At 44.3% G+C, this 57,671-nt stretch carries 45 protein-coding genes (2 of these 45 cut by a window edge); 29 read left to right on the forward strand and 16 right to left on the reverse strand.

All coding sequences use genetic code 11. From position 1 onward, the window contains the following. Positions 1-50: the final stretch of a ComEC/Rec2 family competence protein gene (locus tag AB4Z08_RS31030; protein ID WP_441577676.1), read on the forward strand. 2,050 nt of this gene lie to the left of the window's left edge; 50 of the gene's 2,100 nt are visible here — the last part of the coding sequence; the start codon falls outside the window, past its left edge; it ends in the stop codon at positions 48-50. Positions 51-142: 92 nt separating this feature from the next. Here AB4Z08_RS31030 and AB4Z08_RS31035 read toward each other — a convergent pair whose 3' ends face one another. Then, positions 143-1,288 (reverse strand): hypothetical protein, encoded by a 1,146-nt coding sequence (locus tag AB4Z08_RS31035; RefSeq protein ID WP_441577677.1) that lies wholly within the window; start codon positions 1,286-1,288, stop codon positions 143-145. Positions 1,289-1,539: 251 nt separating this feature from the next. On the opposite strand from AB4Z08_RS31035, the gene purH reads away from it, so the two are divergent. The 3 genes from purH to AB4Z08_RS31050 all read left to right on the forward strand — a co-directional run bounded on the left by purH (position 1,540) and on the right by AB4Z08_RS31050 (position 5,040). Then, a complete protein-coding gene (gene purH, locus AB4Z08_RS31040) occupies positions 1,540-3,054 on the forward strand; it encodes a bifunctional phosphoribosylaminoimidazolecarboxamide formyltransferase/IMP cyclohydrolase (protein WP_441577678.1) in 1,515 nt (504 codons plus the stop codon). A gap of 158 nt (positions 3,055-3,212) precedes the next feature. Then, on the forward strand, positions 3,213-3,791 hold the full coding sequence (locus AB4Z08_RS31045; protein ID WP_441577679.1) for an RNA polymerase sigma factor: 579 nt from the start codon (positions 3,213-3,215) through the stop codon (positions 3,789-3,791). Next, positions 3,784-5,040 carry an energy transducer TonB gene (locus AB4Z08_RS31050; RefSeq protein WP_441577680.1) on the forward strand — a complete coding sequence of 419 codons (1,257 nt, stop codon included), beginning with the start codon at positions 3,784-3,786 and terminating at the stop codon, positions 5,038-5,040. The genes AB4Z08_RS31045 and AB4Z08_RS31050 overlap by 8 nt, the downstream gene beginning before the upstream one ends. Here AB4Z08_RS31050 and AB4Z08_RS31055 read toward each other — a convergent pair. The 6 genes from AB4Z08_RS31055 to mutY form a co-directional block, all read right to left on the reverse strand. Then, a complete protein-coding gene (locus tag AB4Z08_RS31055; RefSeq protein WP_441577681.1) occupies positions 5,037-6,416 on the reverse strand; it encodes a LutB/LldF family L-lactate oxidation iron-sulfur protein in 1,380 nt (459 codons plus the stop codon). The genes AB4Z08_RS31050 and AB4Z08_RS31055 overlap by 4 nt on opposite strands. Before the next feature lie 46 nt (positions 6,417-6,462). After that, positions 6,463-7,029: a DUF3109 family protein gene (locus tag AB4Z08_RS31060; protein WP_441577682.1), complete on the reverse strand. Its 567-nt coding sequence runs from the start codon at positions 7,027-7,029 to the stop codon at positions 6,463-6,465. A 72-nt stretch (positions 7,030-7,101) separates the two neighbouring features. After that, positions 7,102-7,704 carry a gliding motility lipoprotein GldD gene (gene gldD / locus AB4Z08_RS31065; protein ID WP_441577683.1) on the reverse strand — a complete coding sequence of 201 codons (603 nt, stop codon included), beginning with the start codon at positions 7,702-7,704 and terminating at the stop codon, positions 7,102-7,104. A 22-nt stretch (positions 7,705-7,726) separates the two neighbouring features. Continuing rightward, on the reverse strand, positions 7,727-9,070 hold the full coding sequence (gldE, locus tag AB4Z08_RS31070; RefSeq protein WP_441577684.1) for a gliding motility-associated protein GldE: 1,344 nt from the start codon (positions 9,068-9,070) through the stop codon (positions 7,727-7,729). A gap of 132 nt (positions 9,071-9,202) precedes the next feature. Next, positions 9,203-9,661, reverse strand: a complete 459-nt coding sequence (locus AB4Z08_RS31075) for a single-stranded DNA-binding protein (protein ID WP_441577685.1) — start codon at positions 9,659-9,661, stop codon at positions 9,203-9,205. A gap of 197 nt (positions 9,662-9,858) precedes the next feature. Further along, positions 9,859-10,932 carry an A/G-specific adenine glycosylase gene (gene mutY / locus AB4Z08_RS31080; protein ID WP_441577686.1) on the reverse strand — a complete coding sequence of 358 codons (1,074 nt, stop codon included), beginning with the start codon at positions 10,930-10,932 and terminating at the stop codon, positions 9,859-9,861. Between the two features lie 219 nt (positions 10,933-11,151). On the opposite strand from mutY, the gene AB4Z08_RS31085 reads away from it, so the two are divergent. The 3 genes from AB4Z08_RS31085 (at position 11,152) to AB4Z08_RS31095 (ending at position 14,315) form a co-directional block, all read left to right on the forward strand. Continuing rightward, the gene (locus AB4Z08_RS31085) at positions 11,152-11,439 is read left to right on the forward strand and encodes an HU family DNA-binding protein (RefSeq protein WP_073084475.1); all 288 of its coding nucleotides are present in this window, start codon (positions 11,152-11,154) and stop codon (positions 11,437-11,439) included. 24 nt (positions 11,440-11,463) lie between these two features. Beyond that, on the forward strand, positions 11,464-12,306 hold the full coding sequence (locus tag AB4Z08_RS31090; RefSeq protein WP_441577687.1) for a tetratricopeptide repeat protein: 843 nt from the start codon (positions 11,464-11,466) through the stop codon (positions 12,304-12,306). A gap of 458 nt (positions 12,307-12,764) precedes the next feature. Further along, positions 12,765-14,315, forward strand: coding sequence for an Rne/Rng family ribonuclease (locus AB4Z08_RS31095; RefSeq protein ID WP_133807633.1), 1,551 nt, complete (start codon positions 12,765-12,767; stop codon positions 14,313-14,315). A 184-nt stretch (positions 14,316-14,499) separates the two neighbouring features. Here the strand turns inward: AB4Z08_RS31095 and AB4Z08_RS31100 are convergent, their stop codons facing one another. Continuing rightward, the gene (locus AB4Z08_RS31100; protein ID WP_441577688.1) at positions 14,500-14,826 is read right to left on the reverse strand and encodes a cupin domain-containing protein; all 327 of its coding nucleotides are present in this window, start codon (positions 14,824-14,826) and stop codon (positions 14,500-14,502) included. 163 nt (positions 14,827-14,989) lie between these two features. Between AB4Z08_RS31100 and AB4Z08_RS31105 the strand changes: the two genes are divergently transcribed. Beyond that, complete coding sequence (locus tag AB4Z08_RS31105) at positions 14,990-16,663, forward strand: L,D-transpeptidase family protein (protein ID WP_441577689.1); 1,674 nt, start codon at positions 14,990-14,992, stop codon at positions 16,661-16,663. Between the two features lie 73 nt (positions 16,664-16,736). Here AB4Z08_RS31105 and AB4Z08_RS31110 read toward each other — a convergent pair whose 3' ends face one another. Continuing rightward, positions 16,737-17,120, reverse strand: a complete 384-nt coding sequence (locus AB4Z08_RS31110) for a RidA family protein (protein ID WP_441577690.1) — start codon at positions 17,118-17,120, stop codon at positions 16,737-16,739. 99 nt (positions 17,121-17,219) lie between these two features. Between AB4Z08_RS31110 and AB4Z08_RS31115 the strand changes: the two genes are divergently transcribed. The 5 genes from AB4Z08_RS31115 to AB4Z08_RS31135 all read left to right on the forward strand — a co-directional run bounded on the left by AB4Z08_RS31115 (position 17,220) and on the right by AB4Z08_RS31135 (position 21,326). Continuing rightward, positions 17,220-17,885: a 3-hydroxyacyl-CoA dehydrogenase family protein gene (locus tag AB4Z08_RS31115; RefSeq protein WP_441577691.1), complete on the forward strand. Its 666-nt coding sequence runs from the start codon at positions 17,220-17,222 to the stop codon at positions 17,883-17,885. A gap of 8 nt (positions 17,886-17,893) precedes the next feature. Then, entirely contained in the window at positions 17,894-18,571 is a 678-nt protein-coding gene (gene tsaB, locus AB4Z08_RS31120; RefSeq protein ID WP_441577692.1) for a tRNA (adenosine(37)-N6)-threonylcarbamoyltransferase complex dimerization subunit type 1 TsaB, read from the forward strand. 214 nt (positions 18,572-18,785) lie between these two features. Then, positions 18,786-19,145 carry an ArsR/SmtB family transcription factor gene (locus AB4Z08_RS31125; protein ID WP_012788619.1) on the forward strand — a complete coding sequence of 120 codons (360 nt, stop codon included), beginning with the start codon at positions 18,786-18,788 and terminating at the stop codon, positions 19,143-19,145. A gap of 135 nt (positions 19,146-19,280) precedes the next feature. Continuing rightward, positions 19,281-20,684: an MBL fold metallo-hydrolase gene (locus tag AB4Z08_RS31130; RefSeq protein ID WP_441577693.1), complete on the forward strand. Its 1,404-nt coding sequence runs from the start codon at positions 19,281-19,283 to the stop codon at positions 20,682-20,684. A gap of 153 nt (positions 20,685-20,837) precedes the next feature. Continuing rightward, positions 20,838-21,326, forward strand: a complete 489-nt coding sequence (locus AB4Z08_RS31135) for a BON domain-containing protein (protein WP_441577694.1) — start codon at positions 20,838-20,840, stop codon at positions 21,324-21,326. 67 nt (positions 21,327-21,393) lie between these two features. Here AB4Z08_RS31135 and AB4Z08_RS31140 read toward each other — a convergent pair whose 3' ends face one another. The 5 genes from AB4Z08_RS31140 to AB4Z08_RS31160 all read right to left on the reverse strand — a co-directional run bounded on the left by AB4Z08_RS31140 (position 21,394) and on the right by AB4Z08_RS31160 (position 27,518). Beyond that, on the reverse strand, positions 21,394-22,272 hold the full coding sequence (locus AB4Z08_RS31140) for a lysophospholipid acyltransferase family protein (RefSeq protein WP_441577695.1): 879 nt from the start codon (positions 22,270-22,272) through the stop codon (positions 21,394-21,396). Positions 22,273-22,325: 53 nt separating this feature from the next. Beyond that, positions 22,326-23,924: an L-aspartate oxidase gene (gene nadB, locus AB4Z08_RS31145; RefSeq protein WP_441577696.1), complete on the reverse strand. Its 1,599-nt coding sequence runs from the start codon at positions 23,922-23,924 to the stop codon at positions 22,326-22,328. 91 nt (positions 23,925-24,015) lie between these two features. After that, complete coding sequence (locus AB4Z08_RS31150) at positions 24,016-24,690, reverse strand: lysoplasmalogenase (RefSeq protein ID WP_441577697.1); 675 nt, start codon at positions 24,688-24,690, stop codon at positions 24,016-24,018. A gap of 39 nt (positions 24,691-24,729) precedes the next feature. Next, positions 24,730-26,070, reverse strand: coding sequence for a sensor histidine kinase (locus AB4Z08_RS31155; protein ID WP_441577698.1), 1,341 nt, complete (start codon positions 26,068-26,070; stop codon positions 24,730-24,732). Positions 26,071-26,177: 107 nt separating this feature from the next. Then, entirely contained in the window at positions 26,178-27,518 is a 1,341-nt protein-coding gene (locus AB4Z08_RS31160) for a sigma-54-dependent transcriptional regulator (protein ID WP_441577699.1), read from the reverse strand. A 225-nt stretch (positions 27,519-27,743) separates the two neighbouring features. On the opposite strand from AB4Z08_RS31160, the gene AB4Z08_RS31165 reads away from it, so the two are divergent. From AB4Z08_RS31165 to AB4Z08_RS31225, 13 genes are all read left to right on the forward strand, one after another. After that, positions 27,744-28,991 (forward strand): efflux RND transporter periplasmic adaptor subunit, encoded by a 1,248-nt coding sequence (locus tag AB4Z08_RS31165; RefSeq protein WP_441577700.1) that lies wholly within the window; start codon positions 27,744-27,746, stop codon positions 28,989-28,991. Between the two features lie 49 nt (positions 28,992-29,040). Then, entirely contained in the window at positions 29,041-29,730 is a 690-nt protein-coding gene (locus AB4Z08_RS31170; RefSeq protein ID WP_370908667.1) for an ABC transporter ATP-binding protein, read from the forward strand. A 31-nt stretch (positions 29,731-29,761) separates the two neighbouring features. Further along, positions 29,762-32,173, forward strand: a complete 2,412-nt coding sequence (locus AB4Z08_RS31175) for an ABC transporter permease (RefSeq protein WP_441577701.1) — start codon at positions 29,762-29,764, stop codon at positions 32,171-32,173. Position 32,174: 1 nt separating this feature from the next. Then, positions 32,175-34,532 (forward strand): ABC transporter permease, encoded by a 2,358-nt coding sequence (locus tag AB4Z08_RS31180; RefSeq protein WP_441577702.1) that lies wholly within the window; start codon positions 32,175-32,177, stop codon positions 34,530-34,532. Positions 34,533-34,544: 12 nt separating this feature from the next. Then, a complete protein-coding gene (locus AB4Z08_RS31185) occupies positions 34,545-36,932 on the forward strand; it encodes an ABC transporter permease (protein ID WP_441577703.1) in 2,388 nt (795 codons plus the stop codon). A 2-nt stretch (positions 36,933-36,934) separates the two neighbouring features. Next, complete coding sequence (locus AB4Z08_RS31190) at positions 36,935-39,313, forward strand: ABC transporter permease (RefSeq protein ID WP_441577704.1); 2,379 nt, start codon at positions 36,935-36,937, stop codon at positions 39,311-39,313. 147 nt (positions 39,314-39,460) lie between these two features. Next, a complete protein-coding gene (locus AB4Z08_RS31195; protein WP_441577705.1) occupies positions 39,461-41,791 on the forward strand; it encodes an ABC transporter permease in 2,331 nt (776 codons plus the stop codon). A 19-nt stretch (positions 41,792-41,810) separates the two neighbouring features. Continuing rightward, on the forward strand, positions 41,811-44,195 hold the full coding sequence (locus AB4Z08_RS31200; RefSeq protein ID WP_441577706.1) for an ABC transporter permease: 2,385 nt from the start codon (positions 41,811-41,813) through the stop codon (positions 44,193-44,195). A gap of 11 nt (positions 44,196-44,206) precedes the next feature. After that, the gene (locus AB4Z08_RS31205; protein ID WP_441577707.1) at positions 44,207-46,612 is read left to right on the forward strand and encodes an ABC transporter permease; all 2,406 of its coding nucleotides are present in this window, start codon (positions 44,207-44,209) and stop codon (positions 46,610-46,612) included. 80 nt (positions 46,613-46,692) lie between these two features. Further along, positions 46,693-47,358, forward strand: coding sequence for an ABC transporter ATP-binding protein (locus tag AB4Z08_RS31210; RefSeq protein ID WP_211973543.1), 666 nt, complete (start codon positions 46,693-46,695; stop codon positions 47,356-47,358). Between the two features lie 145 nt (positions 47,359-47,503). After that, positions 47,504-48,853, forward strand: coding sequence for a TolC family protein (locus AB4Z08_RS31215; protein ID WP_441577708.1), 1,350 nt, complete (start codon positions 47,504-47,506; stop codon positions 48,851-48,853). Between the two features lie 24 nt (positions 48,854-48,877). Beyond that, positions 48,878-50,260, forward strand: coding sequence for an efflux RND transporter periplasmic adaptor subunit (locus tag AB4Z08_RS31220; RefSeq protein ID WP_441577709.1), 1,383 nt, complete (start codon positions 48,878-48,880; stop codon positions 50,258-50,260). Between the two features lie 165 nt (positions 50,261-50,425). Next, positions 50,426-51,448: an NAD(P)H-dependent glycerol-3-phosphate dehydrogenase gene (locus AB4Z08_RS31225; RefSeq protein WP_441577710.1), complete on the forward strand. Its 1,023-nt coding sequence runs from the start codon at positions 50,426-50,428 to the stop codon at positions 51,446-51,448. A 116-nt stretch (positions 51,449-51,564) separates the two neighbouring features. On the opposite strand, the gene AB4Z08_RS31230 is transcribed toward AB4Z08_RS31225, so the two are convergent. After that, positions 51,565-51,843, reverse strand: coding sequence for a hypothetical protein (locus AB4Z08_RS31230; RefSeq protein WP_441577711.1), 279 nt, complete (start codon positions 51,841-51,843; stop codon positions 51,565-51,567). A 425-nt stretch (positions 51,844-52,268) separates the two neighbouring features. On the opposite strand from AB4Z08_RS31230, the gene AB4Z08_RS31235 reads away from it, so the two are divergent. From AB4Z08_RS31235 to AB4Z08_RS31245, 3 genes are all read left to right on the forward strand, one after another. After that, positions 52,269-54,542, forward strand: coding sequence for a glycosyltransferase (locus tag AB4Z08_RS31235; RefSeq protein ID WP_441577712.1), 2,274 nt, complete (start codon positions 52,269-52,271; stop codon positions 54,540-54,542). A 7-nt stretch (positions 54,543-54,549) separates the two neighbouring features. Continuing rightward, positions 54,550-54,912, forward strand: a complete 363-nt coding sequence (locus AB4Z08_RS31240) for a response regulator (RefSeq protein ID WP_441577713.1) — start codon at positions 54,550-54,552, stop codon at positions 54,910-54,912. Between the two features lie 72 nt (positions 54,913-54,984). Then, the gene (locus AB4Z08_RS31245) at positions 54,985-56,418 is read left to right on the forward strand and encodes a sigma-54-dependent transcriptional regulator (protein ID WP_441577714.1); all 1,434 of its coding nucleotides are present in this window, start codon (positions 54,985-54,987) and stop codon (positions 56,416-56,418) included. Between the two features lie 97 nt (positions 56,419-56,515). On the opposite strand, the gene AB4Z08_RS31250 is transcribed toward AB4Z08_RS31245, so the two are convergent. After that, positions 56,516-57,671, reverse strand: the 3' portion of a protein-coding gene (locus AB4Z08_RS31250; RefSeq protein WP_441577715.1) for an ATP-binding protein. It continues 293 nt past the right edge of the window; 1,156 of the gene's 1,449 nt are visible here — the last part of the coding sequence; its start codon lies off the right edge, out of view — the gene reads right to left on this strand; its stop codon occupies positions 56,516-56,518.

Consider the following 57,671-nt stretch of genomic DNA (forward strand, 5'->3'; position numbering starts at 1 on the left):
AGTACTACAGCATTGCGGAGCAGGGGGCTTTTATTTACAACTTCAGATGATAGATGCGAACGCAAAAAAATGGGTCACATCTCAAAGAGACGGACCCATTACACAATTATTATTTAAAGCAGACTGCCTCTGGATAGTATGACTATGGTTTACCCTGTATTTTGCCTTCCAGCTCATCTATTTTCTTTTGCATCCGGATCATATGCAAGGTCATTTCTTCCATTTTCTCTAACAGTTTCCTGTTCATTTCTCCCAGATCAATACCTTTGTCTGCCACTTCTTTAGCTGATGGCATATCGGGAAGATGCTTATTTGCTTTCACATATTTTTCTGTTTCAGAAAGAGGGGTGAGGGTATAATCTTCACCGAATACATAGTCCGGCCAGGGTTTGACGGATGTAACCTGCACTCTCCGTGCACCGATCGATCCTTCAACGGTTAACCTATGCTCACTGGAAATTGCAGCTGTACCAATCCCTACTTTCCCTCCACCTGATGCCATTATAATATCACCGGCAGAAGCAGTGTTTAAATACATTTTGTTATTACTGCCAGCATTATTCGTTTCTAATACAAGGTATCCCTCATTGCTACCGCGGATTCTGCCACCGCTGGCTCCTCCAAAAGCGGTCCATTCATTGTATGCGTTACCCAGAACAGCTGCCAGCTTAGCTCCTCCAGAAGCTGCCATGGTATCCGTTGCCGCAGCTACTATATGCAACGATGCAGCGGGAGAAGTAGTATGAAGGCCGATACGACCCTGGCTGTTCCATATTCCATTTCCCGGAAATAAAACGGTGCCGGGAAATTTGTTCATGTAGGTAACATCTACTTTATAAGGACCGGTTGGTAAAGCCTCATCGACTATACTCCAGCCCTGATAGTTTGCAGGAATGTCCTGAGATAAGCCTTTAGCGAATGCCCTGATCGCAAAACGTTGGTTGGCATCTCTACTGTCCAGGAAAATGACAACTTTATTGTTTTCGTTTCCCAGGGATACTGGCGGAGTGTAAGAACCAAATGATGAAACCCGTGTATTTGCAAAGGCGCCATTACTGATATAGAAATTAATAATCAACCCAATAGGATCCATAGTCCCCTGGTTATAGCCCTCAATGATAATAGTTGGCATTTCCCCTCCATTTATAAAAGGTAAATTGGTTTTGATCTTGACCCCATTTAAAGGCGGAGCGCTCCTGGCAAAAGTAATTACCGTATCACAAAACAACTGTGCTTTCGCACTGGAAAGCAGGCATAGCAGGGCAAACAACAAAACAATTTTTTTCATATAGGGACGTAAATTTTAAATGGGTATAAAATATTGGAATAATTGAGGATAACACGTTGCAAAATATAAAATAATTGGTATTTAAAAGGTTAAGTAATAAAGAATTATCACCTGATAAGTTGCTTTTTTCCATAAATAACAGCGCCCATCAGATTGATAAATGGAAAAATGATTGTTACGTGTTAACTTTGCGCTTCTTTTCGGTTCCGGATCAGGGAGCCTATGTTATTAATTTCTAATGTTTTCCATTCATGCAAAAGCAAATTAAATCCGCTTTGATCTCCGTTTTCTACAAAGACAACCTGGAGAACATTGTTAAAAAGTTAGGTGAACAGGGTGTTACCATCTATTCCACCGGCGGTACGCAGAAATTTATTGAGGACCTGGGTGTGAAATGTGTAGCAGTTGAAGATCTGACTGCTTACCCTTCTATTTTGGGTGGACGTGTTAAAACCTTGCACCCAAAGGTGTTTGGTGGTATTCTGGCCCGCCGCGATAATCCGCAGGACCTGGAACAGCTGAAGGAATATCAGATCCCGGAAATTGACCTGGTGATTGTAGATCTGTATCCGTTTGAAGAAACCGTGAAGAGCACCAGCGTAGAACAAACTATCATTGAGAAAATTGATATAGGCGGCGTTTCCCTGATACGTGCTGCCGGCAAAAACTACAAAGATGTAGTGATTGTTGCCTCCAAAGATCAATACGCTGATCTGGAAAAAGTATTAACTGACAACAACGGCGCTACTACCATAGAGGACCGCAGAAGCTTTGCTGCTAAAGCATTTGAAGTATGTGCGCACTATGATGTAGCCATCTCTCAATACTTCCTGAATAATGAGCCTGGCGCTAATTTTCAAGTCTCTATTCCACAGGGACAGGTAAACCGCTATGGTGAAAACCCTCATCAGCGGGGTGTTTTCTACGGTAAACTTGACGAAGTATTTAATAAACTGCACGGAAAGGAATTATCCTTTAATAATCTGGTGGATGTAGATGCTGCATGTCAGCTGATCCAGGAATTCGAAGCGACTACCTTTGCTGTGATCAAGCATACCAACGTTTGCGGTATTGCTTCCCGCAGTACCCTGAAAGAAGCCTGGGAAGCAGCATTGGCTGGTGACAAGGAAAGTGCTTTCGGTGGTGTACTCGTTACCAACAAGGTAATAGACAAAACTACCGCCGAATCTATCAGCGAAATCTTCTTTGAAATCCTGATCGCACCAGGCTTTGATGCAGACGCACTCACCGTATTGCAGGCGAAAAAGAACCGTATCCTGCTGGAACAGAAACAACCCGTAAAGAGCAAATACATGTACAAAAATGTATTGAACGGCGTATTACTGCAGGATAGTGATAACGGTAACTACAAAGAATGGAACGAAGTAGGTGCCCGCGCAGCTACTGCAGAAGAAAAATCTGACCTGGAATTTGCCAACATCGTTTGCAAACACCTGAAATCAAACGCGATTGCACTGGTGAAAAACAAGCAACTCATCGGTAAAGGATGCGGACAAACTTCCCGTATCGATGCTTTACGTCATGCCATCGAAAAAGCAGGACAGTTCAGCTTTGATCTGAAAGGGGCGGTAATGGCTTCTGACGCTTTCTTCCCGTTTAATGACTGTGTAAGCATTGCACACGAACAAGGTATTAAGGCTGTGATTCAGCCAGGTGGCTCCATGAGAGACAACGACTCCATCGAATTCTGTAAAGAACATGATATGGTAATGGTAATGACCGGAATGCGTCACTTCAGACACTAAGGGTTATTCATCACCTACAATTAAAATGAGAAAGCACCGGAATTTCCGGTGCTTTCTCATTTTAACCGCCTGATATTCGAAAAAAAATAATAGTATTGTCAGCTTGTAAATCAATATAATTCTAAAAGCTTAAGGCGATGAGCCGATAGCTGTTCCAGATGTCTTTTATTCAACAAAATATCATGCAGGATGCAGAGGATGCCTTTTTGATCCGGGAGTATAAAGCTACCGGCAAACTGGACTTCCTTGCAGCTCTTTACCAGCGTTATATGAACCTGGTATATGGGGTGTGCCTGAAGTATTTTGATGAAGATGCCAGTAAGGACGCCGTAATGCAGATTTTTGAAGAACTGATCGGCAAGTTAAAACAGCACGAAGTCCAGAATTTTAAAAGCTGGCTCCATGTACTGGCCCGTAACCATTGTTTAATGAAACTGCGGGCCATGAAAAACAAGGAATCAAGACAAGTTTCTATCGATGATCACCCTGTTATGGAAAATGAAGAAATAGGGCATCATGAGAACGGAATTACGCTGGAAGATAACCTCCGGAGCATGGAAAAATGTCTGGAAACCTTGCCGGAAGAGCAAAAGCGTAGCGTTGACCTGTTTTATCTGCAGGAGAAAAGCTACCGGCAGGTAAGTGATATGACCGGCTATGAAATGAACAAAGTGAAAAGTTATATACAGAATGGGAAGCGTAACCTGAAAATATGTATGGAACAGCAAGATGTCTGACAAGCGACCACATATAAAACCGGAAGAACTCGCCGGGCTCATCCGCCAGTATCTGGCAGGAGAGCTGGACGATAAAGCCATGCACGACCTGGAACGCCAGGCCCTGGACGATCCGTTCCTGGCCGATGCGTTGGAAGGATATGCAGAGCACGCTCCGGAACAAGAGTTGCATCAGGCAGATCTTGTTTCCAGACTGGAGGCACGGGTTGCGCCCAAGGCAGGAAAGGTTCGCACGCTTTATTATCGCTGGGCCGCTGCTGCCGCCATATTATTGCTGATGTTCTCGGCCGGCTGGTTCTTGTGGGATCAGCAACGAAATGCACCATCATTGGCTAAGATGCAGGTTCCTCCACCCGCCCCATCGGCCGATTCTCTGCCACAGGACGAAAGTGAATCAGCGCCGGCAATGGCAAGTGCGGATCAGCTCTCTAAAAAAGTATTGCCTCCGACACCCGCCGCAACTAAAAATAGCGTGTTAAAGGAGCAACGCGCTGCCCTGTCATCTGCTGATGACGCTCCAGCTCCTTCAAATAATGTTGCTGCACCTGCCAGTGCGGAAGTAGCAGCAGCAAGTACTGCGCCGCCGGCAGTATATAAGGCCGCGCCGCCAGTGAGTGTTGTACCCGCCCCGGTGAATAATACCCCTGCAGGCGCTCTGGCAGCGGAAAAAAAGGATAAACAGGAAGAATATCAGCATTATTTTGTACCGCATGCCAATGCCGATAAAAAGCAGGAGGCAAACCGGTCGCAAGGGGCCAGTCCAACGCTCTCCGGCAATAATGATAAATCATTAAATGAAGTAGTGGTTGGCGCACAAAGGAAAAATGTAACACAAAGCCAGTCGGTGATGATCCGTGGTATGAACGGGGTAAGTGCAGACAGTGTGAACAGTATAGCCACCGCATTGCAAGGAAAAGCGGCAGGCGTAAATGTAACCAGTGAGAACCGCAATGATGCGGAAATGGTATACCGGGAACCCGCACCAGTAACAGGAGAGACAGCTTTTGAGAATTATCTCCGCACAAAAACAGTGAACCCGGAAAATAAATATACAGGCATTGTACGTGTATCCTTTACCGTTATGCCGGATGGTTCTCTGCAGGACTTTAAGATCATCCGTCACCTGAATGATGCCTGCGATGCAGAAGCCATCAGGGTAATCAAAGAAGGTCCCGCATGGATACCTGCCTCAGACAGGAAGCCCGCTAAAGTAAAAGTAAAAGTGAAGTTTACCGTGGATAAGGATTAATGCTTATTCCGCTCTTTCCATTGCTGATTAAAGGACTTGGCCGCAAATACAGGTAACTCGCGGTTATCGCCCCAGCTCTTCGCAAAGAATCTTTTTAACAGGAAATTTTTCATTTTGCCACTAGCCAGGTTCATCATTTTACGACTGGCGCAGCCCTGTTTCCATACATACCAGGCAAATTTTTCCCCACCGGAAGTATAGTTTTCCTCTACCGCTTTCTGTCTGTTGTGCAGCAACAACTCATGCAAATTGATACGAACCGGACACACTTCGGTGCAGTTACCGCAAAGAGAAGAGGCAAAACTCAAATGCATGTATGAATCCATCCCTTTCAGGTGTGGAGTAATAACGGAGCCTATAGGGCCACTATAAGTAGCGGCATAAGTGTGGCCGCCAATATTCTTGTATACCGGGCAGGCATTGAGGCAGGAGCCGCAACGGATGCAATACAAACTTTCACGGGCAGTGGTATCCTGCAGGATATTGGTACGACCGTTATCCATCAGGATTACATACATTTCATCAGGACCATCTATTTCTCCTTCCTGGCGCGGACCGCTGAAAATGCTGTTGTAAGCTGTGATCTGCTGACCGGTACCATAAGTAGCCAGTAAAGGCCAGAAGAGGCCCAGGTCTGCAATTGACGGGAGTACCTTTTCTATACCAACTAATACAATATGTGTTTTGGGAAATGCAGTAGTTAACCTGGCATTACCTTCATTTTCTGTCACTGCTACAGAGCCGGTGTCAGCAAGAATGAAGTTGGCGCCGGTGATACCAATTTCGGCCTCCAGGTATTTGTGACGGAGTTTTTCGCGGGCTACCAGGGTGAGTTGTTCTGGTGTGAGACCAGGATCTGTTCCCAGTTTTTCTGCAAACAAACGGGCTACATCTTCCTTGCTCTTATGCATGGCCGGTGTAACGATATGGTAGGGTGGTTCCCCATCCAGTTGTTGTATATATTCTCCCAGATCAGTTTCCACGCATTCAATGCCGTTACTTTCCATAAAGGCATTCAGGTGTACTTCTTCTGTGGCCATAGATTTGCTTTTCACAATGCTTTTGCATTGTTTGGCTTTGCAGATAGCGAGTATTTCCTGTTGTACCTGTTCGGCAGTTTCTGCCCAGATGACTTTACCACCACGACGGGTAAAGTTTTGCTCAAATTCTTCCAGGTGATTATCCAGGTGCTCAATAGCTCTCCACTTAATATTTTTGGCTCTTTCTCTGGCGCCGGGTAAATCAGAAAACTGTTGTTTACCGGCTTTTACAGCAGTATTATATTTACCTATATTGAAGTTGATTGTTTGCCGGTGACCCAGGTCAGCGGCTTTTTTTTCACTTTCTTCGAGAAAAGTAGATGCTATTTGATGCATAAGCAAGCAGTGTTCCTAATTAAAGATAGTTAAATCCAAAAATGATTTACTTGTGTTCTCTTGCAATTTTATCCAGCACTTCATAAAATTCCGTGCCGTATTTTCTTATCAAAGCATCTTTGAGAAAACGATAGACCGGAACCTGTAACGCTTTACCGTTCTTACAGGCAGGCTTGCAAACATCCCAGCGGTCGTAGTTTACCGCTTCAAATGTTTCGTATTTTTTAATGCGGATGGGATAAAGATGACAGGAAACAGGCTTTTTAAAATCCACTACACCATCATTGTACGCCTTTTCTATGCCACAACCTACAATGCCATGGGCATCTACTGTTGCGTAAGCGCAAATGCCTTTGTTGACAATAGGTGTTACATAGCCGTATTCATCGTCTATCGTGTTGGTGCCGGTGCGTTCAATTTCCTGTATTCCTTCTTCACGCAGGTAAGATTTAATCTGCGGATAAATTCTCTTCAGGGCTTTTACTTCGGTTTTATCCAGGGGAGCGCCACAGTCGCCCGCTACGCAGCAGGCGCCTTTGCAGGCCGACAGATTGCATACGAACTGCTCTTCAATTACTTCGTCACTTATGTATTTATCGTCAATGATGATCATCGGAAACGGTCTTATGCCTGAAATGATATACAGACAATCTTAATAAGACCACAAAGTTACGGCATTACCGGCTTATCTCCAGCGAAGGGTTTCTACCATATGCCACATATCCTGTTCCAGGAACTTGTATACAGGAGCAAGGGAGTCGGCATTGGGTGTAACGTCGAAATAGAGGGCTCCCCGGAGGAAGTGGTGGACGGAGTCTGTAGCAAAGAATTGTTTGGAAGAAGCAGCATTACCGCCTACTTCGTAAAAGGTGCCGCTCACATTGTTGGGAGTGTGGATCACGTTTTCATCGATGTATTCGGCTTTATAGGTGTGCTTATAAGTCATTTTAAAGGCATCGTCCACCAGTTTACGGTAGGCATTGTTGCCGGGACCTATGATCTTATAGCTCATATAAATTTTCCCGTTGAGGGAAGGGAAGTCTACATTGATCCAGTAAGGATTTTCCGGAGCTGCACCAAAAAAGGAAGTATCCTTAATGATATTGGCATATACAGGATATTCGAATGTATAAGGGTAGCCGGGCATATCAAATTTGCGGTAGGCTCTTTCCGGGAATTTTACCTGGAAGTAGCCCCTTGGTTTAGGTGTGGGTACATTTTCGCAGGCTGCAAATAGTAATATCAGCAGGGAAATCACGGCAAGGGCCTTTCCTTTTATATGTGGCATTTTACGGTTATTTAGCAGGCGGCTATACTTTGTCAGCGGCGTCCGGCCTGATGGTTACCTGTACTTTCTGGATGCGCATTTTATTTACTTCCAGTACAGTAAAATCATAGTTGTTGTAGTTAATAACGCTGTTTTCTTCCGGAAATTTTCCGGCCAGCTCAAGTATCAGGCCGCCGAGGGAGTCGCTTTCGCCTTTCACCGTTTCAAAGGTTTCAGGAGGTATGTTCATGATCCGGCAAACATCATTCAGCATTGTTTTGCCTTCAAATACATAGGTGAAGTTGTCTACTTTGTTGTAGTTGAATTCTTCCTCGTCAAATTCGTCTTTGATATCGCCGATTACTTCTTCCATGATATCTTCCAGGGTAACAATACCGGAAGTACCGCCGAATTCGTCCACCACTACGGCGAAATGCATGCGACGGCTCTGGAATTCGGAGAGCAGGTCTTCAATAAGTTTATGTCCGTGTACAAAGAAAGGCTGACGCATTACTTCGTGCCAGTCAAAATTGCTTCCTTTGTCGAGGTGGGGTAGCAGGTCCTTGGTATGAATAACACCTACTATGTTATCCAGGTTATCCTTATATACGGGTAGGCGGGAGTAGTGCAGATCAGCTACGCGTTTCACGATATCGCCAAACGGGCTGTCATATTCCACTCCATTTACGTCGAGCCGGCCGCGCATAATCTGTTTTACGGTGATGTTGCCGAATTTGAGGATGCCTTTCAGGATATTTTTTTCTTCCTGGGAGGCGGTGGGGTCTACGCTCATTTCGATGGCTTCATCAATTTCCTGGTAGTTTACAGGGCCGCTGCCCCGGTGAAACAGGCGGGCTTCGATGCTGCCGCTGAGGCTTACAAAGAAATCGCTTACCGGCTCCATGGTGGCATGAACCAGGCTTACAAACCAGGCGAAATAGGTAGCAAAACGAATATTGTTCTGGGCGGCCCATACCCTGGGGAGTATTTGGCCGAAGAACAGTAATATCAGGCAGATAGCGGCAATGCGTACCACGAGGGAAACAACCGGCAGTGTTTGCAGGTCTTCCATCTGGGTAACGAGGTAGTTGGTGATCATGATGAATGCAATGGTCAACAGGATACCCGCTATTTGTAAAGACGCGAGGAGTGATTTCGGCTTTTCCAGTAGTTTGGTAATAAGTTTGCCGGAGGCATTCTGCCGGGTTTTAAGCACGTTCAGGTCCTTATAATTTAAGGAAAAGAAAGCTACTTCTGCCCCGGATACGATGAAGGTAAGCAGCAGTAGAACAAATATAACAAGCAGAAATACCACCACATTAGGGGTGCCAATAGGTGCGCTGGCTTGTAAAAAATAGGATACGTTGCTTGCCGAAAGGATGCCCAAGATGTTCAACTTTGATGTAAATAATCAAAAATAAGGGGAAAGTAATTCATGGAATTGCTTTCCCTGCACGCAAATATAAGTAATGTCCCTATATGGGATTACGTAGGATCAAAACTTAATATTTTTTTGCAACTAAAAAGGCAGATCGTCTGCAGGTTCATTCAATGAAGGGGGGATTTCCAGTTCCCGGAAATTTTCTCCACTGCCTGTGCTCGTACTGCTATGGTGAGGTATGGGGTGATCTTGGTTATTGAGGTCCATGCGTTTATCCAGCATAACCAGGTTGTCTCCTACAACTTCGGTGGCAAATTTCTTGTTGCCTTCTTTGTCTTCCCAGCTGCGGGTGCGTAAACGGCCTTCAATATAAACCAGACTGCCTTTGTGCAGGTATTTCTGCGCCAGTTCGGCCAATCCCCGCCAAAGCACCACCGTATGCCATTCTGTTTGTGAAATGAGCTTACCGGCCCTGTCTTTGAATGTTTCAGTAGTTGCCAGCGAAAATTTGGCTACTGCAATATTCCCTTCCAGAAACTGTACATCCGGATCTCTGCCCAAATTGCCTATCAGGATTACTTTATTAACACCTCTCATAGTTGTAGGTTTTTTTAGTCTATTGTTAAAAAGTTCTTCTTTTAATAAATAAACAACCTTCTTAAAGTTAATATTTTTTTCCAATCGATAGTGAAAAATTTCTTACTGGCAGCCGATTGAGCCGGATTTTCTCTTTCACTACTATTACTGAACTGTCTTAATGGGTAATGTATATTTTTTATCTCTATGCGTGAAGGTTAAAATAATTGCAGGTGGTTGCTTTCCAGAAAGGTGGTAATTGTTTTTGGGAAAGCATAGTTGTTCAGACTGTTTCTAGCCACCAGCATGTATCCTGGCAGATCAGGGCGCTTTTTTAGAGTAATACTAATAAACTGACTATGAATGGTTTGGTGGGTGAGTTGTTGTTTAAAGGGAGCTGATACCCGGTCTATTTCAAAAGTGATGTTGCCGAAAAGTTGCCGGAATGCTTCGGAAGACTGTATCGCGGTGATATCTGAAGGTGCTGGTGTTTCAATGAGAATGAACTCATGGAGGTTTTGCCAGATATCGCTGTCAGTTCTTTTCCGGATGAAGATTTCTTCTTTATAATTAACCAGCAGGTAGTTGAAGTACCTTTTTTTAATTTTTAATTTTTTGGTTTTTATCGGGAGAAGGGGAACTAACTGATTATGCAGGGCCACGCACTTTTTCCGGAGGGGGCAGTCTGCGCATAGTGGTTGCTGTGGTTTGCATACCACTGCGCCGAAGTCCATAATACTCTGATTATATTCCGAAGAAGCGCCCTCGGGGAGGAGTTCCTGGGCCAGGGTATCGAATTGTTTTTTGCCGGCGGTGCTGTCTATGGGCGTTTCGATGCCGAAGTAGCGGGAGAGGACCCGGAAAACATTGCCGTCGAGTACGGCATAGGGGAGATTAAAAGCAAAGGAGGCGATGGCAGCAGCAGTATATGGACCTATTCCTTTGAGCGCTTTAATTTCTTCATACTGATCCGGGAACTTTCCATGATGGAGGTTGGTAATTTGGCGGGCAGCGGCCAGCATATTTTTACAGCGGGCATAATAGCCTAATCCCTGCCACAGGCGGAACACTTCTTCCTCCGGGGCGGCCGCCAGTTTAGTGACGGTGGGATAGTTTTGGATGAAGCGCTCATAGTACGGCCATCCTTGCTCCACGCGGGTTTGCTGGAGAATTATTTCAGATAGCCAGATACGATATGGATTCTTTTCACCCTTCCAGGGCATGTTGCGGGTGTTCATTTCCCGGTTCCATTCCAGTAATTTTTCAGTAAAAAAATGTCGGGGTGATATCATTTATATATTATTTTAATAAAATTATTTAGTATATTGATATGGCAAATGCTGTACAAAACCCTATAAGGTACAACAGATACCCATTTCCGGGCCTGCAAATAAATATAAATTATCGCCAATACCAGTTATAAGAAAAAATGATAAAATTTATTTGCTTAAAATTCAGCAATTAGAATTTTTAAATTAACTTTGAGAGTAAAGTAATCCTCTCGCTTTCATATGAGAAAAGCTGATTTAATTAACAACATTGCTGAAAAAACCGGCATCCCCAAAGTCGATGTGTTAGTCACACTCGAGGCTATGTTCAAAGAGGTGAAAGAAGCACTTGCAAACGGAGAACACATTTATATCCGTGGGTTTGGAAGTTTCATCACTAAGAAAAGAGCAGCCAAGATTGGGCGTAACATCAAGAAGAACGTAGCTGTGGAGATCCCCGAGCACTTTATTCCGGCATTTAAACCTTCGAAAGAATTTGTTGCTGAGGTAAAGAAGCTTAAAAGTTCTTAATTTTGCAGCCTAATAATTTAGGCGATGCAAAAATCACAAGTTCTTCTGGTGGGTGCTGCGGTAGCACTATTGGTGATATTATTCGCCTTTGGCCGTACTGTGCCCCGGTCAGAAAAGAAACCTATGTCATCTGCCGCCCCTATGCAGGGTGGACAGGATGTAGAACCTATTGCCTTCTCTGAACTGCTTACTACAGCGAAGGGGAAAATTCCTGCTGAAAAACTTTTACGGGTAAATTCAATTGAGACAAATGTTGTCCGCGGGGATGTGAAGACCCAACAGATAGCCGCATACCAACAATTGTACAACACCTGGGACAGCCTTAATCAGCTGCCCGTAGCCGCATATTATCTTGGCGAAGCCGCTAAGTTGGAAAATTCCGAAAAAAGCCTCACCTTTGCAGCCAATTTATTTTTGGCCCACTTGCAACATGCAGAAGATCCGCGTGTAGCAAAATGGGAAGCCCAGCAAGCAATCACTTTGTTTGATCAGGCAATACAATTGAACCCGGCTAACGACACACTTAAAATATCACAGGCCATGGTGTACATGAACACCGGTGAACCTATGACAGGTGTGGCTAAGCTAAGAGAAGTAGTGGCTGCACATCCTGATAATATAGACGCACAGGTTACTTTAGCTAACCTTGCTATTACATCGGGTCAGTACGATAAAGCTATCGAAAGACTGGAAGGCGTTGCGAAGAGTCACCCGGATAATGCGAAAGTATTATTTGTGCTGGCAGAGTCGTACCGGAGCAAAGGAGATAAAAAGAAAGCGATTGAGCTGTTTGAAAAAGCAAAACAGCTGATGACCGATCCGGAATTGAAGAAGGAAGTAGATAGTTACATTAAAAGTATTCAATAATATTATTTTTCAATCATTTAAAAACGTATCAGCGTATGCCTTGCGGTAAGAAAAGAAAAAGACATAAAATTGCCACTCACAAGCGTAAAAAAAGACTGAGAAAGAACCGGCATAAAAGTAAAAAGAAATAATTACTCCAGTTTCCCGCCATTTATACTAATACGGTATTTTCCCGGCGCGGTGGTCGGATAAAAATTTTCATATATCCTGCATGATTCTAGCATTTACTTCTTAAATTGCTATAGTCATGCAGGTTGTTTCCATAGATCCCGCAATTGAATTCTCCGGACATTACCTGCAGTGATCGCTGAACCCTTAAGCAATCCATTCGTCACGAACGTGAAGAAATACGCTAACTTTATGGTGAGCTATTGTTTTGGTATGCAGTAAGCTGTTCTTACTTAATAGCCGTGTGCATAGCATAAAGGTGAAGTTTTAAAGGTTAAAATTTTGGACGCTTGAATAAGGAACTTATTATAAATGCGGCTCCCACAGGGGTGGAAATTGCGTTACTGGAAGATAAGAAGCTAGTGGAATTACATCACGAAAGTGGCAATCCTAACTTCTCAGTAGGCGATTTGTACCTGGGCAAGGTGAAAAAGCTGATACCCGGCTTAAATGCTGCATTTGTGGACGTTGGCTTCGAGAAAGATGCCTTCTTACATTACACGGATCTCAGCCCCTATATCCGATCTATTCTTAAATTTACTGCAACAGCTATCAGCGATAAAACGCCCGATGGATTCGATTTCACTAAGTTTAAAAATGAACCGGAAATAGTGAAGACCGGTAAAATTACTGATGTACTGGGAGGGAAACCCAACATCCTCGTACAAATTCTGAAAGAACCCATTTCTTCTAAAGGCCCACGCCTTAGCTGCGAAATCTCTTTACCCGGAAGGTTTATAGTGTTAACACCCTTTAATGATATTGTTGCGGTTTCTAAAAAAATCCACTCCTCCGAAGAAAGAAAAAGATTGCAGAAAATTGTGGAAGCTATCAAAACGCCCAACTTTGGCGTTATTGTACGCACCGCCGCTGAAGGAAAGAAAACAGCAGAATTACACGAAGATCTGACGACCCTCGTTCAAACCTGGAAAAATATCCAGGCCAATCTCAGCGGTGGCGTTGCCCCGCAAAAGATCCTGAGTGAACAAACCAAAACAGCCAGTATTCTCCGCGACTTGCTCAATGAGAGCTTTAACCGTATAGTCGTTAACGATAAAAATATATATACAGACACCAAAACGTACATTCAAAAGATTGCACCCGAAAAGTCTGATATCGTTAATTACTATAATAACGGATCGCCTATCTTCGATAACTTCGGTATTACCCGCCAGGTAAAGGCGTCTTTCGGTAAAACCGTAAACCTCGACAGCGGCGTATACCTCATCATTGAAGCTACCGAAGCACTACACGTAGTAGATGTTAACAGCGGATATAAAAGCTCCAGCAATAACCAGGAACAAAATGCCCTCGCATCCAACCTGGAAGCAGCTGCAGAAATTGCCCGACAGCTAAGGCTGCGCGATCTGGGTGGTATCATTATCATTGACTTCATTGATATGAAACTGCCGGAAAACAAAAAGGCAATATTTGAAGCCATGGAGAAATTTATGGCCCAGGACAGAGCAAAACATACCATCTTACCGATATCGAAATTTGGCCTCATGCAAATTACCCGCCAACGGGTAAAACCTGAGATCACCATTTCTGTAGCTGAAGATTGTCCTACCTGCAGAGGAACAGGTAAAATCGGCGCCTCCATGCTGATCCTCGAAGACATTGAGAAAAACCTGCAATACCTGCTGAATCACCAGCATAAAGGTCTCACCATTCGCACACATCCTATATTGTACGCTTACCTTACCAAAGGATTCCTTGCATCCAAACAATGGAAATGGTATTTCCATTATAAAAAATGGATCAAATTAAAAGCCGACTCCAATTACCATCTTACTGAATATCGTTTCTTTGACGCCAATGACGAGGAAATCAAGTTATAAAAAGCAAAAGGTCCGCAACTGCGGACCTTTTGCTTTTTATAACTTGATTTCCAGCTGTTAGCCATTAGCTGTTAGCTGTTAGCAAAATGCAGCGAAGTTGATGGTATAGATTACTATCTCCGCTGTATTTTGCTAACAGCTAACAGCTAACAGCTAATGGCTAAAAGCTATTAATGGCTAACAGCTAGAATCGATAATCCTCTCTTGCTGGACTGAAACTGTCTATTATTTTGCAGTCCGCCAGCGCACGGCCACCATGCGGTGTATTCGGTGGAATCACCAGCGTATCATATTGTTTCAATAGATATTTTCTTCCATCCAGATTCATTTCAAAACTGCCTTCCGCTACATACATGATCTGCTCATGCGGATGCTGATGGATAGGCGAATCCGAACCAGCTGTTATTTCCCAGAATGCCAATGTACTTTTGCTACCATGTACAAAACGACCGTAATGGCCGGCAATCGTGTTCTTTACAGGGATCTCATCTAAAGAAGCAGGTTTATTCATATTTATAGCATTTAGATATTAAATATAGTTTATACAGCAGATTTTAACAACGACCTGAAGCTATAAGTATATATATTTCATACATTTACCGTCATTAATACCCTTTTAATCCCAATTATAATTGTCATGTTTGTTTAAGTAAATAAATACATCCATTACGCATATGACTATACGTTTCTACTCCTTATTCGCCTTACTGTCGTTGATTATCTTTGCTGCCTGCCAGCAACAAAGTGGTTCCCGCAAAAGAACGAAGGCAAGAGATACCTCTCACTATACCAAGCAAGCGTATATTGACCAGACTATCGATAGCAATTATGTGAATACATTTCTGCAGTCACATAAAGCTTATGATGCCTATGACGAATCTATTCTCAACTTCTACCGCAAGCGCGATTTCCATTATGCATGGATCAATAAAGAGGGACTGACAGAACAAGCCAGCAACTTTATTAACATGATGAAAAATGATGCCGCTTATGGTATCAAAGATAGCAGCCTGATGACACCAGATCTGCAACAACTGACGGATACCCTGCTGGTCAGCGATGTGGGCCTGAAGCCGGGAGATACATCCATTCCCCGCATTGAAATGTTGCTTACCGCGCAATTCTTTGCCTATGGCAATAAGGTATGGAACGGCATTACCGCCGATTCGGCTAAAGACCTGGAATGGTTTATTCCCCGCAAGAAAATAGACATGGAAAGCTTACTGGATTCTATGGTTGGTAAAAAGAATAACGCTTTTGAAGACGATGAACCCGTAAACAGACAATATATCCTCCTGCGTCAACAGCTGAAAAAACTGGCCCTGCTGGAAACTGGTAAAAAATGGGACTCTATCCGGATGACCCAGAAAAGTTTCAAAAAAGGAGATTCTTCCAGTGTAATTGCGGAAGTGAAATACAGGCTGGAAGCCTTTGGAGATCTGCCGGGGACTGACAGCAGCAAACGCTTTACTGTAGCATTGGATACTGCTATCCGTAGCTTCCAGGCCAGAATGGGCATAAAGGAAGATGGTACCATCAATAAAAGTGTACTGGATGCCCTGAATACACCACTGCAGGATCGGATTCAAAAAATATTGCTGAATATGGAGCGTTTGCGTTGGGTACCTATAGAGCCTACTACCGACTACATCCTGGTGAATATCCCACAGTTTAAAATGCATGTATATGATAAAGGCAAATTAGCCTGGAGTTGCAATGTAGTGGTAGGTAAACCTGGTGCCAGCACCGTTATATTTACCAAAGAACTACGGCATATCGTGTTTAGTCCTTATTGGAATGTGCCTCCGGGAATACTGTCAAAAGAAGTGTTGCCAGGCTTGAAACGTAGTGGTGGCGGTTATCTGTCAAGACTGAATATGGAAATTGTCGGTGCCAGTGGAAAAACTATTTCTCCGGGATCTATTAATTTCAGTAAATATTCCGGCGGTAATTTTCCTTATATAGTAAGGCAGAAACCTGGTGGTAAAAACTCATTGGGCAAAGTGAAATTCCTTTTCCCCAACGAATACAATATATATTTACATGATACCCCGGCCCGTTACCTGTTTGGAGAAAACAAGCGTTCTTTCAGCCATGGCTGTATCAGAATTGCGGAACCCAAGCACCTGGCAGAATGGCTGCTGCGTGATGATTCCACCTGGACGGAAAAGAAGATTGATGATGCGATGAATGCCGGTAAAGAGAAATATGTGACCGTAAAGGATAAAGTGCCCGTATTCATTGTGTATTTCACTGCCTTTGTCGATAGTGACGGCAGGCTGAATTTCCGGGATGACGTGTATGGACACGATGCGAAACTGGCTACTTCCTTATTCGGAACAAAGTAATCGAACAAACGATAAAAAAAGCAGCAGCGGGAAGATTTCCTTTCCGCTGCTGCTTTTTTTATAGCAATAATTCTTAGAGGCTTACTGCAATAACCGAAATCTCCACATCCACTCCTTTAGGTAATCCTGCTACCTGCACGGTTTCCCTGGCTGGAAAGTCGCTGGTAAAATAACTGCCATATACGTCATTCACTTGTGGGAATGTTTTCATATCTGTAAGAAAGATGGTTGTTTTTACCACATGTTGAAAACCCAAACCGGCTTCGGTAAGAATGGCCTGCAGGTTTTTCATTACCTGGTGCGTTTCGTCCACGATGCCTGATTTAATCAGTTCGCCGGAAGCCGGGTCCAGGGCTATCTGACCGGATACATACAGTGTGTTGCCAGCTTTCACAGACTGGTTATAAGGCCCAATAGGAGCGGGCGCATTAGTGGTGTTAATGATTTGCTTTTCCATGTAAACGAAAGTAAATAATAATTAAGAACGCACAAATGTCTGTCAGGGCAGATGTACTATAATTAATGATTCTTTATTAGGTTTGCCGAAATTTAACGCATGAATATCCTGGTAATAGCAGATGCGCAACGGTACGAAGAATTGCAGCAGAAGGGAATGGCCACGCATCATGACATACAATGGAAAACAAGCCTGGAAGAGGTATTGTCACTAAAAGTATTTGACCTGGTGCTGGATCTCATCTTCGACGACCGGCCGGAGCATGCCCTCATGTATGCAAAGAATCCGGGGATTCCGGTGTTGGCAGGTATGGTAAAAACATCTTTATCCGACATCATGAACCAGTTTGCCTTTGAGCAGGGATTCAATATCATGGGTTGTAATTTTTTACCGGGATTTGTGAATATGCCGGTGATGGAGGTAACGGTGATGGATGAAGGACAAAAGGAAACGCTGGATGGGATCATGTATAAACTAGGCTGGGAATATGCGTTGGTGGCGGATGTTGTTGGTATGGTTACTCCCCGGGTGGTATGCATGATCATTAATGAAGCTTATCTCACGGCACAGGAAGGAACGGCCTCCCGGGAGGATATAGACACTTCCATGCGTTTGGGTACCAACTATCCTTATGGTCCTTTTGAATGGAGTGAGCGGATCGGAATACTGCATGTGTACGAAGTATTGAAGGCCATACACGATGTTACCGGTGATGACCGTTATGAAGTAGCAGCCTCTTTGCAAATAGCATACGAAGCGATTTAATTTTTTACATGGCACTTATACTGAATATAGATACCGCAACAACTACCGGCTCTGTGAGCCTTTCCCGCGATGGGCAAGCCATACAAACGCTGGTGAATGAAAAGCAGCAGGATCATGCTGCTACGATGATTTTATTTGTGCAGCAGATATTGAAGGAGCAAGGCATTTTACCTGAAGCACTGGATGCTATTGCGGTGAGTGCCGGTCCGGGTTCCTATACCGGACTAAGGGTAGGAGTGGCTACTGCAAAGGGTTTGTGCTATGCATGGCATAAACCGCTACTGGCTATTTCCACATTACAGATGATGGCGCAGGGATTAGTAGCTGCTATAAAAGATGAACAGGCCTGGTATTGTCCGATGCTGGATGCCCGCAGGCAGGAAGTGTTTATGGGGCTGTATGATGCCGGTTTACAGGAGATCATGCCGCCACAGGCCATGATCCTGGAGCCTTCTTCTCTGGATAGTCCGCTGGCAGAAAAGAAAATTTACTTTTTCGGAGATGGCAGCCCTAAATGGGAGCTGATGTTATCTTCGCATAAAAATGCTATTTTTGCAGAATATGTGATAAGTGCGGCCCATATGGCGCCGCTTTCCGCGCAGGCTTTCGATAAAAAAATGTTCGTTGATCTGGCTTATTTCAGTCCATTCTACCTCAAGCCGTTTTATTCTCCTCAGAAACCCTGAACACATAACGTTGTTTTGTCATAGAAGAGTCAAATTACATCTAATTTGCAAGTATCCGGGGGTTATATATGATAAAATAAGGTATGGAAATTTTTTTTATTGTGATAGATATTATATTTTTGTATAAATCGATTACCGCAATTGTTGTCTAACTGTTTGCGAGTACTGTCCGTTGATCCCTTTCATTTCATCATTTTTTTAAAACTATTATGCGATGGAAAAAACATTATTAACTACCTCTTCTAATACTCTTATTATTTCTAGAGGTACCAATGAAAAAGACCAGATCAAATTGGATTACATTGCCGTCAAGAAGGCTGCTATGGTTTTACGTGCTATCAACCATAAGCTGCGCCAGCAGATGATTAAGCTGCTGGAAGACCACAAGAAAATGACCGTGACCGAGATTTATGTGAAGTTGCGTCTGGAACAATCGGTAGCATCGCAACACCTCGCCATATTAAGGCGCGCAGGCATTGTAATTACAGAAAGAGATGGTAAGTTTATTCACTACACCATCAACAAGCAACGTATTGCTGAAGTGGCGAAGTTTGTGGAAGAACTTGTTGGGTAAAAGTATTGCTCCGTATTACATACGGAAGAAAATTATATAAAAAAGTAGCCATAACGGCTACTTTTTTATTTTGGTATAGATTTTATCCATATCTACACCTACTGAGAAGTTGTAAATTTGTAAAAATCAAAAACCATGTTCGTAAAACAATTGTACACCAACTGTTTGTCGGAAGCGGCATACTTCATTGAATCTGAGGGAGTAGCTGTGGTGATAGACCCGTTACGTGATATCGAAGTTTATCTAGATCTGGCAAAAGAACGCAACGCAACCATTCAATACATTTTTGAAACGCATTTTCATGCGGACTTTGTTTCCGGACATCTGGAACTGGCTGCAGCTACCGGCGCAAAAATTGTTTATGGCCCGGATGCAGTGACCAACTTTGAAACGTATGTAGCCAAAGACAACGAAGTATTCAAGATCGGCGCTGTTACCATGAAAGTATTACATACGCCTGGTCATACGATGGAATCTTCCTGCTACCTGCTGCTCGATGAAAAAGAACAGCCTTATGCTGTATTTACCGGAGATACTTTATTCGTTGGAGACGTAGGCCGCCCGGATCTTTTCAGCGGTGACCTCACCAAGGAAGAACTGGCAGCATACCTGTTTGATTCTCTCAACAACAGGATCAAAACATTGCCTGATCAGGTGATTGTTTACCCCGCACATGGCCCTGGTTCTGCCTGCGGTAAAAACCTGGGTCCTAATACTTACAGCACCATCGGTGATGAAAAAGCCACCAACTACGCATTGCTGGCCACAGATAAGGAAAAGTTTATTGAAGAAGTAACCAGCGGTTTAACTACGCCTCCATCTTACTTCCCTATCAATGCTAAAATAAATAAAGAAGGATATGATGCGCTGAAAGCTGTCATGGAAAAGGCAATGCAGCCACTTTCTCCTGCTGAATTTAAAGCAAAAGGACAGGAAGGGGCATTGATCCTGGATACCCGTCCGGCTACCGAATTCGGTGACGGATTTGTTCCCGGCGCTATCAGCATAGGTTTGGAAGGACGTTTCGCAGAATGGGCTGGTAGCTTGTTGCCTTTTGATCAGGACATCATCCTGGTTACGCCAATTGGCAAAGAAGAAGAAACTGTTGTGAGAATGGCCCGTGTAGGATTTGATAACGTTACCGGCTATCTGAATGGAGGCTACCCTGCATGGGAAGCATCCGGCGAAGCCAAAGACATGATCATCACCGTGGAAGCAGACGAACTGGCCATGGACCTGCCACACGATCCAAACCTAGTGATCCTCGATGTCCGTAAACCAATTGAATTTGCAGATGGACACATCAAAAATGCCATCAACATTTCACTGGGTGATATGATGGATCCCGGAAAAATGGCAGATATGGAAGATAACTTTAACCTGTACGTTCATTGCCAGGGTGGTTATCGCAGCATTATTGCCTGCTCTATCATGAAAAGAGAAGGTATCCACAATTTGCGCAACGTAGACGGTGGCTTCGCTAAAATGAAAGACCAGAAAGGATTGCAGGTGGTACAGGAAAAAACAGTACTGAACTAAAGTATAAGAATTACGAATTTCAAATTACGAATTACGGGCTTGCAGATGATCAACGTGGAAATGACGCTGATGTCTGCAAGCCCGTAGTTCGTTATCCTACTTTTGGCTATTCGCTTTGTAATCGTTAACTTCTTCCTACAAAATTGTTTGGGCATGACTACCAGAACCCTGGCAATAGCCTCCATATTTTTCATAGGTGCGTTTATATTCGCCTGTAAACCCTCTGATGCAACACTAAAAGAAGAAGTAAATGAAAAATTAAGCCTCGTTCCCGGCATCTCTGCTGATGTGAAAGATGGTGTAGTTATTCTCACTGGAGAAGTAAGCGATGAAGTAGCCAAATCGGCTGCAGAAGACGCGTTGAAAGGAGTGAGAGGGGTGAAATCTGTGCAGGATAATATTACCATAAAAGCCCCGCTGCCACGGGAGACACCGCCAGTGGCCATTAATCCTGATGAAATACTTAAAAAAAGCCTGGACTCCGTTTATGCTGCTAATGGCTTTACAGATATCACAGTAACCATCGCTAACGGAGAAGTGACCCTCGATGGTAGCGCCAAAAAGAAACAGCTGCGTAAGGTCATGCAGATAGCGCAGCAATCTGCCGCAAAAAAAGTAACGAATAATGTGAAGGTGAAATAAACTGATACGGTACTACTATCCTGACTTTGTATGCAGTGATGCATGGACCTTTGCGGCTCACATCTTCCTATAAACCCTTCCCGTTTTTCTGTCCCTGATATTGATGTTTCCAGCGACGATGGCTCCACACCCATACTTCAGGCTGTTCGTGGATGTTGTTCTCCAGATACCGTACAAACGTTTCTGTGATTTCTCCATCTGGTTCCTGCTGAGGATTTTCGAATGCGAGTTTTAAAGTAGCGTTATAGTATCCTCTTTTTATTTTGCGGATATCCACAAATACTACGGGGATATTGCTGCGCTTAGCTCCCATTTCAGGGCCTTTGTAGAAGGGTGTCATTTTGTTGAGGAACGGATACCAATAGCAACTGCGGGGATTACCCGGATTCTGATCCGCTACCAATGCGATCAGGTATTGCTTGTTGGTCCAGGCCTTCATGCTGTTACCCATATCATTGGCGGGGATCAGGATGGTGCCGAACTTTTCCCGGAAGTGGCGGAACATGCGATCCGCGGGCTTGCTGGTAAGTGGCATATATACCACGAGGAAAGGGAAGGCTACATCCTGCATACAAAACAGGTTGGCCCATTCCCAGTTAAAATTATGCCCCAGGTGCAGCTGACAGCTTTTGCCCTGTGCATATAATTCGTGCAGTACAGTGAGATCACATTTGAAGCGCTTTTGCAATTGCGCTTTGCTCATGGTGAGCAGTTTGATGGTTTCCACCATCATGTCTGTAAGGTTGTGATAGTATTTTTTAGCAATAATGGTAATTTCTTCCTTCGACTTATCCGGAAAGGCTTGTGTCAGATTCTCCATCACCACTTTCCTGCGATATCCGATGATATAGTATACCAGTACGTATAGCACGTCGCTGATAAAGTAGAGTACCGGAAATGGCAATATGGAAAGACTATAGCAAAAAGCAAGCAGCAGATAATACATATTCCTGTTTGTTGTAAATCCAACGCAAAGGTAATGAAAGACAGCCGTTTAGCTTACAATACAATGTTTTGTATCAACTCAGACTTAAACGGATAATCAGTATTGAAATGAAGTCCCCTGCTTTCTTTGCGGAAGGACGCGCCTTTTACAATCAGATAACCTGCTGTGATAAGATTGCGTAGCTCACACAATTGTGGCGACACCATGGTTTTTTCGTAGAGGTCTTCTGTTTCTTCATGTAAGATATCCAGTCTGCGGAGGGCGCGTTGCAAACGCACATCTGTTCTTACAATTCCTACGTAATCACTCATAATCTGTTTGAGTTCTTTCAGACTTTGTGTGATGAGGATCATTTCTTTAGGCGCCGTAGTGCCGGTGGCTACCCAGTCGGGCACATTCTCTTTAAATTCCAGCTGGTCTATTTTGCTGGTAGTATCTATAAAGCAGCGGTGTGCAAATACCATGGCTTCCAGCAATGAGTTGGAAGCAAGGCGGTTGGCGCCATGAAGACCGGTACTGGAGCATTCGCCGCAGGCGTATAAACTGCGGATGGAGGTTAATCCCCACTCATTGATCTTGATACCACCACAGCTGTAATGAGCTGCAGGCGTTACCGGAATCATTTGGGTAGCTATATCAATACCGGCAGTCTTACAGGTTTCGTAGATGTTGGGGAAATGGTGAATAAATTTCTCCAGATCCATATGGCGGCAGTCGAGGTATACATGTTCGGTACCGGTGATCTTCATTTCGCTATCAATGGCGCGGGCCACGATATCGCGCGGAGCCAGCGACAGGCGCGGATCGTATTTATGCATGAAGTCTTCCCCATGAATATTGCGAAGAATACCGCCATCCCCCCGTACGGCTTCTGAAATCAGGAACGAAGGGTTTACGCCCGGTTGGTACAAAGCCGTAGGGTGAAACTGGATGAACTCCATGTTTTCGATACGACCTTTGGCGCGGTATACCATGGCTACGCCATCGCCGGTGGCGATGTTGGGATTGGTAGTACTGCGATATACCTGTCCGTTGCCACCAGTAGCCAGCAACGTTACTTTGGCAAGAATCTTTTCTATTTTGTTGGAGGTAAGGTTCAGCACATATACACCATAACATTCAATGTCTGGTGTGGATTTGGTGACCAGGTAACCCATATGATGCTGGGTGATGAGGTCTACTACAAAGCAATGTGTGATCAGTTCTATATTGGGCCGGCGATGGATAGCATCCAGCAGTGCGCGTTCTATTTCTTTACCGGTAACGTCTTTATGATGAATAACCCTGAATACGGAGTGGCCGCCTTCACGGCCGAGGGAGAAGTCGCCATCGGGGTTTTTATCGAAGTTAGCTCCCCACTCAATGATTTCGTTGACCCTTTCCGGGCCTTCTGTTACCACGATTTTTACTACCTCCTCATTACAGAGTCCGTCACCGGCGATGAGGGTATCCTCAATGTGTTTCTCGAAACTATCATTTTCCAGGTCATTTACCACTGCCACACCGCCCTGGGCGTATTTGGTATTGGTTTCATCTTCCCGGCTCTTGGTGATAATCGTGATCTTTTTATCCGGACATTGTTGTGATACCTTGAGCGCATAAGTGAGCCCCGCAATTCCTGAACCGATGACAAGAAAGTCTGTTTGCTGCATAGTTAGACAAAAGTAAGAATTACGGATTAAAAATTACGAATTACGATTTGGCGGAAGCCATCTGCGAATATCCTCCGTTATCCTCTTCTTACTAATTCATAATTCTTACCCGGAAGTACTCTGTACTGCCATATACCAGTCCCCATTGAGCAAAGCCATAGGTAAGCATTACCAGGATGTCTCCACCGGGCAGCGGGTGGTAGAATTTGCCTACGGCAATCAGGGAATCAGAGATCAGAAATAATACGGCGCCTGCCATACAATACCAGCCTGTTGGTTGTCGCCGGAAGTGAAAGGCATGGAGTACACTTTGCACCGTAATAGAAAGCGCCAGTGCATATACAATAACAGGAATGGTTAAACTACCTAGATAGGGCACCAAAAACAAGATAAACACAATCACGACTGCTGCGTTCAAAAACACCAGCGGGTATTTGCAAAACGGCACCGGCAGATTACTATACCTTATTTTCAAAAAGAAGATAATGTACATGATATGAGCTATGAGGAAGCTGCCCAGTCCGGGAAGAAATAAATTATTAAACAGCAGCAGGTCATCTCCCAGGGAGGAAAAGAACAACGCCAGCAACAGGAAAAGGCGGAAACTGCGCGGTATTTTGACATCGGCATACAATACATAAATCGCCAGGAGTACTACCAGCAGGGGCTTTGTGGCATACCGATAACTATCTTTGTCAAGTGCAATGAGCAGTATGTCTGCCAGCAATATAAGGAAGTATATAATCAGACTTCGAGGGCGCAGCATGAGGAAAAGGGCTTATAGTACCAATATAACAATTATTCTCTAAGTATTCAACAGAATATAGAACGTAGTGCCGTTACCGTTAATACCGGGACTCATCACTTTTAGCTGTCCGCCGTGCATTTGTATGATTTGTTGTGATAAGCTCAAACCAATGCCGGAGCCTTTCTTTTTAGTAGTGAAGAATGGAATGAATATTTTGTTCATCGCATCCCGGTCGATGCCCGGGCCATTGTCTGTTACTTCAATGCATATCTGCTGAATGTTGTTAATATACAGTTTCATGCTGATAGCAGCCTGTGGTGTTTGTTCCAGTGCATCCATGGCATTTTTTACCAGGTTGATCAGCACCATTTGCAGTTGTGATACATCTGCATGGATCTCCATGTTTTCGGCATCTACTTCGAGGGTGAATTGTATGCCTGCCTGTTTCATATCTGCCTGGAAAAGACTGCTGACGGAGGTGATGAGTGTTTTTACATTTACGCTGGTAAACTGTGGCTGCGGGAGCGTGGTATAATCGCGGTATGCATTCACAAAGTTCATGATGCCTTTGCTACGGCTTTCCACGGTCTGCAGTGCTTCGCGTAAGTCTGAAATGCCTTCCTGGTGCTGCGCGCCGGGGGCAATGTCAAAATCAACGATTTCCTGCATAGTACCAATCAGCGATACAATTGGTGTGACGGAATTCATGATTTCATGGCGAAGAATTTTGGTGAGGTTTTGCCATGCTTCCAGTTCTTTTTTCTGGAGTTCCGAATGGATATTCTGTATAGAAATAAGTTTGATGAGTCGTCCCTGTAAACGTACGGTGGCGGCGTGTATGGAGAGCTGTTGTTCCTGCCGGGTAGCATACAACGTTTTGTTGCCGGAAGATAATTCCATCAGTAACTCTGCCAGGCCGGGATGCACGGTTTTCAATTCGTGAATGTTACGGAGCCGGTAGATGCCCATCAGGCGGAACGCCGCGGGGTTAATGAGTTCTATCTTCCCTTCAGTATCAAAAGATAATACGCCGATACTGATATGTTGTACGATAGTGTCAATATATTTCAGGTTGGCTTCTTTCTCTGCCCTGGTTTGGCGGAAAGCTTCCAGCACTTCATTGAACTGATGATTGAGCATGCTGAAACTCTTGCCCAGTTTGTTATCCGCGCTGAAGCGGATAGAGAAATCTTCATACCGGATAGATTCCAGGAACAATGTGAGTTTCCGGTTAATCCGGTTCAGGTAATAGTAAATGCCATACAGCTGTAATAATATCAGTGGTAATAACAGGAATGCCAATGGCTGCATGCCGTGCATGTACAGCCATATGGCTGCTGTAAGCGTGATAGCCAGCAGGATAACCCTTAGACTGATATTAATACTGAAGCGATTCATGAAGAGCTTTTAGCCGTTAGCTATTAGCTTTTAGCCTGTAGCGTATAGTCTTAGCTGATAGCTGTATGCTACAGGCTAAAAGCTAATAGCTAACGGCTAAAAGCTATTTAAATGTTATATTTTTCCAATCTTCTATATAGTGCTGCTCTGCTGAGCCCCAGTTCTTTCGCGGCTTCGGTGATGTTTCCGTTACATTTTTTCATGGCCTGTGAAATGATATTCCTTTCCATTTCTTCCAGGTTGTAACCGGTATCCATGGCCTGATCTGCGTTGTTGTTATTTTTTACAAAAACGTCTTTGGGCTGCAGTGTTTTCCCTTGTGAAAGGATCACGGCTCTTTCAATGGCGTGTTGCAGTTCGCGGATATTACCTGGCCAGTCGTAGCGCTCTAATTGAGTGATCAGTGATTCATGCATACTGTTTACCGGGCGTTTATATTTATCGCGGTACAGTTGCAGGAAATGTTCGGCGAGTGGAATGATATCTTCCACCCGTTCGCGGAGGGGAGGAAGGTGTATTTCGATGGTATTGATACGATAGAGCAAATCCTGTCTGAACAGGTGTTGTGCTGCCATGTGTTGTATATTTCTATTGGTAGCGCAGATGAGTCTAACGTCAATGGGTACACTTTTATTGGAACCCACTTTGGTAACAGATCTGTTTTGCAGTACTGTCAGCAGTTTTGCCTGGAAGGGAATAGAGATATTACCTATTTCATCCAGGAAGATGGTACCGCCGCCGGCTTCTTCAAATCGGCCGGTGCGATCTTCGCGGGCATCGGTGAAGGCGCCTTTTACGTGGCCAAATAATTCGCTTTCGAAAAGGGTTTCGCTGATGGCGCCCAGATCCACGCTGACAAAAGGTTTGCTGCTACGGTTGGACTGTGCATGTATTTGCCGGGCCAGCATATCTTTACCGGTACCATTTTCTCCGAGAATAAGAATATTGGCATCGGTGGCGGCTACTTTGGATACCGTATCAAATACAGCCAGCATACCGGGACTTTTACCGATTACCTGGTTGCCGGGATGATGAACGGCAGCGGGTGGTTTATCCTGCTGGGCAGCACGTTTATTATAGGCAGTTTGAATAGTGGCCAGTAGTTTTTCATTTTCCCAGGGTTTGAGTACAAAGTCTACCGCACCCGCTTTGATAGCTCTTACTGCCATTTCCACATCGCCATAGGCGGTGAATAAAACGACAGCCGTTTCCGGTTTAATATCCAGTATACGGTCCAGCCATTCAAAGCCTTCTTTCCCGCTGCTCAGGTCGCGGGTGAAATTCATATCCAGTAAGATTACATCGTAATCAAAGTTGGATACGAGGTAGGGTATTTTTTGTGGATTTTTCTCAAAATCAACCTGTTCAAAATGTCTTTTCAATAACAGGCGTGCTGCACGTAAAACGTCTACATCATCATCTACAATTAAAATCTTAGCTGGTTGCATGTTAGTCATATGCGAAAGGTGAATAGTTGACAATATTAAACAAAGATTCTTTCAAAGCCACAGCTAAATTCAGGATCTTTTAAAAGTGTCCGATTCTGGACACCCCATGTCCGGCAAAGGACGTTTTTTTAGGCAAAAAATCAATGGAATCGTTGCTGGTAAAGTCTTTATAGCTTTGGCATGTGGATTGACTTTCTAGGAACAGCAAACTTTTCGCTAATAAACATGGACAGAAAAATAGAAAAGAAGTTTTGGAATAAGAAACGCATCATGATGATAGGTGGTGGCGCCGTAGTAGCAATGCTGCTGCTGTACACCCTGATCTTTGCTGATCACCGGGCTACCCTTAATGTAGAAAAGGATAAGATCACTATTTCTACTGTGAAAAAGGGCACTTTTGATGTATATATTGCCGTGACTGCCGTAGTAATGCCCCTCAAAACCATTCGCCTGGATGCCATAGAAGGAGGATATGTAAGCCGCAAATACCTGGACGGGGGTAGTATGGTAAAAGAAGGGGATTCTATCCTCAAACTGGATAACCAGCACATGATGATGGATTTCGTAAATCATGAAACTGAGATTTACCGGTTACGTAATGAGTTGCAGAACACCCGTCTGAGTATTCGTCAGCAGGACTTTACCATGCAACAAACTATCTCGGATATAGACGCCAAGATCGAGGCCGCCCAGGATCTGTATGATCGTAATAAACAACTGGTAGAGGAGAAAATAGTGGCCCGTCAGGACTTTAATAAGAACAAATTTGAGCTGGAAGGTTTGCTCCGCCAGAAGGACATTCAGGTACAGTCCCAGAAATACCAGCAGGAGAATGCCAAAACGCAGATCACTCAGCTGGAAGGCACCCTGGCCAGAACCCAGCGTAACCTGGAGCTGATGAAGGAAAACCTGAACAGCCTGATTGTGCGTGCCCCGGTATCCGGACAGCTGTCTTCCATAGATGTGGAAGTAGGATCCAGCATCATTGCCGGGCAGAATATAGGCCAGATCGATGACCTGAACGGGTTTAAATTACGTGCCGATATAGATGAACACTATGTTTCTCAGGTATTTGCCGGTTTGAAGGCCTCCTTCGAATTTGATGGGAAATCTTATGATATGGTGGTTACCAAAGTGTATCCCGAAGTAAAAAGCGGTCGCTTTCAGGCCGATATGACTTTCGAAAAGAATACGCCGGAAGGCATCCGCCGTGGACAATCCTCTCCTATCCGCCTGGTATTGGGTAAGTCTGCAGAAGCTATTCTTTTACCACTCGGTGGCTTTTTCTCCGACACTGGCGGTAACTGGGTATATGTGGTAGATAAAAACGGCAACCGTGCAGTAAAACGCAATATTTCGCTGGGCCGTAAAAATCCTTTATATTTTGAAGTACTGGAAGGTTTACAGCCTGGAGACCAGGTCATTACTTCTTCTTATGAGAACTTCGGTAATAAAGATGTTTTATCCTTTTAGTAATCATCCATTTTTTTATATAAACTAGCATTTAAAATAACAAACACTTATGATACGCACCGTTAACTTACAGAAGCTGTTTACAACAGAAGAGGTAGAAACCACTGCTCTCAACGGTATTAATATGGAAGTGCAGGATGGCGAATTTGTGGCGATCATGGGGCCTTCCGGTTGCGGCAAATCCACTTTGCTGAACATTTTAGGTTTGCTGGATAACCCCAGTGATGGCGAGTATCACTTCTGGGATAAGGAAGTAGCGCGTATGAGTGAAAGACAAAGAGCACAGCTCCGCAAAGGCTCTATTGGATTTGTATTTCAAAGCTTTAACCTCATCGATGAACTGACTGTTTTCGAAAATGTAGAATTGCCTTTACTATACCTGAAAGTTCCAGCTGCCGAAAGAAAAGTGAAAGTAGAAGAAGTGCTGGAACGTATGAACATCATGCATCGCCGTAATCACTTTCCTCAGCAGTTATCCGGAGGTCAGCAACAAAGGGTGGCCATTGCCCGCGCCGTAGTTGCCAAGCCCAACCTGATTCTGGCGGATGAGCCTACAGGTAACCTGGATTCTACCAACGGCGAAGAAGTGATGAAGCTGTTACAGGAACTGAATAATTCAGGGACCACACTGATCATGGTAACACACTCCCCATATGATGCCGGTTTCGCACACCGTATTGTTAACCTGTTTGATGGAAGAGTAGTAACAGAGAATATCAAGGAACAATTCCATGTGTGATTTTTTTTCGCCATTCTAAAACCACATCATTATGTTCCGGAATTATTTCAAAATTGCTATCCGTCATCTGCAACGGCATAAGTTTATTACGGTGATTAACATCTCCGGACTCGCAGTAGGTATGGCCTGCTGTATCCTGATCGTGCTGTATGTCAGTGATGAGTTGAGTTTTGACAGATTCCACCATAATGCGGATAATATTTACCGCATTACAACTGCTACAACACGCGCTGATGCCGGTACTACAGAGTATGATGCCGGTACCCAGTTTCCCCTGGGACCCAATCTGAAGAAGGATATCAGCAGTATTAAAGAGACCGTGCGTGTAATGGGACCCGGTAAAACGCTTTATACCGTTGGAGATAAGAAAATCTGGGAAGAGAACACCGGTTTCGCAGATGCGGCCTTTTTTCAGCTTTTCAATTTTCCTTTGCTGGAAGGGAATCCGGCAACTGTTTTAAAAGACCCCTATTCCATTGTTTTAACCGAATCCGCAGCTAAAAAATACTTTGGAACCGAACCTGCGGTAGGTAAGCTGATCAAGGTAGGTAACGGTTATAGTTGTACAGTAACAGGCATCGCGAAAGATCTGCCATCTAATACGGACCTGCGCCTGGATATGATCATGTCGCTCTCCACCATGATCACGCAGGCAGCAAAAGCAGGAAGTATGTTGGAAGAGCAGTGGTTCATGTTTGCCAATAATGTTACCTATGTACAGTTGGCGGATCATACGCCTCCGGCTAAATTGACCAAAGAGCTACAAGCGTTTGTAACCACCCATATAGGCGGTATACTAAAGAGACATAATATAAAGTTTGAACTGGAATTGCAGCCGGTTGGAAATGTACATCTGCATCCGCAGGGAGATAAGGGCGTTAATAATTCCGCCATGATCTGGATGTACATTGCCATTGCTGTTTTCCTGATCCTGATCGCCTGTATGAACTTCATGAACCTCACTACAGCCCGGGCACATGAAAGAGCCAGGGAAGTAGGGTTACGTAAAGTATTGGGTGCAGAAAGAAAGAGCCTGGTGCTGCAGTTTCTGACAGAATCACTGGTGATCAGCATCGTATCTTTTGTGCTGGCATTTATATTGGCGGCTACGCTAATGCCCATGTTTAACGCGATCACCGGTAAAGAATTATCGCTGTTATCTTCTACGAAGCTGTTGCTGTATGCAGGTTTCCTGTTACTGGTACTGGTCGTGGGGCTTATTGCCGGTAGTTATCCGGCACTCTACTTATCCGGTCTGATACCGGTGCGGGTGCTGAAAGGGAATTTCGTTACATCCGGTTCCCGTGTGTTGGTACGTCGTGGGTTGGTAGTGGCACAGTTTGCCGTAGCTGTTGCATTGATTATTTCTACTGTAGTGGTATTTTCACAACTGCGTTACTGGCAACAAAAGAACCTGGGATTCGACAAAGAACACCTGGTGAATGTATACCTCTCGGGCGTGGATGGTAGCGCTAAAACAGCGTTGCTGAAATCGTCTTTCCTAAATTTATCCGGTGTACAACAAGTATCCATGCACAACTTTTTAATGGGCAGTGGGGTATTTAACAATAACCCCATTGTACGGGAAGGTGGCGAGGATAAGGACGGTTTTGTAGCCGGCATTATACAATCAGATTTTGATCTGCTTAAAACAACGGGCATTAAACTGGTGGCGGGGCGCGATTTCAATGCAGCATTGTCCACAGATTCTTCCGATGCATTTATCGTAAACCAAACCGCCGCGAGGCAATTGGGCTTTAAGGATGATGCAGTTGGTAAACGAATTGAATGGAGACCGGGATATATGAACAGACATGGCACCATTATAGGTGTCGTGGAAGATTTTAATCTCCGCTCGTTGCAAATGCCTGTCGATCCCATCATCTATATGGTAAAACAGGATGAAGTGGCGATACTTACGTTGCGGTTAGCTGCCGGTGATCAGAAAGCAATATTAAAACGTGTGGAAGCGGCATGGAACAGCATTGTTCCGGATACGCCGTTTAATTTCACCTTCGTAGAAAATGATATCAGGGCGCAATATGCCGCAGAGCGTACCCTTGGTAAATTATTCGGCATCTTCTCGGGACTGGCTATCTTCATTGCGTGTATGGGTTTACTGGGATTGTCCATGCTCATTTCCCGGCAGCGTACAAAAGAAATCGGTATACGGAAAGTACTGGGTGCTTCTGTTGCCAATATATCCTTGTTGTTATCCAAAGACTTTCTCAAACTGGTATTGATCGGTATCTGCATCGCCTCACCGATAGCCTGGTACGGCATGGAGAAATGGTTACAGCACTTTGCATTCAGAGTACATGTAGAATGGTGGGTGTTTGCCCTCACTGCAGTACTGGTAGTATTGATTGCGTTGTGTACCGTAAGCCTGCAGTCTGTAAGATCGGCATTACTGAATCCGGTTAAATCACTTAGATCTGAATAAAATGATTAAGAATTATTTCCGTATTGCCTGGAGGAATCTGCAAAGAAGCCGTTTTTTTGCTGCGCTGAATATAGCCGGGCTTGCCTTTGGCATGGCGGTATGTTTCTTCATTTTATGCTGGGTGACAGATGAATACAGCGTAGATAAATTTCATGCGAACGGTAAAAATATATATCGCCTGCAGGTAAATGTGGACTGGGGCGGCATACGGACTATGGGCGTTACACCTGTTGTTTTGGGAGATGAATTGAAAAACACGTTTCCTGAAATAACAGCCAATGTAAAGGTGAGATCGTTTGAAGATAACATGCTGTTTAAAACGAATGGCAAAACACAAGTGGAGCGGAATGCGGTATATGCTACACCTAACTTCCTGGAAACATTTGACTTCTCTTTAGTAGCTGGCGACAAACATACAGCGCTGGCACAGCCTAACTCCATTGTGTTGACCGAGACATTGGCTAAAAAATATTACGGTGATGGTGACCCTATCGGGCAAATTATAAAACTGGGTGATGGAAAGAGTTTGCAGGTAACAGGTGTACTGGCAAATCTTCCCGCCAACTCTTCCCTATCATTCGATTTCATTATGCCTTTCGCGCTTACGTTACAGAATGATCCGTGGTTGCTAAAGCCTGGCAGCTACAGCATCTCTAACTATATGGTGCTCAGGCCAGGTACGGACATTACGCAATTAACCGCCAAAATGCAGCAAAATTACAAGCGGCAAAATCCTACTCAGAAGAACGAATTGTGGCTGCAACCTTTTGAAGATGTTTATCTGCATGGAAAATATGAAAACGGAAAAATAACCGGAGGAAGAATAGAATATGTACGCTTATTTTTTATCACGGCCCTGATAGTGTTGTCTATTGCCTGCATCAACTTCATGAATCTTTCTACGGCACAAGCTTCGAGACGTGCACGGGAGGTAGGCGTCCGTAAATCTTTGGGAGCTACCCGCTCTTCCCTCATTATGCAGTTTACCGGTGAAGCTATATTGATGGCGGCAATTGCGGCCGTCATTGCAGGAGTAGTGGTAGCAGCGCTGATGCCGGTGTTTAATAATTTTACGGGTAAACATATTGTCTTTACGCTGCCCATTGCTGGCAAATATTTGCTCGGATTATTAGCGGTAACGCTGGTAACGGGTTTACTGGCCGGTAGTTATCCTGCCTTTGTGTTATCGAGGTTCCTGCCAGTGAAAGTACTCAAAGGCGATGTTAGCAGTAGCGGAGGTGCTTCCCTGTTAAGGAAAAATCTGGTGGTGATACAGTTTGTATTGTCTTTTATTTTCATTGTGGGCAGTGTGGTCATCTACAGCCAGATGAACTATATCTACCACCGTAACCTGGGAATAGATCGTGAAAATGTAATGTATGTAGAGCTGGACAATGGCTTTCATCCCAGGCAGGGTGCTATTGAACAAGCGCTGGCGCAGTTGCCTCAGGTAAAATCATTTACCTACAGCAATTTTCTGCCGTTATCCATCGGAGGAAGTAGCGCTGATCTTGCCTGGGAAGGCAAGCCTGATCAAATGGTAGTAAATACAGCACCATTGGTGATAGGATATGATTATACAAAAACGCTGGGAATATCGATGAAGGAAGGCCGCGAATTTTCCCGCGATTTTGCTTCTGATTCAGGCGCCTATCTTATTAATGAAACAGCAGCCCGCGTAATGGGAATGGTAGACCCGGTAGGGAAGGAGATTGGCTTCTGGAATGGAAAGGGAAAGATCATAGGTGTAGTGAAAGACTTTCATTTTACCTCTTTGCGTGAAAATATTAACCCAGTGGTCATGATGCTGCAATCCAAAGATAATAACTATATCATGCTGCGTTTGGCTAAGGGAGAGGTGGCCGCAGAAGTTGCTGCTGTAGAAAAAGTTTTTAACAGGTTGAATCCGGAATATCCATTGGATTACCATTTCCTGGATGAAACTTTTGATAACATGTATCAGTCGGAAACAATGCTGAAGAAGCTGGCAGAAGTATTTGCCATTGTGGCCGTGTTGATTTCCTGCCTGGGATTATTTGGTTTGTCTGTTTTTACAGCAGAACAGCGTAGAAAGGAAATAGGTATCCGGAAGATATTGGGTGCATCGGTAATGAGTGTAACTACATTGCTTTCCCGTGAATTCCTGCTGCTGGTTGGTTTGGGCGTGATGCTGGCCACGCCGGTGAGCTGGTACCTGATGCACAACTGGTTATCCGGTTTTGCATATCACGTAAACTTATCTGCCTGGATCTTTATCATTGCTGGTTTGCTGGCATTGATGATTGCCCTGGCTACAGTGAGCTTCCAGTCAGTAAAGGCGGCATTGGCTAGCCCGGTACAATCTTTAAAATCAGAATAAACGTTTCCGTATATGTTTTACCGTTATATTATCATAGCTATCAGGAATCTGCGTAGACAAAGGTTATTTACCTTTGTCAACATTGCCGGATTGGCGGTGAGTATGGCGGTATGCCTGCTGGCACTGATTTCTACCCGGAATAATTTCTCCTACGATAATTTCCACCCTGATATCGACCATACCTGGCGTATTACTACCAGGGTACAAACGCCTGATGGCAGAAAGTTTCACATGGCCAGCACGCCGTTGCCTATGGGAGAAGCATTGAAAAATAACTACACCGCTATTCAACAGGAAGCAACGTTATATGGAGCATTATCCGGAGCAGGTAAAATAAATAAGAAGAAAATTAATGTAAGCGGCGCTTTTGCTACGCCCTCATTTTTCAATGTTTTTGGGTTCAAACTGGCTGCCGGTAATCCGCTCACAGCCTTAACCACTCCTAACAGTATTGTACTGACAGACGAAACGGCCAAGCGTTTTTTTGGTACACTTGATCCTATTGGGAAAGTGATACAGTTTGATAAGCTGGGTAGTTTTATTGTTAGCGGCGTATTACAACCTGCACCTTCCCTGACACACATTGGTTATGAAGCATTTGGCTCGATGTCGTCTGTAGCAGCATTGGAACAAAGCCATGTATTGCCGGATAGAGAACAGAACTGGAATGTTATTTTGAGTAGTTACACCTATGTGGTGATGCGTCCTGGTGAGGGAAGATCCGCATTAACCGCAGCCATCAACGATTTGGCCCACCGGTATGACGACTTACCTGGAAAAGGGCAGGGGCATATTGCTTTTGAACCTCAGGCGCTGAGCAAAATCAGTCCTTCACAAGGATTGTATGATGATATTACAAGTGCGCCACCATGGGAGAAGATCCTGACTGAAATTGGTGTGGCTTTTTTGCTGCTGACCTGCGCTTGTTTCAACTATACTAATTTATCTATTGTTCGTTCCCTGCAACGGGCCAAAGAAGTGGGCGTGCGCAAAGTCAATGGTGCGCAACGCTGGCAGATCTTCATGCAGTTCATCACAGAATCTGTGCTGATGTGTATCCTATCGTTAATCCTGGCGATTATCCTGCTGTTGGCGATGCAGAGTACTCACTTTAAGGCGTTGCCTATACCTGATACCAACCTGCTGGACGGACGGTTATTGCTCCTGTTCCTGGCATTCAGTATCATCACCGGCGTGGTAGCAGGTGCTATACCTGCCTGGGCATTATCGTCTTTCCAACCTGCTAAGGTGTTGAAGAACCTGATAGATATTAAACTGTTTGGTGGACTGGGATTGAGGAAGTCACTCATTGTTATTCAGTTTTCACTTTCCTTAACTGCCATCATTTTCCTGGTGACCGTATACCGGCAGTTTAGCTATAAGGCGGTAAAGGACATGGGTTTCTATCGCAAAGATATCCTGAATGTTCCGCTGGCAGATGTGGACTTTCAGCTGATGAAGGAACGTATGATGTCACTGAATGGAGTAACAACGGTGGCTGCCAGTTCGGGTACACTCGGCATGCCCCGGGATGCGAGCTTTTGCCAGATGAGAACCGGCGATAGCAAAGATAAAATAGAGTTCGGCTATTACGCGGGAGATGCTGATTTCTTAAAACTGATGCATCTCAAATTGCTGGCGGGTAGCAGCTTTCCGGCCGCCGCATCTAAAGAAAAGGAACAGTATATTATCGTGAATGAAAAAGCAATGAGCGTAATGGGGGTTAAAACACCCGCTGATGCCATCGGTAAAACCCTGTGGCTATCTGATTCACTACCGGTAAATATTGTAGGAGTGGTGCAGGACTTTAACTTTCAACCCATAGAAGTAAATATTCGGCCCATGGCCATTCGTTATCGTCCTGCTGAATTCAGGCAGTTACAATTGTCGATGGCAAAGGGAGATAAGGAACAACAAATCGCCGCGGTGAAGAAGATCTGGTTGGAATTGCATCCTGGTGAAATATTTTCTTCTGAATGGATGGATGAGCAATTACTCAGCCGCAGTGGACAGGAAATGATTTCCCTGCTGGGATTCCTGGTATTTATTTCTACCATGATTTCTGCGCTCGGACTATTGGGTGTAGTGGCATATACTACCTTTACCCGCAGAAAAGAAGTTAGTATCCGAAAAATACTGGGTGCCAGTGCATCCGGGTTATTGATATTATTATCTAAGAATTATGTGCGCCTGATCTTCATTGCCGGCTGTATTGCCCTGCCGTTAGGGTATCTGGGCAGTCTGCTTTTTCTACAAATTTTCGCTTACCGGGTCGGTATAGGTATTCTTCCAATGTTGGGAAGTTTTGCTTTCCTGATACTACTGGCCCTGATTACCATTCTTTCACAAACATGGAGAGCTATTGAAGTGAATCCTGTTGACAACCTGAGGAACGATTAACAATGTTATTATACAACTACATAAAGCTCGCATGGCGCAATCTGGCTAAAAGAAAATTATATAGCTTCATCAATATTGGTGGGCTGGCAACGGGATTGTGCGTGTGCATGTTGATTATGCTCTATGTAGCGCATGAACTGAGCTACGACCGTTTTCATAAAGATAGTAACAGGATCTTCTCTTTATTGGAAAAAATAAAGATGGAGAAAGATACTATACAGTTTGACCGGTTTAATTATGCTACAGGGCCGGCTATACTGCAACAGGATGCAGGCGTAAAGAGCTTTCTGCGCATGGGTAGTTTGCCCGGAGAAACTACGGTGATGCAAAATGTAGCCAATCCGGCCATCCGTGATGAGGAAAGCGCCACCTGGTTTACAGATGCCAATTACTTCAACTTTTTCTCTTTTCCCTTGCTGGAGGGAGATTCTGCCGAAGTGCTCAAGCAGCCATTTACAGCGGTGATAACTACTTCAATAGCAAAGAAATACTTCGGTACCAATGAGGCTGTTGGTCAGCAATTAAGGTTTAATGGAAAATATATTTTTGTTGTTACCGGCGTCATGGCCGATGCGCCCTCCAACTCCAGTATTCAGCCTGACTTTCTATTGTCTGTTTCCAGCATGGCCGGTATTGAATCCATGAAATCGTTTGTGACGGATGATCGTGGCTTTGGGGGCCTTTTCAAAACCTATATTAAACTGGCAGATGCCGCCTATGCAGGGCAGGCAGAGCAGCATATTAATCAATTGTCTAAGGAAGAGGGAAGAGCCGTGATGGTTCCTTTGACCAGTGTACATATGGCCGCAAATTTCAACGCCGGATTTAACCTGCGTTATCTGAAGCTGTTTCCCATGGTAGCAGCCCTGATCCTGCTAATGGCCCTGATTAACTACATGAGTCTTGCTACCGCCAGGGCTACCGTGCGAGCCCGTGAAATAGGGGTGAGAAAAGCGTTGGGTGCAGATCATAAACGTATTGCACAGCAGTTTTATGTGGAGTCTGCCATGTATGCTTTCCTGGCATTTTGCCTGGCAGTAGTACTTTGTATGCTATTGCGTCCGGGATTTTTTAATTTGTTACAACTGAAGGTAGACGTGAGTTTCCTCTATCACCCGGTTGTATTAACGATATATGCAGGATTACTTTTCCTGACAGTTTTAATTGCGGGCAGCTACCCTGCGTTTGTGCTTTCCCGTTATAATCCAGTTACCGTGTTATCAGGTAAAATGAGTAAGACGGGTGGTGTGGGTGTGAGGAAAGTGCTGACGGTATTACAGTTCGGCATCGCAGCGGTACTCATCATCTGTAGTATTGTTATTAATCGCCAGCTTTATTTTTTCCGGCATACTGCTACTGGTATCAACCAGGAAAATGTAGTGATGCTGCCATTTCAGAATTCTATAGGTACACACTACCAGGCATTCCGGCAGCAGGTAGCCGGGTTAAATGGCGTGATGCAAACCGCTACGGCGCGTTATCCTTTGTATGATGGCTATGATATGTGGTTTGTAGCAGGAGAGGGCAACCGTCCGGGCATGGCGCTTTCCATGCTGCGCATTGACCGTCCGCTGATTGACATGGCCGGTTTACAGTGGAAAGTACCACCCGCTGATATGGAACAACTGGGCATGGACGGAACTATCGTATTAAATGAAGTGGCAGCAGAAAGCTTCAATCTTACCCCATCTCCCGTAGGGAAGCATATAAAAATGGGTAATAAAGAAGTGGAAGTAATAGGCGTACTGAAGAACTTCCATTTTAAATCGTTGCATGCCGCCATTCAGCCACTGGGGCTGACCGTGGAGAAAGGTAATTCAGCTACATGGGGAGCTAACACCCCGGGATGCTTATTTGTAAAGATTGCGCCTAAACAAAACATTCCCGCATTACTGGATCAGATCAAAAAAATATACGCAGGCTACGATATGCTCACCCCTTTTCAGTATAGTTTCCTGGATGATGCATTTGGTAAAATGTATACTGCAGAAGACAGGCTGGCCAGCATTTTCGGCGGATTTACCGCCCTTACCGTTTTAATCGCTGCATTGGGTTTATTGGGGTTGGCCGCTTTTTCAGCGGAACAACGTACCCGCGAAATTGGCGTACGGAAAGTGCTGGGCGCCAGCGTGCTACAAATTACAACCCTGCTTTCAAAAGAGTTTGTAAAATTAGTCTTAATAGGATTGGTGATCGCATCACCTATTGCCTGGTACCTGATGCAGCAGTGGTTGCAGCAATTTGCATATCGCATTCATATGCAGCCCTGGATGTTTGTATTGTCGGCCTTTGTAGCTGTTACAGCAGCGCTAATGGCCATAGGATTACAAACTATCAAAGCCGCAATCAGGAACCCAGTGAACGCATTAAAAATTGAATAACAAGTGAACAGCAAATCAGAGTGTGTGTCTACGCACCCTGCTTCTTTTTTCACTACTATATATATTATTATGTTTAAAAGCTATTTAAAAATTGCATGGAGGAATTTGCGGAAACAAAAAGTGTTTGCTGCGGTAAACATTGTTGGAATGAGTACTGCATTGTGTGCTGCATTGCTGCTATCACTCACGGCGTACAGAGAGTGGACCTTCGATAACTTTCATGAAAACGGAAAGGATATTTACCAGTTGCTGGGGAAAGAAAATACAGGTGCCCGGGTGAAAACCAGTTCCAGTATGGCACAGCCGTTGGCGGCGGCTATTAAAAAGGAAGTGCCCGGCGTAAAGTATACCACCTTTATAGCTGACGATAATTTGCCGGTAAGATATGGCGCCAACCATTACTACCTGCAGACCCAAATGGTGAATGCTGATTTTTTAAAGATGTTCACCTTTCCCTTGCTGAAAGGAAATAAAGACAATGCCCTGCAGCAGCTGGACCAGATTGTACTTACGGAAAAAGCGGCAACCATCTTGTTTAAAAATGAGGAGCCAGTAGGGAAAACGATAGAGCTGGACCTGGGCGGTAAATGGCAGTCTTTCATCGTAAGCGCTGTTGCCGCCGATGTTCCGGACAATTCAGGGCTGGATTTTGCGCTGTTAATCCGTTTCGAAAATGAACCGGAATATGCTAAAGCCAAAGGTGAATGGAATGCGTCTAACTTTCCTTTGTTTGTACAACTGGAGCCGGGCGTAAAGCCAGCTTCTTTTGAGAAAAATATTGTTCCGCTGTTACACAAATACTACAAAGGTAAAATTGAGGACATAGAAAAGAATGTAGGTGCAACGGCTAAAGGCAAAGAGGTATTCTGGCTGGAAGCCCTGTCCCTGAAAGACTTTCACCTGAGTCCGGACAGTGCTTTTAATAGCGGTCTGAATAAATTTTATCCCTGGCTGATGGTGATCCTGGCCATACTGATCATTAGCATAGCCTGTATCAATTTTATAAACCTTTCTATTGCCCGGTCTTTTGGGCGCAGTGGAGAAATAGGGCTGAGGAAATCACTGGGAGCGCAGGACAGACAGCTGTTGCTGCAGTTTTGGGCAGAAGCATTCCTGTTATGTTGTTTTGCATTTTTGCTGAGTATATTTCTCATGATATCGATACTGCCTTATTATAACCAGGTATTTGGTCATAATATTGCGCTGGGCATATTCCGTAATTTAAACGTAGTAGCAGGTATAGTAGTTGGCTTTTTTGTCATCACTTTGCTGGCTGGAGGCTATCCTGCATGGAAAGTAGCCCGCCTCAATATCCTGGAAGTGCTAAAAGGCAAGCTGGGATTGTCTAAAAGCAGCGGCCTACGCAACGGCCTGATTATCGTACAGTTTGTGGTGGCCGTAGCCCTGATCAGCTGCACTTCTATCATCTGGCAACAACTTAAATTCATACAGTCGGCGCCGTTAGGATATAATGCCACGCAGGTCATAAGCATCCCACTTGATAATGCACCGGCATCTGCTATCGCAGTCATGCGCGCCAGACTGGCTGAGTTTCCGGAGGTAAAAAGTGTTACCGGCAGTATGCTTAACCTGGGAGTGGGAAAAGATGGCTCCTCCGGCAACTGGACGAGGGGATTTAGCTATAAAGACAGACAGATTACCACGCAATGTCTCGTGGTAGACTATGACTATGCCACTACACTGGATTTGAAAATGATAGCCGGCCGTGATTTTTCCCGCAATTACGGCACCGACAGTACGGCGGTTGTTATTAATGAAGGAATGGCCAAACAACTGGGGGTAGCTGATCCCGTAGGCCTGGAGTTTAAAATGGGAGATGATATGCCTGTACATGTGATCGGCGTAGTGAAAGACTATCACTATGAATCCCTGCGTAAGAAAATAGATCCATTGGTAATGGTCATGAATGAACCTTCTGCGCTCTATTATATTTTTGTAAAAGTAGAAACGCGTAACCCCATCGCCTCGTTGAAGAATATAGAAGCGGTGTGGAAGAACTTAAATCCCCTGGCGGAAAATGAGGCTTCTTTCCTGGATGAAAATACAGAAAGAATGTATCGGCAGGAGCAGCGGTTTTCAAAGATATTTATGACGGGCGCTATCCTTGCTGTGATTATTTCAGGCATGGGATTATTTGCCATAGCGGTATTGGTAATGGCCCAGCGGAAAAAGGAAGTAGGTATCCGCAAAGTATTGGGAGCCTCCATTGGAGGCATCGTATTACTGTTGTCCAAAGATTTTCTGCGCCTGGTATTGGTGGCTGTTGTCATTGCTACACCTGCCGCCTGGTATTTTATGCATCGCTGGTTGCAGAACTTTGAATTCCATGTAGACATAAATTGGTGGGTATTTGTAGTAGCCGGCCTGGTAGCAATGGTGATTGCTTTTTTTACCGTGAGTATGCAGTCGATAAAAGCTGCACTGGCTAACCCGGTAGAAAGCCTGAAAAGAGATTAATATTTTAAACAGCATTTGTATGTGGCGTAATTATCTGAAAACGGCCGTTAGAAATCTTACGAAACGCAAGTTGTATTCGGTGATCAATATCATCGGTCTGGCAACTGGTATCGCCTGCTTTATATTGTTGGCGCTTTATCTGCAAAATGAATGGACATATGATCAGTTCCACAAGAATGCGGCGACATTATATCGCATTCGTACAGATTATGGTGAAAAAGACCAACCGGTTATTCATACCGCGTATAACTTTAATGCGCTGGGAAATGTGGTAAAGGATTACCCGGAGGTAAAGCAGATGTCGAGGGTTTATCCATATGCCAGTACGGTAAAGTATGGTGATAAAGTGGCCAATGAACAACGTTTTATTTATGCTGATCCGGCATTTTTTCAGATGTTCTCTTTCCCACTAATCGCCGGTAACGCAGCTTCAGTACTCAGCGGTCCCAATATGATCGTGTTATCGGTCTCCATGGCGAAGAAGTATTTTGGCACCACAGACATAGTTGGCAAAAACCTGAAAATAAACGATAAAACGGAGTACCAGATTACCGGCGTAGCAGAAGATGCTCCTGCCAATACACACCTGAAGTTTGATTTTGTGGCCAGCTACGCGTCTTTAGGGCAAAAGGATAACTGGGATTCGCCAAACTATTTCACCTATGTACAGGTAGCAGGCAGTGGGGGAGCAGAAGGATTACATCGACGTCTTGGCGGCCTGGTGAAGGATATGCTGAAAGGGGTGACCAGGAATGGTGCGACTCTTGACTTTGTGCCGGAGCCAGTGACAGGTATCCACCTGTATTCTATTGCCGGCGCCGCCACAGAAGCCAGTGGCGATGCCCGCTATAATACTATCCTGACCATAGTAGCCATTCTGTTGTTACTGATCGCCTGTATCAACTTTATGAACCTCGCTACTGCCCGCTCGGCTGACAGAGGCCGGGAAATTGGGGTACGCAAGGCGCTGGGAGCAATACGCGGACAGGTATTCTGGCAGTTTATGGCAGAATCTACCCTGATCACCAGTTGTGCTATGGTGATAGGTGTGCTCCTGGCATTGATATTACTGCCTTCGTTTAATAATATGGCAGATGTCCGGCTTACGATGGGGCTGGCTAACGGATACCGCATCTACGTTTTATTGGCCCTGGTGTTTTTATTGACCACTTTTTTGGCAGGTACTTATCCAGCTATATTATTATCCCGATTCCGGCCGGTACAGGTGTTGAAAGGAAGAATGACCTATGCCACAGGTGGTAATATCCGCAAAACATTGGTGGTGTTCCAGTTTGCGGCTTCGGTATTCTTTATTATCTGCACACTGGTAGTAGGTAATCAGCTGAATTATATTCAACATAAAAAGCTGGGACTCGACAGAGGGCATGTGTTGGTATTGTCCGGCGACCATATTCGTCCACAGTTGCTTGCAACGCTAAAGAACCGGTTATTACAGCAGCAGGATGTGCAGGAAGTAAGTGCATCTTATGATTCGCCCGTAGCTGTTGGCGGTGGTTATACCATTGACAGACTGGAGGGCAAGCCGGCCGACTACAGCATGACAGTTACCGCTATCCCGGTAGAGAAAGATTATTTGCGTACCATGGGGATCCGGCTCATTGCGGGTACCGATCTAACGGCTGCCAATGTGCTGGATGTACAGCGGCCGGATAGTGCCAGGGTGAATCACTTCTTTTTGAATGAAACCGGTGTGCGCCGCCTGGGCTGGAAGCCGGAAGAAGCCATCGGCAAAAGGATGGTCATGAATGGCCGCGTAGGCGCCATTCAGGGCGTTATGCAGGATTTTCATTTTGCCTCTATGAAAAGCAAAATTGAGCCGATCATTGTTTTTCCAGAGTATGATTATTTCGGAGAAATATTGATTAAAACTTCCGGTAAAAACGACCAGAAAACCATTGCAGGCATAGGAAAGATCTGGGAAGAATATGTGCCGGGGACGCCATTCGAATACCACTTCATGGATGAAGATTTCAATAGTTTATACAAATCAGAATTCAGGACCAGTTCGATATTGACGACATTTTCTACTGTGGTGATCCTGGTTTCCTGCCTGGGCTTACTGGGACTGGCAGCCTTTACTGCAGAGCAGCGTACCAGGGAAGTAGGCATCCGTAAAATACTGGGCGCTTCTCCGGTTAACCTGGTGGCGTTGTTGTCTAAGGATTTTATTAAGCTCGTCCTCATCGCACTTTGCATGGCGGCCCCATTGGCCTGGTATGCGATGCATAACTGGCTGGAAACATTCGCATATCATACCCATCTGAGTATATGGATTTTCCTGTTGGCCGGCGCCATAGCGATTGTAATCGCCCTGCTGACAGTAAGTCTTCAATCGGTGAAAGCCGCATTAATGAACCCGGTTAAAAGCCTTAGATCCGAATAAATTTCCGCATCATGTTTAGAAATTATCTACTGGTATCATTAAGAAGTATCTGGCGCAATAAGGTGTTTTCCCTGATTAATATCATGGGACTGGTAGTGGGCATTACTGCTGCGCTGGTGGTGTATTTGCTGGTACATTATGAAAACAGTTTTGATAAATTTCAAAAGGATGGCGACCGCATGTTCCGCGTAGTGTCCAATATTTATTTCAGCGGAGATAGCGTGAAAAATTCCGGCGTAGCAGTACCCGTAGCAGCAACCATCCGGGAAAATATACCGGCAGTAACTACTGCAGCCCTCTTTTTTGTAAATGACGTGACAGGAAGAATTACGGTAGACGGTAAGGATTTTAAGAATAAGAACGACATCGCTTATGCAGATAAAAATTATTTTGACCTGATTAATTACCAGTGGTTGTACGGTACTCCGCTAACCTCGCTTCGGGAACCTTTTACGGTAGTATTAACCGAAAGCCGGGTACACACTTACTTCCCGGGGTTAACACCGGTGCAGGTCATTGGTAAGGATATTATCTATGATGACAGTATCCACGCCACCGTTACGGGCGTAGTAGCGGACCTGAAAGGAAATACCGACTTTAAGTTCAATGAATTTATTGCCCTCTCCACGGCTTATACCGGGGGGCTCAAAAATATCTTTATATCAGACAGCTGGAATAATACCAGCGCTGTTACCCAGTTGCTGGTAAAACTGAAAAACGTATCAGACGCAGACAAGGTAACAAAAGAGCTGGCCAGGTTTAGTGAACAGCATAAGGATGGCAATGAACCCGTGATTTTACAATTACAACCGCTGAACGATATTCATTTTAACGGTAACTATGGTGGATTTACCCGTGTTGCCAGCAGATCGCAGCTATATGCCTTCGGAATGGTAGCTGTGGCATTACTGGTGTTGGCTGGTATCAACTTTATTAATCTTACTACCGCCCAGGCGGCACGCCGTGCACGGGAAACAGGCATCCGCAAATCAATGGGTAGCACCACAATGCAGTTGATGACGCAGTTTCTTAGTGAAACGTTCATCCTGACGCTGGTGGCAGGTTTGTTGTCTTTATTGATAGCCCCCGGAATTTTGCTGGCCTTCAAATCATTTTTACCGGAAGATCTATCCAGCGCAGCATTGTATACTGCACCGGTATTACTTTTCCTGTGTGCATTATGTGTAGTTGTATCATTGCTCGCAGGTATTTATCCGGCGTTGGTACTATCGCAGTTTCAGCCGGTGGCCGTACTTAAATCACAGGTCAATGCAGTAGGCGGTAAAGTGTGGCTGCGTAAAACACTGACGATCTCCCAGTTTGTAGTAGCACAGTTTTTTATTATAGCTACGCTGATAGTGAGTAAACAAATTCATTATTCTATTAACAAGGATCTGGGTTTCCGGAAAGATGCCATATTGGTAGCTAATACCCCCTTTTATAACGAACAGGGCAACAAACGCCAGGCACTGCAGGAAAAGATTGCAGCCATCCCGGAAGTAGCCATGGTGAGCAGAGGAAATTATACGCCTATCATTGGCGGTACGGTAACCAGTACCTTCAATTATAATGATGGCAAAAAAGATATTGCCAGGAACATGGAGATGCGCTATGGAGACAGCAACTACACACAGGTGTATCATTTACAGCTGTTAGCCGGCCGAAACCTGCGGACAACAGACACCATTTCAGAATGGCTGCTGAATGAAAAAGCAGTGGAAGCATTTGGCTTCAGGCGTCCACAGGATGTGATAGGCGTTATTATAAACGAACATCCTGTTGTAGGTGTAGTCAAAAACTTCAATTCCGGTAGTATGCGCAGTGCCATACCTCCAATGGCAATTGCCAGCTGGGCGGAAAGACAACATCGTAACATGCATATTCTGCTGCGGGAACCAGGTGAAGGGGGGCTGGTTTGGAAACATGCCATTGCCAAAATCGAAAAAGCCTGGAAAGAAGTATATCCCCGGGAAGAATTCAGTTACAAGTTCCTGGACAAAACGATAGAAGGACTGTATAAAAGTGAGCAACGTACGGCCACCTTATTAAACTGGTGTGCAGGGCTGGCATTTTTTATCAGCGCCCTGGGATTACTGGGTCTGGTTATTTTTACTACCAACCAGCGTACCCGGGAAATAGGTATCCGCAAAGTATTGGGGGCTACGGCCTGGCAAATGATTACACTGCTTACTTCCGACTTTATGAAGCTGGTAGGTATCGCTTTCGTACTGGCCATCCCGTTATCCTGGTGGGCTATGCAGCACTGGCTGGCTTCCTATGCTTACCGTACCCCTTTAAGTTGGTGGGTATTCGGGATAGGAGGAGGGTTAATGGCCCTGCTGGCCCTGGCTACTATGAGCATAAAAATAACCCGGGCGGCATGGAGCAACCCGGTTAACGCATTAAAATCTGAGTAAACGCGGGCAATTACTTTTAATTATATTGCTATGCCGATATGCAGCAACATCACAATTATCAAAAAACAAATTAACCGATCATGATACAATTGCAGAAAATTTCCAGGCATTACCCGGTTGGATTCGGAAAAAATTACATCCTGAAAGATATTGACCTCACTATTAATGAAGGAGAGTTCGTATCTATCATGGGCCCTTCCGGTTCCGGGAAATCCACACTGCTGCACATTATGGGGCTACTGGAAGAGCCTTCCGAAGGGCAATATCTGTTTGAAGGAGAGCGGGTAGACAAAATGAACGAAAAAAAACGTACCCAACTGCATCGCGGCTCCATTGGGTTTGTGTTTCAGGCCTATCACCTGATAGATGAGCTGACTGTATACGAAAATATTGAAACCCCTTTACTGTATAAGAACATACCTGCTTCTGAAAGAAAGAGCCGGGTAGCCGATGTGTTGGACCGCTTTAATATGGTGGCTAAAAAAGACCTGTTCCCTAACCAGCTATCTGGTGGACAACAACAACTGGTAGGCATAGCCCGTGCTATTGTTGCAGAACCGCGCGTTATCCTGGCCGATGAGCCTACCGGTAACCTGCATTCTGACCAGGCGAAAGTTATCATGCAGCTGTTCAAACACCTGAACGAGCAGGATAAGATCACCATTATACAGGTAACCCATTCAGACGTGAATGCCACCTATGGCAACCGCGTTATTCAGATCCGCGATGGTCAAATACAACCGTAAGGCCAGTCACTTTTTAGAATTTTGTAAAAAAAAGATTATGTTGTACACTCAATTTATGAGGTATACTGCCATACCTGTTAAATTTTTGCCTTCTATCAAGAAAGGTGGAAAAGTATCATCACAATTATTATATTTTTGGTATGTTATGAGAATATCCCGAATAGCAGGAGTAATCCTGGTTTTATTGTTTGCTAACATATCATCCGCTGTAGCACAGGATACGTGGAGCTTGCAACGCTGTGTGGATTATGCCTTGCAAAATAACCTGACGGTTAAACAACAGGTGGTGCAGAAACGCCTCGCCGATCTTACTTTACAGCAAAGCCAGCTGCAAAGAATTCCTAATTTCAGAGCATCTACGGACGCAGGATATTCTGATGGTAGGCTTGCAGCCCTGGGAAACAACCAGTACGTTAATCAGTCTGTATTTACTGCCAATGGTAGCTTGAATATGGATGGTAATCTCTTTAGCTGGTTTTATTTGCAAAAAACCATTGCTGCTAACAGACTGGATGCCCATGCCAACAGCTTCCTGCTGGAAAAAGCAAGAAATGACCTGGCTTTTAATGTGGCTACCGCCTTTTTACAGATACTACTCAATATTCAGACGGTTAACGTAAATGAAGAAAATGTAAGGCTGACTAACTCTAACCTGGACAATACCAAGAAACTGGTAATTGCCGGTTCCGTACCGGAAAGTAACCAGGCCGACCTGGAAGCCCAGCTGGCACAGGATAGTACCAATCTGGTTACTGCACAGAATAATGTCATCATTTCCATCCTCCAGATAAAAGCGTACCTCAACCTCGGATTTGAGATTCCGTTTAAACCAGAGGTGCCAGACAATATTAGCAGTCTGCCCCTGGCGCCATTGCAGGAAATGGCCCCGGAAATGGTGTACAGTGCTGCTTTAACAAATTATCCGTTGGTTAAATCTGATCAGTTAAAGATCCAGAGTGCAACAAAAGCTTACCAAGCTGCAAAAGCACAATTATATCCAAGTCTGGGTATAGGTGGCAACCTGAACACCAACTATGCAAATAACTATTATGATCAGACTAATAAGCTGATACCATTTCGTCAGCAGATCGATAATACCTTCCGGAAGTATATAGGGGTAAATCTGAGTATCCCTATCTTCAATGGCTGGCAGCAGCGTACCACCGTTGCCAAAGCAAAAATGAATGTATACAGCCAGGAATTGACCCGTGATATTGACAATCAGAAGCTGAAACAGGATATTTATACCGCCCATGCCAATGCTGTAGCAGCATTACAGAAATATAATGCATCTTCCACCGGGGTAATGGCGGCACAAAAAGCGTATGATTTTGCCACCAAACGCTTTAACCTCGGATTAATGAATACCATTGATTACATCACCACCCAAAGTAAATTATTCAGGGCGCAGGTAGATAAGGTATCGGCCCAATACGATTACATATTTAAAATGAAATTGCTGGAATTCTACAGAGATCAGAAAATATCGCTGTAGGATGCCGGGAAATTAAATTGCTTTATGAAGAAAAAGACACTTTATTGGCTCATAGGCATACTTTGTTCACTCGTTATTTTGCTCCTGGTACTGAAAGCGTCCGGGGTTATTGGTAAGGAAGAAGGGATTAAAGTTGCAGTAGACAAAGCTTCTAACAGAAACATTATAGAAGTAGTAACCGCCAGCGGGAAAATTTATCCTGAAATAGAAGTAAAAGTAAGCTCCGATGTATCCGGAGAAATCACTGACCTGCTTGTACTGGAAGGCGATTCCGTAAAAAAAGGACAGGTACTGGCACGGATATACGCAGATATTTACGGATCTATGGTAGATAAGGCAGCGGCTTCTGTAAGTCAGCAACAAGCCCAGTTAGCCAATTCCTCTGCGGCCCTCAACTCCTTTAAAGCGCGGTTAGCCCAGAACAAGGCAGCTTACGACCGTAACAAAGAATTACTTGGCCAGAAAGTGATCTCCAGATCAGAATTTGAAACTGCCGAAGCAACCTATCTCGCCTCTCTGGCAGATTATAACGCGGCAGTACAGCAAATAAACGGGAACAGATTTGCCATCCAGAGCGCCAAAGCGGATCTGAATGAAGCAAATAAAAACCTGGGTCGTACCACCATCGCCGCACCAATGAGTGGTATTATTTCCTTACTATCTGTAAAGAAAGGGGAACGTGTAGTAGGTACCGCTCAAATGACAGGTACTGAAATGCTCCGCATTGCAGATATGAATACTATGGAAGTACAGGTAGATGTAGGAGAAAACGATGTACCTAAAGTAAAATATGGCGACACTGCTATCATTGAAGTGGATGCCTATAATAACCGTCAGTTTAAAGGTATTGTAACACAAATTGCCAGTTCCAGTAAAGGCGCAGCCACGGCTACTGCCAGCACCGCTTCTTCTGCAGAACAGGTAACCAGTTACATTGTACACATCCGTATTTTGCCATCCAGTTATCAGGACCTGATTGACAAGGTGGGCAAAAGGACCTTTCCTTTCCGCCCGGGTATGAGTGCCAGCGTGGATATTCAAACCAGACACGTAAATGATGTACTCACCATTCCGATTAACGCGGTAACTACCCGTGATGCAGATACGACCAAGGGCCACGGAGATAAAAAGAAACCTGAACAGGATGATACTACTCCTGGTTCTTCTGCCAATACAAAACCCGTTGTAAATGAAGTGGTGTTTATATTACAGAAAGATGGCACTGTGAAAATGGTAGCTGTGAAAACAGGGGTACAGGACGATGCCTGGATTCAGATTACTTCCGGTCTTAGTGCCGGCGACCAGGTTATCAGCGCACCATACACCGCTATCTCCCGTCTTTTGGAAAATGGTAAGAAAGTGAAGGTGGTGCCTAAAACAGACCTGTTTGAAGGGCAGACAAAATAATTTTTAAGCAGTTAGCTATTGGCTTTTAGCTTTTAGCAAAAAATGCAGCGAAAACAGTGTGGAGTTCATCAGTAACAACGCGTCTGTTTTCGCTGCATTTTTTGCTAAAAGCTAAAAGCCAATAGCTAACTGCTTTTTTAATTACCTTGCGTAAAAAATTGCACTGTGAGCAAGAGCATTGGTATAATTGGCAGTGGTAGCTGGGCTACTGCCCTGGCAAAAATCCTGACAGATAACGGGCATCATATACATTGGTGGATCAGAAATGAAGATACGATTCGTCATATGCAGCAACGTCATCATAATAAACACTATCTCACTTCTGTATATTTCGATACCAGCCTTTTATCGCTCAGTAGTGATGTAAAGGCGGTAGTAGCTGCCTGTGATGAGCTGGTGCTGGCGGTGCCTTCTGCTTTTCTGGAAGATGTACTGAGCCAGCTGCCATCAGATGCCCTGCAGAACAAGCACATTATTTCTGCTATTAAAGGCCTGGTGCCCAGTAACAATGTGTTGATAGGAGAATACCTGGATACACAATTCAATTTACCGGCCAGCCAGTACTTCACCATAACTGGTCCCTGTCATGCGGAGGAAGTAGCCAATGAAAAACTGTCTTACCTCACTTTTTCAGGTACCCATGTTGCCACTGTACAGGCTATTGCCGATAAGTTTACATGCAGCTATCTTCAAACTATCGTGAATACGGATGTAATCGGGGTGCAACTGGCGGCGGTACTTAAAAATATTTATGCGCTGGGTGCAGGTATTGCACATGGACAGGAATATGGAGATAACTTCATCAGCGTATTTATCACCAATTGCTTCCGGGAAATGCAGCACTTTCTGGAAAAGTATGAAGAACAGAAGGCTGCTGTAGCAGGAACAGAGGCAATGGTACATAATTACAGCGCCAGTGCTTATCTGGGCGATCTGTTGGTGACTTGCTATTCGTTACATAGCCGTAACCGTACTTTCGGTAATATGATCGGAAAAGGATACAGTGTTAAAGCTGCACAGCTGGAGCTGAATATGATTGCAGAAGGCTATTATGCCAGCAAGTGTATGCACGAAATGAACAGGAATATCGGGGCCTATATGCCGGTGGCCCAGGCAGTATATGCTATTTTGTGGCAACAGGTGCATCCCTCAGAAGCATTCCTGTTGCTGGAAAAGGGCTTTATATAAAGTTATTTCCCGCAAAACCAATAAGGAAGTAAAATGGAATCTACGGGAAAAAACTCCCATGATCTCCCTTCGATTCCATTTTGGTCATTGTTTATGGTTTTGCGGGAAACTATATCCTAAAAATCATCGTAGTCCTCGTAGTTATCTTCCCCAATCTTCATAATAGCCCGCACATTTGGGAAATATTGTTTAATCAGGGTAGCAATCCTGGTAAAAAGATATTCGCTTAACACCGGCCCCTCATAATATTCAATTTCATTTGTTTCGTCAGAGATGATATACTCTGTAATATTTCTGTCTATGATAGCCTGAAACCTCCTTTGCCGCGGTAACTTCCGCAAATTGATTTTGGTCGGTATTCCATCTACGTTGAATGTACATGCAATGTTGCGCATAACGACGATTTTGGGTTTAAATGAGAAAATGGAATGGTTAGTTGTGTTTCACATGGTAGCTTGGGCGGTCATACTTCAGCTAAATTAAGCTGATATGGACAAAGAACAATATTGACAGCCGATTTTGATTAAATATTGCCATTTGTGCCAGCCTACGCACCACTGCCTGTGAAATACGATACAATTATAAATAATTATGTTTATAGAGACCGTTAATAGAATGTAAATACAGAAAATATAAATCTGTTCTGAGTACTTGTGGATAGGGGGCAAAAAGTGTGGATATTATTCTACACTTTTTGCCGGACAAATCCGCTGCAACCCTTCAAGGCAGGCATTGGATTGATATTTGGAACATCCTACATCCCGTTCCAGGAATGAGGGGAACTGGTTACTTGTTAACTGTGTTGCATAAAATTTTTACCATGAAGATTAGAACCTTGCTTTTTGTTACTTCTTATCCGCCACGCGAATGCGGCATTGCTACTTTCGCGCAGGATCTGGTAAATGCTATGAATAAGAATTTTGCCGGCAACCTGAACATTGAAATAGCTGCATTGGAAGAATCGGGAAAACCTGCCAATATCAAACAAACACCTGTTACATACTCTGTTAATCCATTCGATATTGACAATTGTATTGATTTTGCCCAGAAAATAAATGAGAACGATAAAATAGACCTGGTTTGTTTTGAACACGAGTTTGGCTTGTATGGTGGTGAATACGGACATAACCTGTTAGCGATGCTTTCCTTACTGGATAAGCCTTTTGTAGTTCGCTTCCATACCGTATTGCCCTACCCGGACCATAAATGCACCAAAGTAGTAAGTCTGATCAGCGCGCTGGCTGCAAAAGTAATTGTGATGACCCGCTCATCCGCTGAATTACTGCGCGGTGTATACCACGTGCCAGCGGATAAAATTGTACACATACCACACGGTACTCACGCCCACATCGTAGAAGATGTACCGGCGCTTAAAAAACACTATCATCTGGAAGGAAAAATGGTGCTCAGCACCTTTGGCCTGCTCAGCGAAAATAAAGGCATAGAAACCGCTATCAGAGCCATGAAAGATATTGTAAAGCAATATCCTGATGCGGTATACCTGGTACTGGGAAAAACACATCCGGTGATATTTTCCAGAGAAGGAGAGAAATACAGAAATTCACTGGAAGAACTGGTCACTGAACTGGGACTACAGCAGAATGTGAGATTTGTCAACTCCTATCTCTCGCTGAAAACATTACTTGATTATTTATCATTGACAGACATATACCTCTTTACGTCTAAAGACCCACATCAGGCGGTTAGCGGCACTTTCGTGTATGCGATGAGCGCAGGCTGCGCTATCATCTCTACCTCGTTTGTACAGGCCCGTGAGATGCTGGAAGACGGAGCCGGTTGTCTGATCGATTTCAATAACCCGGAACAACTGGCAGCAAGCGCCCTGTTATTACTGGGAAACCCTGCACTAAGACAGCAAATGAGCCAGTCGGCTATTGAAAAAACACGCAGTTCTATCTGGGAAAATGTAGCCATTGCCCATATGAGCGTGATCAGTGAAGCCCTGGCAGAAGATAAAATACTGCCTAATCTGCCACCTCCATACCTCGATCATATTGATCGTATGACCGACGAATTTGGAATGCTGCAGTTTTCTAAACATGATATACCCGATCCTGAATTCGGCTACACCCTGGATGATAACGCCCGGGCACTCATTGCCATGTGTATGTATAGCAATGAACTGAAGCCCAGCAGCTTTGTAAATTCGTTATGCCGCAAATACATTGATTTTATAGGTTATTGCCAGAAACCTTCCGGCAAATTCCTCAACTATGTAGATATTGACGGCGACTTTTCTGCCATGAATGAAGAAGTAAACCTGGAAGACGCCAACGGACGTGCTGTATGGGCTTTGGGGTATGCTCTCTCTTCACACAGAAGTCTCCCGTTTGATGCTGTACAGGACTCATTATCGCTCTTCAGACAGTGTTTTAACTGGATGGAGGCATTGCAGTCACCAAGAGCCATCGCCTTTACCATTAAAGGCCTGTACTACTTCTTAAAATACAAACAGGGTGGAAGGGCAGCAGAGATCTTAAATATTCTGGCTGCAAAATTGTACAACAACTACAAAGACGAGGCAGATGAAAACTGGCATTGGTATGAATCTTACCTGACATACGGTAATGCAGTACTGCCCGAAGCCATGATGATGGCATATTATGTGACAGGAGTAGAAGTATATCGTAAAACAGCAGAAGACAGCCTGACGTTCCTTTGCAGCAAAACCTTTACTGATAGTCACATGAAGGTCATCAGCAATAAAACATGGTACCACAGGCATACCAACCAACAATCAGAAGATGGTGGGGAACAGTCTATCGAAGTCGCTTACACCATGTTGGCAATGAACACGTTTTATAACATCACAAAGAATAAATCATATCTGGAAAAAATGCGTTTGGCATTTAGCTGGTACTTAGGCAATAATCACCTGAAACAGCTGGTGTATAATCCGCTAACTTACGGTTGCTACGACGGCCTGGAGAAAAATAATATAAACCAGAACCAGGGCGCTGAATCTACAGTGTGTTATCTGATAGCCAGACTTTTGATGGAACAATGGAATAAACATAAGTATGTTACAACGAAACAAAATAGCCTGGAGCCTGTCCGACTCGGCTTCAACTGATAGCACAATGAAATATCCCAGTATTCTTATAATAGACGATGAACCGGATATTTGCAGGTTATTGCAACTTACTCTCGTACGCCATGGATATACCGTAAAGTATGTACATGAGCTGGGAGAAGGTATGCAGGCCATCTTCAAACATCAACCGGACCTGCTTTTCCTCGATATCCATCTGCCAGATGGATCCGGACTGGAAGCATTGCCGGTGATAAAGGAGAAATGTCCGACTTTACCCGTCATCACCATCAGCGCATATGATAATGCGATGGAGAAACAAACAGCACTGAAAGCAGGAGCCGCATTTTTCCTGGCTAAACCTTTCAGCGTAAAACATGTTGATGAACTAATAGACACAATTAAAAGCTAGGAGCCTCTTAGTTATATAATTAGTAATTTTAACTAAGCTTTTCTGTTGCCAATTACCACATATTAAAGAAGTATGAAAAATATTCTGATCATAGACGATGAAATTAATATCTGTACGCTCCTGAGTAAGTTTCTCGGGAAACATGGATTTGATGTGGATACTACCATGACAGGGAGTGCTGCATTGAAAATGATGAAGGAGAAAACCTATGACCTGGTACTTTGTGATTACAGGCTGAAAGATACTGACGGCGCACAACTGCTGCAGGATATCCGCCTGATCAATCCTGCCACTATTGTGATCATTATCACTGGTTATACGGATGTGAGAGTAGCGGTGGAAATGGTGAAAAATGGTGCATACGATTACCTCTCTAAACCACTGTACCCGGATGAAATTCTCAGCCTGGTGCATAAAGCCTTTGCACATAAGGAGTCCGAACAGGAAAGACAAGCAGTAAGACCCGTGGAATCCGGCAGTGAGCCGGAAGTGAGGGAAACATTATTATCCCGCAGCCAGAATGATAAAAACGACAAATACGTATATGGTGAAAGTGAAGGCGCCAAAGAGTTAATCCGTCAGATTAAACTGGTGGCCCCTACCGATTACAGTGTGATTATTTTTGGCGAAACGGGTACCGGTAAGGAATCTGTCGCCCATTTGATTCATCATCACAGCAAAAGAAATCAACAACCATTTGTCGCATTGGATTGCGGTAGTCTTTCGAAAGAGCTGGCCGCCAGTGAATTGTTTGGTCATGAAAAAGGTTCCTTTACAGGTGCCATCAATACCAAAATAGGCGCCTTTGAACAGGCACAGGGAGGTACGCTATTCCTGGATGAAATCTCCAATTTATCTTACGATATACAGGTAGCATTGCTTCGCGTGCTGCAGGAAAAAGTAATACGCAGAGTAGGTAGTCTGAAAGAAATTCCGATCGATGTACGCATCATCGTAGCTTCCAATGAAAAGTTGTCTGAGTCTGTGCAGCGTGGAAAATTCAGGGAAGACCTGTTTCACCGTCTGAACGAATTCACTATCTATATTCCCCCGTTGAGAGAGCGCCGCGATGACCTGCCTTTATTTACTACTGCTTTTGTAAACCAGGTAGAAAGAGAACTGGACAAATCCTGCGGAAAAATTTCTCCGGAAGTATGGGATTGCTTCAAGCAATACAACTGGCCTGGTAATATCCGTGAGCTGAAAAATGTCATCAGAAGAGCATGTTTGCTGACACCGGAAATGGAAGACATTACCATGATTGCCCTGCCGCTGGAAATGAAAGAATCATTTGCACAGGCGCCTGAAGAAATCCATGTTTCCGGTGAACTGGCGATGTTATCCAACGATAATGACCTGAAAACAGTGGCTTTACAGGCAGAGTATAATAAGATTATTAATGTGCTGAAAGAAGTGAAGTATAATAAAACCAAAGCAGCACAAGTACTGAATATAGATCGCAAAACACTTTACAACAAGTTACGTTTGCTGAATATTAACTACTAAGAAAATTACGAATTATAAATTACGAATTACGGATTTGTGAGGAGATAGTAAATCTTCCTACAAATCCGTAATTCGTAATTTATAATTCGTAATTTTTTTATGCTTGCTGCGTAATTGGAAGTGCAATAGTAAACACGCTTCCCTTCCCGGTTTCACTATCTACATGTATTGTTCCTTTGTGATTTAAAAGTATGTTTTGTGTACTGGTTAACCCAAGACCAGTGCCTTTAGCCTTGCTGGTATAGAACGGGTCAAACAACCTGGCCAGCTTATCTTCGGGAATGCCCATTCCATTATCACCAATCATTAACTTGGCTTTATCCTGACTCCGTATACTGGTAATCGTTAGTATGCCTTTTCCCGGCGTCATTGCTTCGATAGCATTGATGATGATATTAAGAAAAGCGATCACTACTTTTTCTTCATCGGCACTGACCATGATATCCGGAGACACCAGGTTTCTTTCTACCTTTATTTCATTCAGCTGCAGCCGGTCTTGCGCCAGCAGCAACGCCTTTTCCACGAGTTCGTTGATACCGTAATTGTCCATATGCAATTCTATCATACGGGTGCTGTGCAGCAGTTCCGTAATCAACTGATTAATGCGGGTACAATTCCGTTCAATGATATCGGTATACAGGAGCGCATCTTCATTGGCCACCACATCTTCTTCTTCTTTAAACTGGCTAACGGCCAGTAAAATGTTGGTGAGCGGATTCCTTACCTCATGAGCTATCACCCTGGCAATACGGCCGGTGATTACAAATTTTTCCTGGTGTTGCTTCTCCTGTTCTTCTCTTTTTTTATCTGTAATATCCTGTATCACACAAAGAAATATCTGTGCCGCTTCATCCAGTGTAACTGCATTGATAAGGACTACCAGTTTTTTATTCTCCGCGGTTTTAAATTCATATTCGCGGCTACCGGGCGAGCCATTATTATATATGTCTCCCAGGAAATTATCGCTTTGTTCTTTAGAGATGAAGAGGTCCCGCAGATGTAGTTGCAGTATTTGTTCCCTATTATAGTGTAACGTCCGTAGTGCGGCAGGGTTGGCATCTATAATATTGCGGTCTCCATCAGCCAGTATAATCAGGTCATGTGCTTTTTCAAAGATGCCATAATACTTTTTCTCGCTATCCTCAATGGTGCGACGATGATTATATTCATCTACCGCGTACCGGATAGATCTTTCCAGCAGGTCGGCGGTAATTTCTCCTTTTACGAGGTAATCATAGGCCCCGGCCTGCATG

The sequence above is a fragment of the Chitinophaga sp. RAB17 genome, assembly GCF_052114225.1.
In the GTDB taxonomy this organism is placed as follows: domain Bacteria; phylum Bacteroidota; class Bacteroidia; order Chitinophagales; family Chitinophagaceae; genus Chitinophaga.

Coding starts and splice junctions, on each gene's coding strand:
- AB4Z08_RS31035 (WP_441577677.1), bottom strand. CDS start 1,288: ATGAAAAAAATTGTTTTGTTGTTTGCCCTGCTATGCCTGCTTTCCAGT.
- purH (WP_441577678.1), top strand. CDS start 1,540: ATGCAAAAGCAAATTAAATCCGCTTTGATCTCCGTTTTCTACAAAGAC.
- AB4Z08_RS31045 (WP_441577679.1), top strand. CDS start 3,213: ATGTCTTTTATTCAACAAAATATCATGCAGGATGCAGAGGATGCCTTT.
- AB4Z08_RS31050 (WP_441577680.1), top strand. CDS start 3,784: ATGTCTGACAAGCGACCACATATAAAACCGGAAGAACTCGCCGGGCTC.
- AB4Z08_RS31055 (WP_441577681.1), bottom strand. CDS start 6,416: ATGCATCAAATAGCATCTACTTTTCTCGAAGAAAGTGAAAAAAAAGCC.
- AB4Z08_RS31060 (WP_441577682.1), bottom strand. CDS start 7,029: ATGATCATCATTGACGATAAATACATAAGTGACGAAGTAATTGAAGAG.
- gldD (WP_441577683.1), bottom strand. CDS start 7,704: ATGCCACATATAAAAGGAAAGGCCCTTGCCGTGATTTCCCTGCTGATA.
- AB4Z08_RS31075 (WP_441577685.1), bottom strand. CDS start 9,661: ATGAGAGGTGTTAATAAAGTAATCCTGATAGGCAATTTGGGCAGAGAT.
- mutY (WP_441577686.1), bottom strand. CDS start 10,932: ATGATATCACCCCGACATTTTTTTACTGAAAAATTACTGGAATGGAAC.
- AB4Z08_RS31085 (WP_073084475.1), top strand. CDS start 11,152: ATGAGAAAAGCTGATTTAATTAACAACATTGCTGAAAAAACCGGCATC.
- AB4Z08_RS31090 (WP_441577687.1), top strand. CDS start 11,464: ATGCAAAAATCACAAGTTCTTCTGGTGGGTGCTGCGGTAGCACTATTG.
- AB4Z08_RS31100 (WP_441577688.1), bottom strand. CDS start 14,826: ATGAATAAACCTGCTTCTTTAGATGAGATCCCTGTAAAGAACACGATT.
- AB4Z08_RS31105 (WP_441577689.1), top strand. CDS start 14,990: ATGACTATACGTTTCTACTCCTTATTCGCCTTACTGTCGTTGATTATC.
- AB4Z08_RS31110 (WP_441577690.1), bottom strand. CDS start 17,120: ATGGAAAAGCAAATCATTAACACCACTAATGCGCCCGCTCCTATTGGG.
- AB4Z08_RS31115 (WP_441577691.1), top strand. CDS start 17,220: ATGAATATCCTGGTAATAGCAGATGCGCAACGGTACGAAGAATTGCAG.
- tsaB (WP_441577692.1), top strand. CDS start 17,894: ATGGCACTTATACTGAATATAGATACCGCAACAACTACCGGCTCTGTG.
- AB4Z08_RS31125 (WP_012788619.1), top strand. CDS start 18,786: ATGGAAAAAACATTATTAACTACCTCTTCTAATACTCTTATTATTTCT.
- AB4Z08_RS31130 (WP_441577693.1), top strand. CDS start 19,281: ATGTTCGTAAAACAATTGTACACCAACTGTTTGTCGGAAGCGGCATAC.
- AB4Z08_RS31135 (WP_441577694.1), top strand. CDS start 20,838: ATGACTACCAGAACCCTGGCAATAGCCTCCATATTTTTCATAGGTGCG.
- AB4Z08_RS31140 (WP_441577695.1), bottom strand. CDS start 22,272: ATGTATTATCTGCTGCTTGCTTTTTGCTATAGTCTTTCCATATTGCCA.
- nadB (WP_441577696.1), bottom strand. CDS start 23,924: ATGCAGCAAACAGACTTTCTTGTCATCGGTTCAGGAATTGCGGGGCTC.
- AB4Z08_RS31150 (WP_441577697.1), bottom strand. CDS start 24,690: ATGCTGCGCCCTCGAAGTCTGATTATATACTTCCTTATATTGCTGGCA.
- AB4Z08_RS31155 (WP_441577698.1), bottom strand. CDS start 26,070: ATGAATCGCTTCAGTATTAATATCAGTCTAAGGGTTATCCTGCTGGCT.
- AB4Z08_RS31160 (WP_441577699.1), bottom strand. CDS start 27,518: ATGCAACCAGCTAAGATTTTAATTGTAGATGATGATGTAGACGTTTTA.
- AB4Z08_RS31165 (WP_441577700.1), top strand. CDS start 27,744: ATGGACAGAAAAATAGAAAAGAAGTTTTGGAATAAGAAACGCATCATG.
- AB4Z08_RS31170 (WP_370908667.1), top strand. CDS start 29,041: ATGATACGCACCGTTAACTTACAGAAGCTGTTTACAACAGAAGAGGTA.
- AB4Z08_RS31175 (WP_441577701.1), top strand. CDS start 29,762: ATGTTCCGGAATTATTTCAAAATTGCTATCCGTCATCTGCAACGGCAT.
- AB4Z08_RS31180 (WP_441577702.1), top strand. CDS start 32,175: ATGATTAAGAATTATTTCCGTATTGCCTGGAGGAATCTGCAAAGAAGC.
- AB4Z08_RS31185 (WP_441577703.1), top strand. CDS start 34,545: ATGTTTTACCGTTATATTATCATAGCTATCAGGAATCTGCGTAGACAA.
- AB4Z08_RS31190 (WP_441577704.1), top strand. CDS start 36,935: ATGTTATTATACAACTACATAAAGCTCGCATGGCGCAATCTGGCTAAA.
- AB4Z08_RS31195 (WP_441577705.1), top strand. CDS start 39,461: ATGAGTACTGCATTGTGTGCTGCATTGCTGCTATCACTCACGGCGTAC.
- AB4Z08_RS31200 (WP_441577706.1), top strand. CDS start 41,811: ATGTGGCGTAATTATCTGAAAACGGCCGTTAGAAATCTTACGAAACGC.
- AB4Z08_RS31205 (WP_441577707.1), top strand. CDS start 44,207: ATGTTTAGAAATTATCTACTGGTATCATTAAGAAGTATCTGGCGCAAT.
- AB4Z08_RS31210 (WP_211973543.1), top strand. CDS start 46,693: ATGATACAATTGCAGAAAATTTCCAGGCATTACCCGGTTGGATTCGGA.
- AB4Z08_RS31215 (WP_441577708.1), top strand. CDS start 47,504: ATGAGAATATCCCGAATAGCAGGAGTAATCCTGGTTTTATTGTTTGCT.
- AB4Z08_RS31220 (WP_441577709.1), top strand. CDS start 48,878: ATGAAGAAAAAGACACTTTATTGGCTCATAGGCATACTTTGTTCACTC.
- AB4Z08_RS31230 (WP_441577711.1), bottom strand. CDS start 51,843: ATGCGCAACATTGCATGTACATTCAACGTAGATGGAATACCGACCAAA.
- AB4Z08_RS31235 (WP_441577712.1), top strand. CDS start 52,269: ATGAAGATTAGAACCTTGCTTTTTGTTACTTCTTATCCGCCACGCGAA.
- AB4Z08_RS31240 (WP_441577713.1), top strand. CDS start 54,550: ATGAAATATCCCAGTATTCTTATAATAGACGATGAACCGGATATTTGC.
- AB4Z08_RS31245 (WP_441577714.1), top strand. CDS start 54,985: ATGAAAAATATTCTGATCATAGACGATGAAATTAATATCTGTACGCTC.